The organism is Azohydromonas lata (assembly GCF_034427735.1).
In the GTDB taxonomy this organism is placed as follows: Bacteria; Pseudomonadota; Gammaproteobacteria; order Burkholderiales; family Burkholderiaceae_C; genus Azohydromonas; species Azohydromonas lata.
On record NZ_JAXOJX010000018.1, the window covers coordinates 1 to 57,315 of the forward strand.

The following is a 57,315-nucleotide window of genomic DNA, read 5'->3' on the forward strand; positions in this document are numbered from 1 at the left end:
GCGCCGCTGTGGGCCGCGTGCACCGCCGCGCTGTGGGTGGCTTGGGCCGTGCGGCCCGTGTGGTTCGTGGGCCCCGCGCTGCCGCGCCGCGGCTCCTTGCGCAACTTCGTGCTGCTCACGGCGCTGTGCCTGCTGATGTTGGGCGCCATGGCCTGGCTGCCGGGGCCGCGCGGCCTGCTTTGGGCGGTGCTGGGCCTGGTGGCGCTGGCCGTGGCGGCGGCGCTGGCGCCGCTGGGGGCCGCGGCGCTGCTGTCCCTGCTGCTGCCGGGCTGCGTGGCGCTGGCGCATTGGCAGCAGGGGGCGGGCGGGGTGGGCGACGCCTTCACGTCGCTTGGGCTGCTGTTGCTGCCTTGCGTGGTGCTGGCGGGGTGGGCCACGCGGCGGCAAGCCCGCTGGCGCAGCCGGGCCCTGGCCTGGCTGGAGCGCGAGGAGGCGCTGCAGCAGCTGGCCGCGCAGCGCGACCGGGCCGTGCGCGCCGACGGCGACAAGACCCGCTTCCTGGCCAATGCCAGCCACGACCTGCGCCAGCCCGTGCACGCGCTGGGCCTGTTCGCCGCCACGCTGGAGCAGCGCCTGGGCGGCAGCGACCACGAGCCCTACGTGCGCAACCTGCTGCGCGCCGTGGACGGGCTGGACCGCGCCTTCAACGTGCTGCTGGACGTCTCGCGGCTGGACGCCGGCACCGTGCAGCCCAAGGCGCAGCCCGTGGCGCTGCGCGACGTGTTCCAGCGCCTGTACGTGCAGTTCAGCGGGCGCGCCGAGCTGGCGGGCCTGAACCTGCGCTTCGCGCCGGGGGGCAAGTGGGTGAGCAGCGACCCGCAACTGCTGGAGCGGCTGCTGGCCAACCTCGTGCAGAACGCGCTCAAGTACACCGAGCGCGGCGGCGTGGTGGTGGTGGCGCGCAGCGCCGGGCAGCACGTCCACGTGGAGGTGTGGGACACCGGCATGGGCATGGCCGCGGCCGAGCTGCCGCGGGTGTTCGACGAGTTCTACCAAGTGGGCCACGGCGGCGCGCGCACGCGCTCGCGCGGGCTGGGCATGGGGCTGTCCATCGTCAAGCGGCTGGCGCAGCTGCTGGGCCACGGGCTGACCGTGGCGTCGCTGCCGGGGCGCGGCACGGTGTTTCGCCTGAGCGTGCCGCGGACCGAGCCTTGCCCGGCGGCCGAGGTGCCGGCGCCGCCGCTGGTGGCACGCGTGCCGGCCGCGCGCATGGTGATGGTCATCGAGGACGAGGAGGCCATACGCGAAGCCCTGGGCGGGCTGCTGCGCGAATGGGGGCACGAGGCCGTGGTCGCCGCCTCGGCGCAGGAGGCCGCGCAGGCGCAGCGCGCCCTGGCGCGGGCGCCGGACCTCATCGTCTCCGATCTGCACTTGGGCGAGGGCCCGGACGGCATCGCCGCCATCGCCGCCGTGCGCCGGCACTGGGGCCTGGAGGTGCCGGCCGTGCTGGTCACGGGCGACACCACCCCGCCGGAGCTGCGCCGCGTCTCGGAAAGCGGGCTGGAAGTGATGGTCAAGCCGGTGGCCGCGGGCCGGCTGCGCAACCTGCTGCAGCGGCTTGCGGGCTGAGCCGCTCGGCGGGCCGGCCGCGCCCCGGCCCCAGGCGGCTGCGGCCGTACCGGGCGGCCCGGGTGCGGTAAGCGTCACTAATTCTCGGACTTCCGCCTGGGCAGCGCTTAAAACGGCCTGCGCGCGAGCCGAATACGTGATGTCTTTACTTTGATCAAGGACGGCGCGCGGGCCCTTCAGCAGCGCGGCGTTCGCCGCCCCGCCGTTGTCCTCCCCGCCGGAAAAGATCCTCATCGTTGATGACGACCCCGTGATGCTGCGCGCGCTGGGCCGCATCCTGGCCGACCATGCGGGCCGCTGCTTCGCCACGTCCGGCGCGGACGCGCTGCAGCGCGCGCTGGCCGAGCCGCCGGACCTGCTGCTGCTGGACGCGGAGCTGCCCGGCCTCAGCGGCTTCGAGGTGTGCCGCACGCTCAAGCGGGATGCGCGCTTTGCGCAGGTGCCCGTCATCTTCATCACCAGCCACGGCGACGAGCGCACCGAGGCCCGGGTGTTCGAGCTGGGCGCGGCCGATTTCATCGCCAAGCCCGTGAGCCCGCTGGTGCTGCGCGCGCGCGTGGCCACGCAGCTGCGGCTGCGCCGCATGACGCTGGAGCTGGAGCGGCTGGCGCGCACGGACGCGCTCACGGGCCTGGCCAACCGCCGCGTGTTCGACGAGCGGCTGTCCGCCGAATGCCAGCGCGCGCTGCGCGGCGGCCGGCCGCTGGCGCTGCTGCTGCTCGATGTGGACCACTTCAAGGCCTACAACGACTGCCACGGCCACCCCGCGGGCGACGCCTGCCTGCGCGAGGTGGCGTCCGCGCTGCGCTTGGGCGGGTTGCGCCCGGACGACGTGGTGGCCCGCTACGGCGGCGAGGAGTTCGCGCTGCTGCTGCCCGAGACCGACGCGGCCGGGGCGGCCGCCGTGGCGGCGCGGGTGATGCAGGTGCTGCGCCATCGCGCGCTGCCGCATGCGGGCTCGGCCGTGGCGCCGCACGTGACGGCCAGCGTGGGCGTGGCCGTCGTTCCGGCCCGCGCGGCCGGGCTGGTGTTGCCGCAGGTCGACCAGGCGCTGCTGTCCCAGGCCGACCAGGCGCTGTACGCCGCCAAGGCCGCCGGGCGCGACCAGGCCTGGTGCTTCGACGCCGCGCTGGGCCTGGCGCAGCCGCTGTTGCCGCCGGCGCCGCCGGGGGCCGCGACAGCGGCAGCGGCTGCGGCCGCGCTGTTCTGACCCTTCTTCTCATGCAAGCCCTTACTCCCGGGCCGCGCGGCGGCTCCCAGGCCCGTCCGCTGTCGCATTGGGCCGCCGGCATGCTGGTGGGCACGGTGCTGGTGACGGCGCTGGTGCTGGGCCTGGTGATGGAGCGCTTCGTGCGCCACCACGAGGTGAAGCAGTCGCGCCAGGCGCTGGCGCAGGTGGCCTGGCAGTTGCGCGACGAGCTGGAGCGCGGCATGGCCGAGCGCTACGACGAGGTCCGCTCCATGGCCGCGTCGCGCCAGCTCCATGCGCTGGACCACCCCGAGCAGCTTCGCGAGGCGCTGCAGGCGGTCAAGGACAAGTCGCCGCTGAGCACCTGGGTGGGCGTGGCCGATGCCCAAGGGCAGGTGCTGGCCGCCGCGGACGGGCTGCTCGAAGGCCGCAGCGCCGCCCAGCGTCCCTGGTTCAAGCGCGCGGTGCAGGGCGTGCCCTACGTGGGCGACGTGCACCCGGCCGCGCTGCTGGCCGGGGTGCTGCCCGCCAGCGCCGAGCCCTGGCGCTTCGTGGACATGTCCGCGCCCATCGTGGAGGGCGGGCGGGTGCAGGGCGTGCTGGCGGTGCATCTGAGCTGGGAGTGGGCGCGCGCGCTCAGCCGCGGGCTGCTGTCGCCGGAGCTGGCCGCGCGCGGCGTGGAGGTGCGCATCGCCCGCGCCGACGGCGAAGTGCTGGTCGGCCCGCCGGGCGACGCCGACGCGAGGCTGGACCTGCCCGCGCTGCAGCGCGCCGCGGTGGCCGACCCCGGCTGGTTCGCCGCCGGCAGCGGCGGCCTGGTCGCGGTGGAGCCCACCCGGGCGCGCGACCGCTATCCCGGCCTGGGCTGGGTGGTGGTGGTGCGCCAGCCCATGGACGCGGCGCTGGCCGCCTACGGCACGTTGCGGCTGCAACTGGTGCTGGCCACGCTGGCCATCGCGCTGGCGCTGGGCCTGCTCACGCCCGCGCTGGCCAGGCGGCTGGCCGGGCCGCTGCGCCAGATCACGGGCGCGCTGGCACAGGCCGCGCCCGGCGCGCTGCGCCTGCGCGGTGCGGCCTACCGCGAAGCGCACGAGCTGGCCGACACGCTGCAGGCCCTGCGCGGGCGCGACGCGCAGCAGGCCGCCGAGCTGCGCGGGCTCAACGCCTCGCTGGAGGAGCGCGTGGCCGAGCGCACGGCCGAGCTGGAGCGCGCGCGGCGCGACCTGCGCAACATCATCAACGCGCTGCCTTCGGCCATCTGCCATTGGGACGCCGGGCTGCTGAACCGCTTCGCCAACGAGGCCTACCGCGACTGGTTCGGCGTGGACCCGCTGACGGTGACGGGCTGGCATTTCAGCGCTGTGTTCGGCAAGGAGGCTTTCGAGCGCAACCGCTTGCACCTGGAGGCGGCCCTGCGCGGCGAGCGCGGGACGGTGGAGCGCACATTCCTGCGGCCGAACGGCCGCGGCGAGCGCCATGCGCTCATGCACTTCATTCCTGACCAGTCCGGCGGCGGCCCGGCGTCCGGCCTCTACATCGTGCTGCACGACGTGACGGAGATCGTCCAGAGCCGCCGCGCGCTGGACGCGGAGCGACAGCGGCTGCAGGACATCCTGCGCGACACCAACGTGGGCACCTGGGAGTGGCACGTGCCCACGGGCGAGCTGCGCATCGACGAGCGCTGGGCCTCGCTGCTGGGCCACACCGCCGCCGAGCTGCGCCCCGCCACCGTGCAGACCTGGGAGGCGCTCACGCATCCGCAGGACGTGGCCGAGGCCTACCGGCTGCTGCAGGCGCATTTCGCCGGCGAGACCGAGGTCTACGATGTCGAGCTGCGCATGCGCCACCGCGAGGGCCACTGGGTGTGGCTGCATTCCACCGCCCGCGTGGCCAGCCGCGGCGCGGACGGTGCGCCGCAGTGGGTGCACGGCATCCACCAGGACGTCACGCGCGCCAAGGCCACCCAGCAGCAGCTCGCCGCCAACCAGGCGTTCCTGGAGCGCATCGGCCGGGTATCGGGCGTGGGCGGCTGGCAACTGGACCTGCGCAGCGGCGCCGTGGAGTGGAGCGCGCAACTGTGCCGCGTCGTGGGTGCGGGCCCGGAGTCCATGGCCACGCTGGAGCAGGTGCTGGACTTCTACCCCGGGCCGGGGCGCGAGCAGCTGCGCGAGGCCGTGCGTGCGGCCGCCGAGGAGGGTCGGGGCTACGACCTGGAGCTGCCTTTCCGCACGGCCGACGGGCGCGACGTCTGGGTGCGCACGGTGGGCGAGCCCGACCGCGACCCGTCGGACCCGGACGGCCCCCCGGTGCGGGTGACGGGCACCTTCCAGGACGTCAGCGAACGCCACGCCGTCGCCTCGGCGCTGCGCGAGGCCAAGCGCGCGGCCGAGTCCGCCAACGCGGCCAAGAGCGAGTTCCTGGCCAACATGAGCCACGAGATCCGCACGCCGCTCAATGCCGTGATCGGCCTGTCCTACCTGCTGGAGCAGTCGCGCCTGGACGGCGAGCAGCGCGACGCCGTCGCCAAGATCCAGGTGGCCAGCCGCACGCTGCTGGGCGTGGTCAACGACGTGCTGGACCTGGCCAAGATCGAGGCGCGGCAGATGGAGCTGGAGCTGCGCAGCTTCGACCTGCGCGCGCTGCTGCAGGACCTGCGCGACCTGTTCTCGCCGCAGGCGCACGCCAAGGGCCTGCGCTTGGCGGTGGACGACCCCGCCGACGCACCGGACCTGCTGGTGGGCGACGACACGCGGCTGCGCCAGGTGCTGGTCAACCTGCTGTCCAACGCCCTGAAATTCACCGAGAGCGGCGAAGTGGCGCTGCAGGTGCGCGCCGAGCCGCTGGACGATGCCCGCGTGCGGCTGCACCTGGCCGTGCAGGACAGCGGTGCCGGCATGGCGCCGGCGCTGCTGCAGCGCCTGTTCACGCCCTTCACGCAGGCCGACGCCGGCACCACGCGGCGCTTCGGCGGCACGGGGCTGGGCTTGTCCATCGTCCGCCGGCTGGTGAACCTGATGGGGGGCGACGTGTCGGTGCGCAGCGAGGTGGGCCGCGGCAGCCGCTTCGACGTCACCCTGGAGCTGGGCCTGTCCCGCCGCCCGGGTGAGGCCGGCAGCGCGCTGCAAGTGCTGGTGGCCGGCGGCGACGCCGCGCGCCGCACGGCGCTGGGCGATCTGTGCCGCCGCCTGGGCTGGCGGGCGCAGGCGTCCGCGCTGAAGGAGGCGTCGGCCCAGCTCCAGCCCACAGGCGCGCAGGCCGGCACGGCGGGCGAGGCCCAAGCCGCGGCCCCGGACGTGCTGCTGCTGGACGCCACGGCCGGCGAGGCCGGCGGGCTGCTGGCACAGGCGCTGGCCGCGCACCGCGTCACGGGCCGGCCGGTGGTGCTGCTCACCGCGGCCGCGGGCGCCGATGAAGCGCCGGACGGCGGCGACGTTGCGCTGCTGCCGCATGGCCGGCTGGCCTGGCCAGCGAGCACGTCCAGCCTGTTCAGTGCCGTGGCGCAGGCCCTGGCCCGGCACGGCGCGGCCCCGGACCACGCCGTGCCGGGCCAGCAGCCGCTGCCCGTGGGCTGCCGCGCGCTGCCCGGCGTGCGCGTGCTGGTGGTGGACGACAGCGGCATCAACCGCGAGGTGGCGCAGCGCATCCTGGCGCTGCAGGGCGCGCTGGTGAGCACCTGCAACGACGGCGCGCAGGCGCTGGAGCGGCTGCGCCGGGACGCGGCGGTGTACGACCTGGTGCTGATGGACGTGCAGATGCCAGTGATGGACGGGCTGGAGGCCACGCGCCGCATCCGCGGCGAGCTGGGCCTGACGCGGCTGCCCGTGCTGGCGCTGAGCGCCGGTGCCCTGGTGAGCGAGCGCGCCAACGCCCGCGCCGCGGGCATGGACGACTTCCTGAGCAAGCCGCTGGACCCGCGCACGCTGGTGAGCAGCATCCGCTGGCACGTGGAAAAGGCGCAGGGGCAGCCGCTGCCCTACGAGTCCAGCGTGACGGCGGCGGTGGCCGCCGCGCCGGCCGAGCCGCCGGCGCCGGACTGGCCCGTGGTGGCCGGCGTGGACACGGCCGCCGTGTCGCGTCGCCTGGGCGGCGATTTCAAGCTGTTCAAGGAGCTGCTGGCGCGGCTGCTGCAGACGCTGGCGGAGCTGGAGGACGAAGCTGCCGCGCTGCGGCTGCTGGCCGAGGACGCGCCAGGGCTGGCCGCCCGCATGCACCGCCTGCGCGGCAGCGCGTCCATGCTGGGCCTGACCCGGCTGCAGGAAACGGCGCACGCGCTGGAGCTTGGGCTCAAGGGGGGCGGTTTATCGGCGGCTGACGCCCAGAATCTCTGCGTTTGCCTGTCTCGCCAGATTGTTGAATATCGCGTGGCCGCGCGGGCGGTATTGGAGCCGCCCGTGGTGGAACTGCCCATGGCGGTTGACGCGCCGCTGGACGGGGCTGCGATCGATGAATTCGTGAGCTTGCTGGAGAGCCAGAGTTTTGAGGCGGAGGAGATGTTCGGGAAAATGGCTTCTCAATTGAGAGCGATTTTGGATGAAGAAGAATTTAAAATATTGAGTGAGGCTGTGGAAGGCTTGGATTTTGCCAAGGCTGGGAAAATACTGACAACGTCGATTCGATTTAAAAAGTAATTGATAATTATCTGAGCATGCGGACGGATGGACGGCGTTGTTGTAAGAACTTGATTTGAATGAAAAGCAGGCTGGGTCGTTGTGTTGGTTCTTGGTGTGCCGCAGAAAAAGTCATCATTTTGTTTTGTGGGTTATGTCTGGGATAATTCATTGCGGTGAGGTGTTTTTCATTTTTTGTCTCCCCCTGAATACTCCCGCCCGCGCCAGCACCATCGTCGTCACCGGCGCCGTGATTGCCAGCACCACGATGATCAGCCACACGTGCAAATCCAGCCCTTCCTTGCGCGCTGAAAAGAAAATGATGGACGCCAGCGTCACTGTCCAGGCGCCCAGGGTGGAGGCCAGGGCTGGCGCGTGCATGCGAAGGAAAAAGTCCGGCAGCCGCCACAAGCCCAGTGCCGCCGCCAGCACCACCACGCCGCTGAGTACCAGCAGCACGGCGACGACGATTTCACTCCAGGGCGCACCGCTCATTCGATCACCTCGCCGCGCAGCAGGAATTTCGCCAAGGCCACCGAGCTGACGAAGCCGAACAGCACCATCAAAAAGGCTGCCTCGAAATACATGCTGCTGTCGTAACGTATGGCCAGCACCAGCATGGTCAGCATGCCCACCACGTACATGAAATCCAGGGCCAAAACCCGGTCCTGCGCGGCCGGGCCGCGGGCCAGGCGCATCAGGGCGATGCCCATGGACGCCGCGTACAAAATCAGGGTCAGGCCTATCGCCAGGGACAACATGTCGCTCACTCGAATATCTCCTTGAGCGGCCTTTCGTAGCGCCGCTTGAAATGGGCGATGAAATCGGCCTCGTCGCCTTCCAGGTCGAACACGTGCAGCAGTAGCGTGCTGCGGTCCGGCGCCAGCTCGGACCAGATGGTCCCCGGGATCACCGCCGTGATCACCGCCAGCGCCGCCAGCGCGTGCGCGCTGCGCAGCTCCAGCGGCACGCGCACGAAGGTGCCGCGCGGCGGGCGGCGGTGGGCGCGCAGCACGCCCGCGCCCACCTGCAGCGCGGAGGCAATGACTTCCGCGCCCACCACCAGCACCAGCCGCGCCAGCCGCAGCGGGTGCCGCACCGGGCCCGTGGGCGGGCGCAGCGGGCCGATCAGCTTGGGGATGAGCACCGCCAGCAGCGCGCCCAGAAGCACTTGTCCCGGGGACAGCGCCTGCTGCAGCAGCAGCCACAGCGCCAGCAGCGCGGCCGACAGCAGCGGGGCGGGCAGCCAGCGCTTCATGGCGCGGTCTCCCCGGCCGCGGCGGGCGAGGGCGGCGGCACGGGCTGCGCGCGCAGCACGGCGTCCATGTAGGGGCCGGGACGGTGCAGCGCCTCGGCCGTGGCGCGGGTGTAGCGCAGCGCGTCCTCGCCGCGCACCACCAGCAGCGCGCAGGCCGCCAGCAGCAGGCCCACGGGCAGCGTCTCCACCACGCGCAGCCGCGCGGGCTCGCCTTGCAGCGTCCAGAAGCAGCGCATGCCCACGCGCAGCAGCGCCGTCGCCGCCGCCAGGCCGGAAAGGATCAGGAGCGCGAACAGCGTCCAGGCGGCCCAACCCTGCACGTAGAGCAGGGTGCTGAGCATCGCCACCTTGCCCACGAAGCCGGAGAGCGGCGGCAGGCCGGCGATGACCAGGGCGCACAGCGTGAAGCCGACACCCAGGAAGGCCAGGGCCGCGGGGATGGCGCGGCCGATGAGCACCTGCTCCTCGTCGTCCAGGTTCACGCCCACGGGCGGCCGCTGCTCGGCATCGGTGAAGGTGGGCAGCACGCGGCGCGGGTCGTCCAGGCGCGGCGTGTCCACCTCCATCCGGCGGGCGCGCTCCAGCAGCTCCACAAGCAGGAAGAGGGCGCAGCCCGCCAGCGTGGAGCTGGCCATGTAGTAGAGGGCGCCGCCGCTCAGGGCCGGCTCGTTGAAGCCCAGTGCGGCGATGAGCGTGCCGGAGGAGGTGATGACGCTGTAGCCCGCCAGCCGCGCCAAGTGCTGCGAGGCCAGCATGGCCACCGAGCCGAAGGCCAGCGTCACCAGCCCGCCCCACACCAGCGCCGCGCTGCCGAAGAGGGCCGACTCGCCCGCGCCCGGGGCGAAGCACAGCGTCCACAGCCGCAGCAGCGCGTACACGCCCACCTTGGTCAGGATCACGAACAGCCCCGCCACCGGCGTGCTCGCCGCCGCGTAGGCCGGCGGCAGCCAGAAGTTCAGCGGCCACAGCGCCGCCTTGGCGAGAAAAGCCACCGCCAGGATGGCTGCGCCCGCGTGCAGCAGCCCCCGGTCGCCCGCGGGCACCTCGCGCAGCTTGAGCGCGAGGTCGGCCATGTTCAGCGTGCCGGCCACGCCGTAGAGCACGGCCACGCCGATGAGGAACAGCAGCGAGGCCAGCAGGTTCACCGCCACGTAGTGCAGCCCCGCGCGCACCCGTTGCCGCCCGCCGCCGTGCAGCAGCAGCCCGTAGCTGGCGGCCAGCAGCACCTCGAAGAACACGAAGAGGTTGAACAGGTCGCCGGTGAGGAAGGCGCCGTTCAGCCCCATGAGCTGCAGTTGGAACAGCACGTGGAAATACACGCCCGCCAGGTGCCAGCGCGCAATGGCGAACAGCAGCGAGGCCAGCGCCACGCCGCCGGCCAGCACCAGCATCAGCGCCGAGAGCCGGTCGGCCACCAGCGCGATGCCCAGCGGCACTTGCCAGTTGCCCGGCAGGTACACGGCCAGGGCGCCCGCGGCGCCGGCCTGCGCAGGGTCGGCCGCGCCCGCTGCCGTGCCGGCTTGCGCAACGGCCGCCACCTGCGCCAGCAGCAGCAGCGCCACCACCAGGTTCACCGAGGTGGAGGCCAGGTTGAGCAGCGCCTGCGCGCCGCGGCGCCGCGTGCCGGCCAGCAGCATCACGGCGGCCGTGGCCAGCGGCAGCAGCACGGGCAGCACCACCAGGTGCTGCGGGGCGAGCGCGAAGCCCAGGGCGTCCGGGGTCATGGCGCGCCTCCGGGAGGCGTGCGGCCGGGCGGGGCGGCGCGCTCGTCCGGCTCCTCGCCGTCCACGTGGTCGTTGCCGGACAAGCCGCGCAGCGCCAGCAGCACCACCAGGAACAGCGCCGTGGTGGCGAAGCCGATGACGATGGCCGTGAGCACCAGCGACTGCGGCAGCGGGTCGCTGTAGTGCTCCAGGTCGGCCGGCAGCCCCGGCTTGACGATGGGCTCCTTGTCCACCGCCAGGCTGCCCACGCTGAAGATGAAGAAGTTCACCGCGTAGGACAGCAGCGACAGGCCCATGAGCACCTGAAAGGTCCGGGGCCGCAGGATCAGCCACACCCCCGCGCCGCTGAGCACGCCGATGGCGATGGAGACGATGGCTTCCATCAGCGCATCTCCTGCATGTCCGGGGCGGCCGCGCCCGGCGCGCCGTCCGCCTCCTCTGGCCGCCGCCGCGCGCGCAGCGACTGGTGCGCGATGGCCGTGAGCAGCAGCAGCGTGGAGCCCACCACCACGGCGAACACGCCCAGGTCGAAGAAGGTGGCGCTGGGCAGGTGCACTTCGCCCAGCAGCAGCAAGTTGAAATGGGCGGTGTGCGTGGTCAGGAAGGGGTAGCCCACGGCCAGCGCCCCGAGCCCGGTGAGCAGCGCCAGCAGCAGCCCGGTGGCGATCCAGCGCGGCGGGCGCAGCCGCAGCCGGTCTTCCACCCAGCGCGTGCCGCCCACCATGTACTGGGCGATCACGGCGATGGCCACCACCAGCCCCGCCACGAAGCCGCCGCCGGGCTCGTTGTGTCCGCGCAGGAAGAGGTGGGCCGCGAACATCAGCGCCACCGGCAGCAGCAGCCGCACCAGCACGGCGGGCACCTCCAGGTAGTGCTGCGCCGCCTCGCCGGGGGTGGCGCGGTGGGCCAGGTCGCTGTGCGCGCGGCGGGTGGCGGCCTGCTGCTGCGGCGGGCGGTGCTGCACCTCGCCCGGCGGGCGAAAGCGCCGCAGCAGCGCGAACACGGTCAGGCCGACCACGGCCAGCACGGTGATCTCGCCCAGGGTGTCGAAGGCGCGGAAGTCCACCAGCATGACGTTGACGACGTTGGTGCCGCCGCCTTCTGGCAGCGCACGCACCAGGAAGCCCGGCGCGATGCTCAACGGCGCCGTGCGCGTGAGCAGCGCGTAGGACAGCGTGGCCAGCCCCGCGCCCACCAGCAGCGACAGCGCCAGGTCGCGCCGGCGCCGCCGCCGCGCGCTGCGCAGCAGGTGGCGTGATTCCTCCTCGCGCGCCACGCGCCGCGGCAGCCAGCGCAGGCCGAGCAGGAAGAGCACCAGCGTCACCACCTCCACGGCGAGCTGCGTGAGCGCCAGGTCCGGCGCCGAGAACCACGCGAAGCTGATGCACAGCGCCAGGCCGACCACGCCCAACAGCGTCAGCGCCGCCAGCCGGTGCAGCCGCGCCAGCACGGCCGCGCCCACGGCGGCGCTGCCGCCCAGCACCCACAGCAGCGCGAATTCCGGCGTGGCCGGCACGCGCGGGCGGTGTCCCCACTCCAGCGGGACGATCAGGGCCGAGCCCAGCCCCGCCGCCGCGGCGATGGCCACCATGCACATGAGCTGCGGCTGCAGCCGCCGTGTGCCCGCCAGGCGCCGCGCGCGCCAGGCCGTGGCCGTCACGCCGGCCAGCAGCCGCTCGAAGAGGCGCTTGCCGTCGGCCGGCAGCAGCGGCACGTGCAGGGCCAGGCGGCGCTTGAAGGCGCCGGCCCAGCGCCCGTACACGGCCACGCCCACCGCCAGCGCCACCAGGCTCATGAGCAGCGGCGCGTTGACGCCGTGCCACAGCGACAGGCTGTAGTCCGGCAGCGTGCCGCCCACCACCGGGCGCGCGGCGGTGGCCAGCATGGGGCCGATGGAGAGGGCCGGCAGCGTGCCCACCACCACGCAGGCCAGCACCAGCAGCTCCACGGGCACGCGCATCCAGCGCGCGGGCTCGTGCGGCTCGCGCGGCAGGTGGCGCGGCGGCGGGCCGAAGAACACGTCGTGCCCAAAGCGCAGCGAATACACCACGGCGAAGACGCCGGCCAGCGTGGCGGCGGCCGGCAGCAGCACTTCCATCACCGGGTGCGCCGAGACGAACACCGTCTCGGCGAAGAACATCTCCTTGGACAGGAAGCCGTTGAGCAGCGGCACGCCGGCCATGGCGGCGCAGGCGACGATGGCCAGCGTCCCCGTGTAGGGCATGTGGCGGAAGAGGCCGTCGAGCCGGCGCATGTCGCGCGTGCCGGTCTCGTGGTCGATGATGCCCACCGACATGAACAGCGACGCCTTGAAAGTGGCGTGGTTCATCATGTGGAACACCGCCGCCACGGCCGCCACCGGGCTGTTCAAGCCCAGCAGCAGCGTGATCAGGCCCAGGTGGCTGAGGGTCGAGTAGGCCAGCAGCCCTTTGAGGTCGTTCTGGAACATCGCGGCCCAAGCGCCCAGCAGCAGCGTGGCCAGGCCCGCGCCGCCCACGGCCCAGAACCAGGCGTCCGTGCCGGCCAGCGCCGGCCACAGCCGCGCCAGCAGGAAGACGCCCGCCTTCACCATGGTGGCCGAGTGCAGGTAGGCCGACACCGGCGTGGGCGCCGCCATGGCGTGCGGCAGCCAGAAGTGGAAGGGGAACTGCGCGCTCTTGGTCAGCGCCCCCAGCAGCACCAGCGCCAGCGTCAGCGGGTACAGCGGGTGGGCGCGTATGCGCTCGCCCTCGGCCAGCACCGTCTGCAGCTCCAGGCTGCCGGCGATGTGGCCCAGCAGCAGCACGCCGGCCAGCAGCGCCAGGCCGCCGGTGGCCGTGACGGTGAAGGCCATGCGCGCGCCGCGCCGCGCGTCCTTGCGGTGGTACCAGTAGCCGATGAGCAGGAAGGAAAAGACGCTGGTCAGCTCCCAGAACACCACGAGCTGCACCAGGTTCCCCGACACCACCACGCCCAGCATCGCGCCCATGAAGCCCAGCAGCAGCGAATAGAAGCGCGCGGCCGGGTCCTCGGGGGAGAGGTAGTAGCGGGCGTAGACGATGACCAGCAGCCCCATGCCGCTGACCAGCATGGCGAACATCCAGGCAAAGCCGTCCAGCCGGACGATCAGGTCCACGCCCAGGCCCGGCAGCCAGGCCAGGCGTTCGATGAGCACGCCGCCGTCGTTCACCTGCGGGTACAGCAGCGCCAGCGGCACCGCCACGGCCAGCGCCACGGCCGCCGCCCACAGGGATTCGAGATTGCGCGCGCTGGTGGGCAGCAGCGCGGCGACCGCGCTGCCCAGGAAGGGGAGCCACAGGAGCAGGAACAGCGACATCGGCACGGGCCGCCGCGGCGGCCGGACGGATTGCGGGTGCCGCTTGGGATCAAACGGGATGCCCGGGGCGGCACCGGGCTGCCCCGGAAAACGTCACAGCCCGCCGCGCAGGGAGACTGCGGGGCGGGCTGTGCCTGATCACTGTCCCACCGGGACCGGCCGGGGGCGCCGGCCCTGCCTGGTACCGGACAAATTTACCGATGGGGCTGCAGCGGCAGACAGCGCCGCGGCCCGGGCGCTGTTCCCGGGGCCGTCAGCTCAGAAGCTGGTCCATTCCTCGCTGTCGGCCTGGGCGACAGCCCGCCCGCGGGATGCCGGCACGACCTCGCTGGCGGCGTTGCGAGCCGGGCTGCTGTGGCGCTGGGACGAGGCCTTGGCGCGTTGCACCGCCTGCATCGCGATCGGCCTGGCCTCGGCCATGGTGGACGGCCTGCCCAGCGCGGCGCCGCCGGACAGCTTGAAGAAGGACACGGCCTGCACCAGTTGCTGGGCCTGGTGCTTCAGGCTCTCGGCCGCGGCGGCGCTTTGCTCCACCAGGGCGGCGTTCTGCTGCGTGACCTGGTCCATCTGGCTCACCGTCTCGCCGACCTGCTGGATACCGTTGCTTTGCTCGGTGGTGGCGGAGCTGATCTCGCCGACGATGTCGCTCACGCGCTTGATGGAGCTCACGATCTCGTCCATGGTCTTGCCGGCCTGGTCCACTTGGGACGTGCCCTGCTCGACCTGCTCGACGTTGCGCATGATGAGCGCCTTGATTTCCTTGGCCGCCTCGGCGCTGCGTTGCGCCAGGGTGCGCACCTCGCCAGCCACGACCGCGAAGCCCCGGCCCTGCTCGCCGGCGCGGGCCGCTTCCACGGCGGCGTTGAGCGCCAGGATGTTGGTCTGGAAGGCGATGCCGTCGATCACGCCGATGATGTCGCCGATCTTGCGGCTGGACTCGCTGATGCCCTGCATGGTGCTGACGACCTCGTTCACCACGTTGCCGCCCTGCAGGGCCACGCCCGCGGCGGCCTGGGCCAGCTGGTTGGCCTGCGCGGCGCTGTCGGCGTTGTGGCGCACCGTGCTGCCCAACTGCTCCATCGTGGCGGCGGTCTCTTCCAGCGCGCTGGCCTGCTCCTCGGTGCGGCCGGACAAGTCCTGGTTGCCTTGGGCGATCTCGGCGCTGGCCGTGGCGACGCTGTCGCTGCCGTTGCGCACGGTGCCCACGACCTGCGAGAGCTTCTCGGCCATGTCCTTGAGCGCGGCCAGCAACTGGCCTGTCTCGTCCTTGGCGGTGGTGTCGATGCGGACGTTCAGGTCGCCGGCGGCCACCGCCTGCGCCACCTGCACGGCCTCGCCTACCGGGCGGGTGATGGACTTCGTGATGACGACCGCCGCCCCTATGCCCAGCGCCGCGGCCAGCGCGCCCAGCGCAAAAAGCATCGCCTTGGCGGAGGTATAGGTGTTGTCCGCAACCTTGGCCTGGTCGCTGGAGAGCTTGACGTTGTAGTCAAACCAGGTCCGCACGGCAGTGAACGCCTCTTCGTAGGCCTTGGCCGAAGCGCCAATGGCAATCGCCGTGGCCTGCGCCCTTTGGGCGGGGTCGTTGACCGTTTGGCGCGACGTCGCCTTGAGCTTGGTGTCCCAAACGGCGATGTAGGCGTCAATGGCCGTCTTGGCCTGCAGCAGCAGCCGCTTGTCCTCGTCGTCCGCGACCAGGTTCTTGGCGTACAGGTCCAGGGAGTCGTTGATCCTCTTGCGGACACCATCGATCCTGGTCTCCAGCTCGTCCATCTGGGACGTGGTGTTGGACAGGATGTGGCGGTACTCGAAGCGGCGGAAGTTGCCCAGCTCCATGACGACCTTGTCCTGCTCCTGGTACGACGGCACCAGGTTCACCGCGTAGAAGGTGCTGTTGTCGGCCAGCTTGGACATCTGCCAGGCCGACGTGCCGACGATCACCGCCAGCAGCGCAAGCACCAGCCCAAAGCCCAGGAACAGGCGCGTACTGAGTTTGAAGTTCGACATGGGCCGAGATCCATTCTTGAGATTGAGGGCGTGAATCGAAAGCGCATCCTTTGCGCTACGTCAGACCCGACCCCGGAATGATCTGCTTGTCCCGGTCAAGCATCGTTACCTGATCGTTACGAAACAAAAGTGCTTGGAAAGGTGTATCCGGCGTCGTCAGCACCCGTAAGCCATGCGATGAATGCATGAAATAGCTGCAGACAATGCATTGGATTTATCTTTGGGCTCTCTCTACGCTCTCGCCCGTCAGCTCACCACAAGGGCGAAGCAAGGAGACATGCGATGGAGCGATTCAAGGCCGGCAGGCGTTCTTTCCTCGTGATGGCGGGGGCAGCCGCCCTGGGCGCCACACCTGCGTGGGCCGATGAAAAGCCCGCCACGCTGCTGGTGCCCTATCCGGCCGGTGGCCCGTCGGACGCGATCGCGCGCATCGTCAACACGCCGCTGTCCAAGGCGCTGGGCCAGCAGGTGCTGGTGGACAACCTGGGCGGCGTCAGCGGCGCGCTGGCGGCGCAGAAGGTGCTGGCCGCGCCCGCGGACGGCCGCATGCTGTTCCAGGGCTCGCCCAACGAGGTGATCCTCTCGCCGCTGGCCAACGCCGCGGTCAAGCTCAGGGCCGAGGACTTCACGCTGGTCCACCCCATAGGCAACGCTGTGCTGGTGCTGGTCACGCGCAAGGACCTGCCGGTGAGCTCTGCCGACGAACTGCTGGACCTCGCGCGCAAGTCCAAGGACAGGCCGTTGACCTACGGCAGCGTGGGCATAGGCTCGCTCTACCACTTCATCGTCGAGGACGTCGCCAAGCAGACCGGCGTGGCGCTGCAGCACGTGCCCTACAAGGGCAACGCCCCGGTGCTGCAGGACTTGGGCGGCGGCATGGTGGACTTCGCCGTGCTGGTGTATTCGGCCGGCATGGGCGCGCTGGCCGAGCAGGGCAAGCTCAAGGTCATCGGCCAGCTCGGCGCGAAGCGCTCGGAGCTGCTGCCCAACGTGCCCGCCGTGGCCGAGGGCCGCCAGTTGAAGAACCTGAACTACACCATCTGGTCCGGCCTCATGGTGCGAAAGGACACGCCCGCGCCCGCGCTGGAAAGGCTGCACAAGGCCATGGCCGCCGTGCTGCAGGACGCCGAGGTGCGCAAGCAGCTCGCCGCGCAAAGCCAGACCGCGGCGCCGGCCATGACGCTGGCCGAGTCGGCGAAGTTCTTCGCGGACGAGGCCGCGCGCTACCGCCGCATCGCGCGCGACATCAACCTGCAGGCGCAGTGAGAAGGGGAACGGACGTGGATTTGCTGTCGCTGAGCACGGAGCAGTCGCCGGAGTTCGTGGCCCTGCGCCGCGACATCCACCGCCACCCCGAGCTGGGGTTCGAGGAGCACCGCACCAGCGCGCTGGTGGCGGGCAAGCTGCGCGACTGGGGTTACGAGGTCGAGCAGGGGCTGGGCGGCACCGGCGTGGTGGGCCGGCTGCGCCGCGGCAGCGGCAAGCGCCGCCTGGGGCTGCGCGCGGACATGGACGCGCTGCCCATACAGGAAGCCAACGGCTTGCCCCATGCCAGTTGCCGCGCCGGCCTCATGCACGGTTGCGGCCACGACGGGCACACCGCCATGCTGCTGGCCGCGGCGCGGCTGCTGGCGGCGGCCGATTTCGACGGCACGCTCAACCTCATCTTCCAGCCCGCCGAGGAAAGCCTGGGCGGCGCGCTGCGCATGCTGGAAGACGGCCTGTTCGACAAGTACCCCTGCGACGCCATCTTCGCCATGCACAACATGCCCGGCGTTGCGCAGGGCCGGCTGGTGCTGCGCGAGGGGCCGATGATGGCCTCCTCCGACTACGTGAGCATCACGCTGCACGGCCGCGGCGGCCATGGCGCCATGCCGCAGCACGCGGCCGACCCGGTGGTGGCGGCCGCCTCCATCGTGATGGCGCTGCAGAGCATCGTCGCGCGCAACGTCGATCCGCTGCAGGCCGCCGTGGTCACCGTGGGCGCGCTGCAGGCCGGGCAGGCCAACAACGTGATTCCGCAACAGGCGCACATGCAGCTTTCGGTGCGCGCGCTGGACCGCGGCGTGCGCGCGCTGCTGCGCGAACGCATCCACGCGCTCGTGACGGCGCAGGCCGAGAGCTTGGGCGTGCGTGCCGACATCGACTACCGCAGCGGCTACACCGTGCTGGTCAACGACGCCGCGCAGACCGCGCTGGCGCGCGAGGTGGCGCTGGAGCTCGTGGGCGCCGACCAAGTGACGCTGCAGGGCCCGCAGCTCACGGGCAGCGAGGACTTCGCCTTCATGCTGGAGCGCGTGCCGGGCAGCTATCTGCTCATCGGCAACGGGCAGGGCGATGGGGACGGCGACGCCGCGCACGCCTGCATGGTCCACAACCCCGGCTACGACTTCAACGACGCCAACATCCCCATAGGCGCCGCCTACTGGGTGAAGCTGGCGCAGCGCTTCCTGGCCTAGCGCGCGGCAGCGGCGCTTTTCCCCTGCCGCGGCGTGCAGCCGCGGCCCCCTGAGCGACGACACCACGGCCCGCGGCCCAAGCGCCGCGTTGGGCGCAGCTTGGCCGTGCGCGCCGTCGCGCCCTCAACCCAGCAGCAACCCAGCAGCACACGCGGCATCCCAGCCGCACAAAAGCAAAAACGACAAGGAGACGACCCATGCACAAGAAAAGCCATCTCATCGCCGCCGCCGTCCTGGCCGGCTGCGCCACTTCCGCGCTGGCGCAATCCAGCGTCGCCGTGTTCGGCATCATGGACCTCTATGCCGAGTCGGCCCGCCTCAGCGGCGCGCCCTCGGTGTCCAAGGTCTCCAACGGCGGGCTGTCGCCCTCGCGCTGGGGACTGCGCGGCAGCGAGGCGCTGGGCGGCGGGCTCAAGGCGGCCTTCATCCTGGAAAGCGGCTTCGCCCCCGACACAGGCCTGTCGCTTCAGGGCGGCCGGCTCTTTGGCCGCCAGGCCTGGGTGTCGCTGGCTTCCGCCACGGCGGGCGAGATCCGCCTGGGCCGCCAGTACGCGCCCATGCACTACGCCATGGCGGGCAGCGACGTCGAGGGATTCGCCAACTTCTCGCCCGTGCTGGCCATGTACCTCAGCGGCGACCAGGGCCGGCAGGACAACCAGGTGAGCTACTGGTCGCCCACCTTGGGCGGGCTGTCGGCCGCGGTGGCCGTGGCTTTCGGTGAGCGCGCAACGGTGGCGCCCGGCGCGTCGGCCGTGTGGGTGCCGGCCGCGGGCACGGCGCGCAACAGCGTGGGCGGCCTGCTGCGATACCAGTCCGGCGCGCTGGACGCCAGCCTGGCCGTCCACCAGGGCGGGCAGAGCCTGGGCAGCGGCACGGCCAAGCAGCAGGCCTTCAACCTCGGCGCGGCCTGGCAGTTCAGCAGCTTCCTGGCCAGCGGCAACTACTGGGAGCACTGCAACGACCTGCCCGGCACCGCCGCCACGCCCCGCACGCGCGGCGCTGCGCTGGGCGTGCGCGTGCCCGCGGGCGCCTGGAGCTTCGTGGCGCAGGCCGGCTGGGTGCAGGACAACGGCCGCGCCTGGGCCACGGGCGCGGACAAGGCCACGGGCAGGAACACCTTCCTCAACGTCGGTCTGAACCACGCGCTGTCCAAGCGCACCGACGTCTACGTGCGTTGGGTGCGCGTGACGGACGACAACGGCGGCTTCAACGGCCGCGCCACCGCGGCGCTCAACGGCCTGTTCGGCCCGGGCAACGCGTTGGCGGCCGACGGCCATGCCGGTACACTGGCCGCGGGCGTGCGCCACATGTTCTGAGCGCACACCCTGGCCTTCTTCGTGAAGGCCATGACCCGATCGGGAGAGCTCCCGGCCCGGCCTTCAAGGCCTGGCTGGGGCGCCGAAGGAGCAACCGCCCCGGAATCTCTCAGGCATCCAGGACCGGTCGGGTTCTCACACACACTCTGAAGAGCTGCCGGAGATCGTCGCCCGGCACACCGAAGGAGCAAGCGGCCCCAGGCGGGCCGTGAATCTCTCAGGTTCCGAACAGAGGGGGCGCGCGTGGCATGGATTGGGCCGCGCCGCGCGCCTTGGACCCTCTGACGTTTGCTGGAACCTGTTCCCATGAAGACGATTGCAGTCATTGGCGGCGGCATCACCGGTGTCACCACGGCTTACGCGCTTGCGCGCCGCGGCCTTGATGTCACGCTGTTCGAGCGCCACCGCTACGCCGGGATGGAAACCTCGTTTGCCAACGGCGGCCAGCTCTCGGCCTCCAACGCCGAGGTGTGGACGCACTGGTCCACCATCCTCAAGGGCCTGAAGTGGATGCTGCGCAGCGACGCGCCGCTGCTGGTCCATCCGAAGCCGAGCTGGCACAAGCTGTCGTGGTTCGCGCAGTTCATCGCCAACATCCCGCACTACGAGCGCAACACCGTGGCCACGGCCGAGCTGGCCATCCGCGCGCGCGAGCACCTCTTCGGCTGGGCCGACGCCGAGGGCATTGACTTCGACCTCAAGCGCCAGGGCATCCTGCACATCTACCGCGACCGCAAGGGGTTCGAGCATGCGGCAAGCGTGTCGGCGCTGCTGGCGCGCGGCGGGTTGCCGCGCCGCGCGGTGACGCCGCAGGAGATGCGCGCCATCGAGCCCACGCTGGCCGGCCAGTACTACGGCGGCTTCTACACGGAGAGCGACTCCACGGGCGACATCCACAAGTTCACGCATGGCCTGTCGCTGGCCTGCACGCGCCGCGGCGTGCGCACGCTCTACGGCCAGGACGTGCGCGCGCTGCGCAGCGACGGCCAGGTCGCCACGGTGGAAGCCGGCCAGGGCGCGCAGCGCGAAGTGCACCGCTTCGACGCCGTGGTGGTGTGCGCCGGCGTGGCCAGCCGGGAGCTGGCGGCGCAGTTGGGCGACCGGGTGAACATCTATCCCGTCAAGGGCTACTCCATCACCGTGAGCTTGCTGGACGAGGCCAGCCGCGCCGGCGCGCCCACCGTGAGCCTGCTGGACGACGAGACCAAGCTCGTGACCAGCCGCTTGGGCGACGACCGCTTCCGCGTGGCCGGCACGGCGGAATTCGATGGTTTCAACCGCAACATCCGCGCCGACCGCATCAAGCCGCTGGTGGACTGGGTGCAGCAGTGCTTCCCCGGCGTGAGCACGCGCCAGGTGGTGCCCTGGGCCGGCCTGCGGCCCATGATGCCGGACCTCATGCCCCGCGTGGGCCGCGGCCGCCGCGCCAACGTCTTCTACAACACCGGCCACGGCCACCTGGGCTGGACGCTCTCCGCGGCCACGGCCGACCTGCTGGGCTCGTCGGTGGAGCAGGCGTTGGGCGCGCGCCAGGCGCTGCCGGCAGGGGCGCTGGCGGCTTGAGCGGCGGCTGAGACGACACGGCCTCCTACAGGTGTGCGTTGCTGTTTTTTTGGAATGGCCGTTCAGCGGGGCTGGGCCGCCGCCTTTTGCAGGTGGTCGATCAGCGCCCGCGTCACATGGCTCAGCTCCCCCGGCTCCCGCAGCACGATGGCCATCTGCCGCGTGGCCCAGGCCTCCTTGAGCTCCACGCTGCGCAGCCGCCCGGCGGCCACGTGCGGCGCCAGCACGCCCTGCGGCAGCAGCGTGATGCCCAGCCGCGTTTCCACCAAGCGGCACATGGCGTCGAAGCTGCTGACCTGGATGCGCTGCAAGAGTGCCCGCCCGCAGGCCTGCGCGCCTTGCTGCATCAGCGCCGAGAGGGAGCTCTCGGCATGCGGGCCGACGAAGGGATAGGCCAGCGCCTCCTCGAAGCGCACCGCCTTGCGCCGCGCCAGCGCATGGCCGTTGGGCACGCCCAGCACCAGGCGGTCGGTGCGGTAGGGCAGGGCGCTGAGGCCAGGCGCCGCCGTTGGGCCGGCAACGATGCCCAGGTCCGCGCTGCCGTCGGCCACGGCACGCGCAATGGCCTTGCCCGTGCGCTCCTCCAGCGAGATGTGCACGCCGGGGTGGCGGGAGAGAAAGCTTTCAAGCTCTTCCGGCAGGAACTGCGTCAGCGCCGAGGCCACGGCATGCAGCCGGATGTGGCCCTTCATGCCGCCGGCGTACTCGCCCAGCTCCTCGTCCATGCGCTGGACGAGCTGCAGCATCTGCCGCGCGTGGTGCAGCAGCGACTGCCCCGCGGGCGTGAGCGCCACGCCACGCGCCTGGCGTATGAGCAAGGGCGTGCGCGCCAGCTCCTCCAGCTCCGCGATGCGCTTGCTCACCGCCGACACGGCCAGGTGCTGCCGCTGCGCGGCGTGGGTGAGGTTGCCGCACTCGGCGACGGCGACGAAGAGCTCCAGGCTGGTGAGGTCGTGACGCATGGGCGCGAATCTGCCAGAACGCAGCCATGAAACGCTTTGGCCATGCTCGGCCGGCACGCGGCGGCACCATGGCGGGCATGAGCAAGAAGTCAGAAACGTCAAGGACTGACAGCGACATCGAGCAACTGCGCACCCAGATCGATGAGCTTCGTCTCGAAGTCGAAAAACACCGGCAAGCCGCCGCAGCACCCGGCCGCGGCCGTTCCAGGCGGGACAGGACCGCGCACGCCCTGTCCGCCCGCGAAGGGCTGTGGTACTTGGGCCGCTTCATGCTGGCCGGCACGGGCGTCGCCACCGCCCTGGTCCTGGCGCTGGGCCTCGTCGAGAAGATCTGACCCGGTTACAAACAAAAAAATCGGGCTCTGGGAGCCCGATTTTTGGGTTGAAGGGGTGAATTACAGGCGCGCCGTGCAGGCCGCGTAGGTGGACGGGCAGGTGGTGGTCAACCCGCCGGCGGCGTCCTTGGGGAAGGCCGAGGACTTGAAGAACTCCAGCACGCGCGGGTAGTCGTTGCCGAAGCGCGGGCGCGTCCAGAACATGTAGTTGGCCGCAAGCCGCGTGCGGCCGAAGGCGTAGAGCTCGCTGATCTTGGGCGGATTGGGCGCGCCGTGCTGCACGGTGGTGGCGTAGTTCTCGGGCTGCACCGACGGGCCTATGGCCACCTTGCCCTTGGCCAGGTCGTACAGCGGATAGATGTGGGTGTTGAGGTCGCGGTCTTCCAGGAAGATGTCCGGCCCGCCCAGTGCCACGCCGCTGCCGGCCATGCTCGTGACCAGCCCCGGCATGTAGGTCTTGGGGAAGTTGATGAACTGCATGACCACGGTGTTGGGGAAGGCCCGCTGCGTGGCCGCATCCACCTGCGCCAGGTTGTTGAAGTAGGCGCGCTTTTGTTCCGTGGTCAACGGCACCAGCGTCTGGCCCATGGCCGTTTCGTTGAAGGTGACGCCTTCGAGCGCGTTGTGGCGGTTCAGCCGCGCGCCCATGGCATTGCCCAGCGCGACGAGGCGGTCGCGCACCTTGGTGTTGTGCAGCGCCGCGTTCTGGCCGTAGCGCTCGGTGCTGCCAATGGCGTCGCGCGCGCCGATCACGATCTTGTAGGCGCCGCCCTCGTACTCCGGCGTCATCAGGTAGTCCGGCACGGCGCGGCCGCCGGGGCGGAACACCTTGGTGGCCACCATCACCCACAGCCGCTTGCCCGCGCCCTGCGCCAAGCTCAGGTCGCGCTCGATGCGGCTGAAGTCGTAGACGCCCTTGGCCGTCTCCAGTTGCGCCCACTCGTAGCGCAGGATCAGCCCCTTCACCTGCGGCAGCGCGCGTATCTCGGCCAGCGCCTTGAGGATGGTGCTTTCGTCGCGCAGCGGCAGCGAGACGTAGTGGCCGGGGTTCCACTTCACTCGCAGGTCGGCCGTGGCCGCGGCAGCGGCCGCAGCCAGGGCGTGCTCGGTGGGCTCGGCCAACTGCATTTGGCTGGTGAGGAAGGCGGCGGATTCCACGGCGTCGTCCTGCAGCTCCCAGGGGGCCACGCGCGGGGCCACATCGGCCATGGCGTCCGGCGCCGTGGGGGTGTTGTGGGCCTGCGCCACCGGCACGGCCTGCACGGCTTCCAGCGTGGCGGACGCCGCGGCGTCATGGCCGGCATCGCCGCCGCCGCCGCAGGCGGCCAACAGGGCGGACACGGCCAGCGAGACGGCAAGGGCCAGCCGCGTGGCAGAGAAATTGTGGGTGTTGTTCATGACCGGCAAACCATCGGCGGGGCGTCGCCGCAACGGCCTCCGGCACGCGCGCTTGTTCAGCGCTGGGCGTGCCCGGCGGCGGGATCAAGGAAAAGACGTTGCCGTTGTTGCGCGTGCTGCGCGGCTGCTGTTGTGAGCTTGTTTTTTGACGGCGTGCCCAGGACATCGGCGCGGAGCCGGGACGGTTGAATCACGGAAAACGTCAAAAAATGTGTACAAAGTAACCGGGCTGGCAACAGTTCGCGCGGGAGCGCCGCCTGCCGCCGGGCCGCAGGGGCCGTGCCGGACGGCCTAAGCTGCTCGCTCATGAATGTCCGCCTACACCGAATTCACCGATTTCCCCTGGCCCTGGCCACCGCGTCGGCGCTGCTGGCCGGCGGCGGCAGCGCCCAAGCCGCCGACGAGGAGGCGTCCGCCGCCCAAAGCCTGGCCCCCTGCGTGGACGCGCTGCGCAAGCGGCTGCCGGAGGCGCCGGATGTTTCGCCGCGCAGCTTCGAGCAGTACACGCGCACGGCGCAGGACTTGCGCCCGGTGATCGAGGCCGCCACCGCCTCGCAGCCGGAGTTCCAGATTCCCATCTGGGACTACCTCGCGCGCCGCGTGGACGCCGAGCGCATCGCCGACGGCCGCGCGCTGCTGGCGTCCCAGGCTGCGGCGCTGGCGGCCATCGCCCAGCGCCACGGCGTGGACGCCGCCACCAACGTGGCCGTGTTCGGCATAGAGACCGACTACGGCCGCGTGCAGGGCCGCTACCCGGTGGTGGACGCCACGCTCAGCCGCGCCTGCCTGAACCTGGACAGCGCCGAGCGGCGCCGCAATTTCTTCGCCGCGCTGTGGTTGCTGCAGGAGGGGCACGTGGTGCCCGAGACTTTCCTGGGCTCGTGGGCGGGCGCCTTCGGCCAGACGCAGTTCATGCCCGCCACCTTCAAGGCCTACATGGACAGCGCCACCGAGGGCGCGCGCCGCGTGGACATCGTGGGCAGCACGCCGGACGCGCTGGCCACCACGGCGCGCTTCCTGGCCGCGCTGGGCTGGCGCAGCGGCCTGCCCTGGGGCGTGGAGGTGAAGCTGCCCAACGCGGCGCTGGAGCGCTTCAACGCCCTGGAGAGCGGCCATCGCTGCCTGGAGCGCGGCCAGCCGCAGGGCCAGTGCCGCACGCTGGCGCAATGGGCGGCCGACGGTGTGCGGCGCGTCGACGGTGGCCCGCTGCTGGGCGAGGGCGGCGCGCCGGGTTGGGAGGCCGAGCTGCGCACCGCGCTGCTCATGCCCGCGGGCGCCGAGGGGCCGGCTTGGCTGGTGACGCCCAACTACCAGGCCATCTGGCGCTACAACCGCGCCGACTCCTACGGGCTGGCCATCGGCCTGCTGTCCGACGCGCTGCGCGGCGCGCCGCCGCCCCGCCGACCCTGGCCCACGGACGATCCGCTGCTCTCGCGCCGCGACCTGAAGGAGCTTCAGGCGCTGCTGCGTGCGCGCGGCCACTGCGAGGTGCAGCCGGACGGCCGCGACGGCCCGCGCACGACGGCCGCCATCCGCGCGGAAGAGATGCGGCTGGAGCTGCCGGACACGGGGCGGTCGGGCGGGCGCATCCTGGCGCGGCTGCGCGCTGAAGCGCCGGCGGCCAAGGAAGGCGCGTCGTCCTGCGCGGGCGGCGAGGCGGCTGCCTTACCCGCCGCGGCCGTGCCCGCCGCCGTGCAGGCGTCGGGGGCGGAGGTGCGCCGCTGACGGGGGCGCCGGCCGTCGGCCCGCGAGGGCCAGGGGCTTCAGCCGGCACCGTGGCGGCGCCGGCTGGAAGGCCAGGCCAGCCGCCTCAGGCTGCCGCCGGGCGCGAGCGCGGCGTCTTGCCCTGGGCCAGATCGGTGACGCTGCGCACGGCCTCGGTGGCCATGGCGGGCGCCTGTTTCAGCATGGTCTTCGAGGTCTGGTCCATGAAGCTCATGCTGGTCTGGCTCAGCTCGCTCCAGAACTCCAGCCAGTTCTTGAACAGGCCCATGACGAAGTCGCTGAAGGCGTTGGACATGAACAGGTTGCTGGCCGTGGCCGCCCCCTGGTCGGCCATCTTCTGGGCGGTGCCCAGCGTCTGCGACATGACCTCGGGCGAGGTCGAGAACTGCGCCCACAAATCCATGTTGGCGCGCGCCAGCTTGGTGTAGGGGCTCAGCAGGTTTTCAAAGGCTTCGGTGGGCATGGTGGGCTCCTGTGTCGAACGGATTCCGGATCAGGCTCGCCGATGGGGCCCCGGCTCTGGCTTGGCGAGCATGTGTTCGGCCACCTCAGCAGGCCCGGCGCATGGCGCCTGACCCGCGTGGTGGCCCCTTCGTCTCCTGTGCTGCCGGGGCAATCGTTTTTTGGATTTTGCTGCATTGCAGCAATTCGCGCGCCCTGGCGGACGCGGGCTTTCAGAACGAAACAACTTGCCCGTTGCCTGCGGCAGGGCCATCGTGCAAGCCGCTCACGGCCCAAGGCCGCTTGCCACGCCGCATGGCCAGCGAGAGGGCAAACATGCGGACATCGATGGCAAACTGGGCAGAATTCGAAGGACCTTCAGGTTTTCATATTCCGCAATCCATGCGGTGAAATCGCACGACGCCGGCCAAAAAGTTGTTGACGATATTGCAGCGCCTGTTGCAGACTGAAGGCATGCATCTCTTCGCCACCCTCGTCCTAAAGTCGGGTCTAGCACCCGGCCGGGGTTGGCGCGTGCCTGAGCGGTATTGAACTGCCGCTGTTCCAGGCGAACAGAATTTCCCCCAATCCCGGCCGCGTAACAGTCTCTTGAGATTTTAAGAGGACTGCAGGGAAATGCCGTCATTTTTTCCCGTACCGCCATCGGCGGTGTTCCAAATACGCGACTGCCCATGCTCTCCAACCCCGCTTCCCGTTACCGCCGTCCGCCTGCCGTTGATTTGCCGCAGCGCCAATGGCCGAACCGCCAAATTGAAAATGCGCCCGTCTGGCTTTCCACCGACCTGCGCGACGGCAACCAGGCCTTGTTCGAACCCATGAGCCGCGAGCGCAAGCTGGAGTTTTTCCATCACCTCGTGCGCACCGGCTTCAAGGAAATCGAGATCGGTTTTCCCGCGGCCTCTCAAATCGATTTTGATGTGGTCAGGCAGCTCGTGGAAAACGGCGAGATTCCCTCGGACGTCTGGCCCATGGCCATGACGCAGGCGCGGGAGGATTTGATTCAAAGAACCATCGCTTCCCTGGCCGGTGCCCGGCGGGCTATCGTCCACCTCTACAACGCCACGTCGCCGGTGTGGCGGCGCATCGTGTTCAACATGAGCGTGGCCGAGGTCATGCAATTCATTGAGCACCATGTGAGCCTGGTGAAGAAACTCACGGACCAGCACCCGGAAACGGAATGGGTATTGCAGTACAGCCCCGAGACTTTCTGCATGACGGAGCTGGAGGTTTCCCTGCAGGCGTGCAATACGGCCATTCGCGCCTGGGACGCGGGGCCGGGACGGAAAATCATCATCAATTTGCCCACCACCGTGGAAGTGAGCACGCCCAACGTGTTCGCCGACCAGATCGAGTGGATGCACCAGCGCCTGGAGCGCCGCGAGCACGTCGTCCTGTCCGTGCACCCGCACAACGACCGCGGCACGGGCGTGGCCTGCGCGGAGCAGGCGCTGCTGGCCGGCGCGCAGCGCGTGGAAGGCTGCCTTTTCGGCAACGGCGAGCGCAGCGGCAACGTGGATCTGGTGACGCTGGCCTTGAACCTCTATACCCACGGCATTCACCCGGGGCTGGATTTTTCGGACATTTCCGGCCTGGCCCGTGTCGTGGAAACCGCCACCGGTCTGCCCATCCACCCGCGGCACCCCTATGCCGGCGACCTGGTATTCACGGCCTTTTCCGGCTCGCACCAGGATGCCATCAAGAAGGGTTTGGCCGTGCAGCGCCGGGATGATGTCTGGGAGGTGCCTTACCTGCCGCTGGACCCCGCGGATATTGGGCGCAGCTATGACGGCATCATTCGCGTCAACGCCCAATCCGGCAAGGGCGGCATCGCCTATTTGCTGGAAAGAGAGCATGGCGTGGTATTGCCGCGGCGCATGCTGGTGGAATTCAGCGCTGTGGTGCAAAAGGCCGCCGATGCCAGCGAGGCGGAGTTGTCCGGCGCTGATTTGTGGAAGCTGTTCGAATCCTCCTACCTGAATGCGCACGCGCAGGCTGAAAAGGGCATTCAATACCTGGACCACACCTTGCGGCAGGACGGCGACGGCGTGCAGGTGGACATCGAACTGGGCCCACCCGCAAGCCGCCGCGTGATTCGCGGCATGGGCACGGGGCCTATTGATGCCACGGTCCATGCGTTGGGCCTGCCCGTTTCCGTCCACGCTTACGAGGAGAAAAGCCTGAAGCAAGGTGCCGATGCCCAGGCCCTGGCCATTGTGGAAATTGCCTTGGAGGGTTTGCCGGGCACCTGCTTCGGTGCAGCCATTTCGGAAAACCTGGCCACGGCCTCCATTTTGGCCGTTCTGTCCGCGGTATCGCGCGCCGTTCAGGCCCTGCCGCGGCCGATAGGGGAAATGGCCGCCGCCTGAGAGGTGCTTCCATGGCCTGCCGCGCTGGAATTTCAGAAGGCGCGGTGGCGTGGAAGCACCTTATTCAATAGGAAAAAATAGGCAAGAAAACGGACATTCACGATCGGCACGCCGGAGGTGAATGTCCGCATTTGGCGCGGCAGCCCGCGCCGTTTCAACTCCGCCGCCGCTTCGCGGCCACGCCCAGCACGCCCAGGCCGGCGAGCATCAGCGCGTAGGTGGAGGGTTCGGGGATGGAGGGCAGCGTGCCGCCGGCCACCGCGCCCCACTTGCCCCAGATAGTGGCCATGTGGTCCTTGTCGTTGCGCAGCAGCACGGAAATCTGGCCGGTTTCGTGCTGGTAATTCGGAGGCGAGATCCAGTCGGAAAAGGCGGTGATTTCATGCCTGATCGGATCGCCCTCCATGAATTTGGAATCGAAAAAGAATCCGGCCTTGGAATCTTCTTGCCGGCGGAATTCCCGCGGCGGGTTTCGCCAGGGGTCCACCCAGGCGTCCAGCGTGTATTGGGCGGTGATGCGCACGCCGGTATGGGCCGTGAGCTGGAACAGCGGCATGCCTGGGCGTCCCTGGAAGCGGGCATAGGCGCGGTATTCGTCGCTGTTGGTGCGTGCGCCGCCGCTGTCCGTGCTGCCGAAGGTGCCACCGGCGAACAGGCCCGCCTGCGAGGCCATGGCAAATGCCGTCTTGGGTATGCCATTGGGGTCGTCGTTTTGCATCGCGACGCTGGAGAGCCCGTTGAAGTCCGCGTAGTCGTTTTCGCAGTTCGGGCTCGTGCTGGTGCAGTAGTGGCGGGTGAGGAGCGCCTGCACGTGCGACACGCCGGTGAAGCTGATGCCCGGGGCCACGCTGTCACCTGTGTCCAGGTCCACCAGATCGAAGCGCAGGCCCGTGAGGCTGGCGCTGGAGCCCACGCCGGCCATGGCGGGCGCGGCCAGCGCGGCGGCCGCGGCAATTACAAGGAATTTCATCAGCGAATCTCCGTTGAAAATTAAGAAATCAACGTGTCTCCCTGGAAAAATTAATCCTGCTGAATTCGGTAAACGGTATTGCTCATCAATATCCGGTGCCGAAATCGGCACGAATACTAAGCCTGCTCAATATCAATTGAATGACCTTGCTGGCCGCTTTACTTGGGTAAAGGGGTGTTGCCTGGTTTTGTCACGAATTGGGGGAATTTGTTGTGGACGTGGAAAGGAGTTTCGACGCGATACCCGCACGAGGTAAACGCCTGCCATGGCCGCGGCCACGGCGCCTTGACGTGGCGCAGCCTGGTTGCGCGGGCTCTCGCGCTTGCTGCGGATAGGTCCTATGTTCATCCGCAATGCGTCGTTCGCGGCCGGGTTCTCGCTCGGGAAGATGCCGTTCGTCACGCAACGAACGCGGCCCCGGGGAGGGCCCACCAAGGACCATGAGCTTCTACCAAGACTTCGCCGACAAGACCGCCATCGAGGCCTGGCATGCCCGCGAGCGCCAGCCCTACCGCCACTTCGAGCTCAAGCCGCTGGCGCCGACGCTGGGCGCCGAGATTCGAGGGCTGGACTTGTCGCGGCCGCTGGGCGCGCAGCAGACGGACGAGCTGCGCCGCGCCATGGGCGAGTACCTCGTGCTGGCCTTCCGCGGCCAGCAGCTCGACGGCGAGCAGCACAAGGCCTTCGCGCGGCAATTCGGCCGGCTGCACCGCCATGTGCTGGCCAAGGACCGTGTGGTGGCCGGGGGCACGGACGACCCGGAAATCCTGGCCTGGCAGACGGGGCCGCAGTCGCGCTTCACCGCGGGCGACGCCTGGCACCACGACGTGTCGTGCGATGCGGCGCCCATCTGGGGCTCCTTCCTGCGCGTGACCCGGCTGCCGCCGGGCGGCGGCGGGGACACGGCCTTCGCCAACATGGAGCTGGCCTACGAGTCGCTGTCCGAGCCCTACAAGCGCTTCCTGCAGGGCCTGACCGCCCTGCACGACGGCGCGCAGGCCTGGACGGCCGGCTACGGCGCCAGGCCCGCGCCGGGCAAGGCCTTCCCGGCCAGCGAGCACCCGGTGGTGGCCACGCATCCCCACACGGGACGCAAATTCCTGTTCGTCAACGAGGCGTTCACCAGCCACATCGTGCAGCTCGGCCGCGACGAGAGCAGCGCCGTGCTGCAGCAGCTCTACGCCCACGTGCGCAGGCACCTCGCCTTCCAGGTGCGCGTGCACTGGGAGCCCGGCACGCTGCTGTTCTGGGACAACTGGGCCACGCAGCACCATGCGGTGTGGGACTACTTCCCGCAGGAGCGCTGGGGCGAGCGCGTCTCGGTGTGCCTGGAGGAGGGCCCCAGGGCCTGAGCGCGCGGCGGGCGCCTCCGGCGCCGCCGCTTGCCGCGGGCCTGCCGGCCGAACGATGGCGCTGCCTGCGGCGTTGCGCGGCGCAAACACCCCGCGGCGGCCGCCGGCGAGAATGGGGCACACCCACAAAGGCCCCGCGCATGTCCTCGCCCAAGACCCTCGTCCTCTACCACGGCAAATGCGCCGACGGCTTCGGTGCCGCCCTCTCCGCCTGGCTGGCGCTGGGCGACTCGGCCGAATACCGGCCCTGCGTCTACGGCGAGCCCACGCCGGAGGTGGCCGGCCGCGACGTCTTCATCCTGGACTACTCCTTCGAGCCGGACGTGATGCGCGCCCTGGGCACGCAGGCGCGCAGCATCACGCTGCTGGACCACCACGTCTCCGCGCAGAAGCGGCTGCACTGCATCCAGCTCGATTGCGAGCACCGCCTGCACTTCGACCTTGGGCGCTCCGGCGCCGTCATCGCCTGGGAGTTCTTCCATCCCGGCAAGCCGGTGCCCTACCTGCTGCAGGCCGTGCAGGCGCGCGACCTGTGGACCTGGGACGTGCCGGACGCGCGCCCCTTCCTCGCCGCGCTGGACCTGCTGCCCACCGAGTTCCCGGCCTGGAAGGCCGTGCTGGAGCAAAGCGAGCCGGAGCGGCAGCGCATGGTGGAGCGCGGCGTGGCGATGGAAGCCAAGTTCGACGCGCTGTGCACCGCCATCGCCGAGCAGCCTGCGGCCATACGCATAGACGGCGAGGCGGGGCTGATGGTCAACGCCCCCTCGGACTTCGCCAGCGCCGTGGGCAGCCTGCTGGCGCAAAAGAGCGGCACGTTCAGCCTGATCTGGCGTGTGGACCAGCAGGGCCGCCTCAAGTGCAGCTTGCGCTCGGTGAAGAGCTTCGACGTCGAGCGGCTGGCCGCGCGCTTTGGCGGCGGCGGCCACGCGCAGGCGGCGGCTTTCATCTTGCCCGGCGAGCGGGTGATGGACGTGGTGCGGGGCGAGCTCACGTCCGGCGCTGCCGTGGCGTGAACCGGGCGCGCGGCGCCGCGGCGCACGCCCCGCGGTGCATGCGCCTCACGGCAGCCTGAAGAACGCCACCTCCTCGTTCAGCCGCCGCGCGTTGGTGCTCAGCGTCGAAGCGGCGGCCGCCGTCTGCTCCACCAGCGTGGCGTTTTGCTGCGTCATGGCGTCGAGCTGCTCCACGGCGTGGCCCACCTCCTGCAGGCCCTGCGTCTGCTCGGCCGTGCCGTGGTTGATGGCCTGGATCAGGTCCTTGATGCGCTCGGCGTGGCCCACGATGTCCGTCATGGTCGCGCCGGCCTGCGTGACGACCTCCGAGCCCTCCTGCACGCGCGCCACGCTGCCCTCGATGAGTTGCTTGATCTCGCGCGCGGCCGCGCCGCTGCGCTGCGCCAGGGCGCGCACCTCGGCGGCCACCACCGCGAAGCCGCGGCCGGCCTCGCCCGCGCGCGCCGCTTCCACGGCGGCGTTCAGGGCCAGGATGTTGGTCTGGAAGGCGATGCCGTCTATGGTCCCGACGATTTCCGCGATGCGCTGCGAGGAGTCGCGTATGCCGCCCATAGTGCGCACCGCCTCGGCCACCACCTCGCTGCCCTGTTGGGCCACCTGCGCGTTGTGCGCCACCATGCCGGCCGCGCTGGCGGCACTGCCGGCGGACTGGTTGAGCGTCTGGCCGATCTGGGACATGGCCGCGGCCGTGCGCTGCAACTGCGCCGCGCCCTGCTCGGTGCGCTTGGACAGGTCCATGGAGGCCATGGCCACCTCGCGACTGGCGGTGTCGATTTCGCTGGCGCCTGTGCGCACCTGCGCCACCGTGCCGCGCAGCGCGTCCAGCGTGGCGGCCAGCGTGCTCATGAGCTGCGCCACCTCGTCGCGGCCCCAGGGCTGGGGGTGCAGCGTCAGGTTGCCGTGCGAGAGCTCGCGCAACTGGCGCGCGATCTCGTCGAGCCCGCCCAAGGTCACGCGGTAGAAGGCCAGCAGCAGGTAGAGGGCGATGGCGATGCCCGCCGCCGACACGCCCAGCTTCACCCACATGGCCTGCTGCAGCCTGTCCACGCGCAGCGCCAGCCGCTTGTCCAGCGAGGCCAGCACGCGCTCGATGCCGGCGTAGTGGTCGGCAACGGCGCGGTTGCCCAGCGCCACGAAGGCCTCGGCGTCGCCCTGCGGCGTCTGGGCCAGCACCTGCTCGCGCACGCGCTGCATGAAGCCGGTGCTTTCCTTCAAGGCCTCGTCCAGCCGCACCTCGGCGGCGATGCCCTCGTCGGCGCGCAGCGCGCGCTTGACCGAGCTGCCGAGCTCCAGCTCCCACATGGTGGCGAAGGCCAGCGCGCTGGCGATCTGGTCGCGCTGCTCGCTGCCGAGCTGCCCGCTGCGCAGCGCCGCGTTGCCCGCGCCGCGCATGCGGCCCAGCACCTCCGCCAGGCGCGGCTGCAGGTCCACGCCGGCGCGCATGAGGTAGTAGGTGTCGATGTCGGGGTCCAGCGTGAGGTTGGAGGCGTCGGCCATGTCGCTGAGCAGGTCCAGCGCCTCGGCGATGAATTGCGAATGCACGGCGAAGGTGGCCGCGGGCTGGTCCCGCTGCGGCTGCGAGGCCAGTTGCTGCGCCTGGGCCTGCAGCGTCTGCCAGCGCTCCTGCAGCTTGAATTCCGTGCCCAGGCGCTCGTGCGTGGCGAGCAGCTGGTCCCAGGCCGCCTGCACGGCCTGCTGGGCCTTGGGCAGGTCGGGGGCGCCGGCGGTGGCGGCGCGGCGGCGGTTTTGCGCGGCGTCCAGCAGCGACATGAGCGCGCGCGCGTACTCCACGCCGCGGCGCTCCGCGGCCGAGAAGGCGATGTTGTCCGTGCTCACCGACCAGAACGAGAAAGCCAGCAGCAGCAGCGGCACCAGGAAGGCCAGCGACACCGCCGTCGCCTTGGCCGGAAAGCCCACGCTGCGAAACAGCCGCATGCCCGGCGCCATGAGGCCGTGGTGCAGGAAGAAGGCGGGAACGGTGGAGGGATGCGTGGACCGCGTGCTGGTGCCGGACGCGGTGGCGGGGGGCATGGCCGTGTTCTGGTTCATTGGGCTCGCACTGAAATTTCCTGACCCGAAAGACAAAAGGCGTCCCTCAGCCGCGGCGCATCGCGCGCTGCGGGCTGTGGGACGCCTTTGTCCTGTTCTTATCGGTCCGCCGTTGGACCAATTGGCAGACGGGCCGTCACCGGCCCCTCATGTAACTACTTGTATGCAAAGCCTGTGCCAAGGCCGGCTCCCCGATGGGAAGCGGCTTCGGCCGGGCGGGCGGCCCAACGGCCCCGTCAATGCACCAGCGTGACCAGCCGCCTGTGCCGGATTGGTGCGTGCGCCACCATCGGCCGCAGCTCAGCGCTGCACGCCCCAGCGGCGCACGGTGATGCGCTCCAGCGTGGCGAAGACGAGGTTTTCGATGGCCAGGCCGATGACGATGACGCAGGCCAGCCCGGCGAAGACGCGGTCGGTGTAGAGCTCGTTGCGGTTCTGGAAGATGTACCAGCCCAGGCCGCCCTGGCCGGAGGTGGCGCCAAAGACCAGCTCCGCCGCGATCAGCGTGCGCCACGCGAAGGCCCAGGCGATGCGCAGCCCCGACAGGATGGCCGGCAGCGCCGACGGGATGAGGATGTGCACCACCAGCCGCAGCCCCGTGAGCCCGTAGTTGCGTCCGGCCATGCGCAGCACCTCCGGCACGTTCTGGAAACCTGCGTGCGTGGCCAGCGCCAGCGGCCACAGCACGGCGTGCACCAGGACGAAGAGCAGGCTTTGCGCCCCCAGGCCGAACCACAGCAGCGCCAGCGGCAGCAGCGCGATGGCCGGCAACGGATTGAACATGGCCGTGAGGGTGGAGAGCAGATCGCGCCCAAGCCGCGTGCTGGCCGCCAGCGCGGTGAGCGCGAAAGCCGCGGCGATGCCCAGCACGTAGCCCTGCAGCAGCAGCGACAGCGAGATGGCCGCCTTCTCCAGCAGCTCGCCACTGAGGAAGCCCGCCGCGAAGGCGCGCGCCGTGGCGGCGAAGGTGGGCAACAAGAGGTCGTTGTCCGTCCAGCGCGCCAGCAGCTCCCAAACGAGCGCCAGTGCCGCCAGGATGGCCGCGCGGCGCAGCGGCGCGTTGTCCAGCAGCCGCCGCGTCCAGGGCAGTGCGCGTTCCACGGGCGTGGCGGTGCAGGGCGCCAGCTCGAATTCCACCTCGGCCTTCACGGGCGGCTCGCCCGCGGCGGGGTGCAAGGCCTCGCTGCCGGAGGTGCGCGCATCGGCACGCAGCGCCGTGCCGGGCAGGGACGTGAAGACTGCGCTCATGCTGTTGCCGCCTCGGGTTGTGCCGTCTCTTCGAACAGCAGGTGGTGGATGCGCTGCGCCTGCGCCTGGAAGGCGGGGCTGCCCACGCTCTCCAGGTCGAACGCGTGGGCGTTCAGCTCGGCGCGAACGCGCCCCGGGTGGGGCGAGAGCAGGACGATGCGGTGGCCCACCACCAGCGCCTCCTCGATGGAGTGCGTGACGAAGACCAGAGAGCAGCGCACCTGCGCCCACAGCGCCAGCAGCTCCTGTTGCATGCGCCGGCGCGTGAGCGCATCCAGCGCGGCGAAGGGCTCGTCCATGAGCAGGATGCGCGGCTGCATGGCCAGCGCGCGGGCGATGGCCACGCGCTGCTTCATGCCGCCGGAGAGCATGTGCGGATGCGCGTGCGCGAAGGATGCGAGCCCAACCTGCTCCAGCACGCGCAGCGCGCGGCGCTCGGCCTCGGCGCGTGGGGCCTGGCCGGAGGCCAGCAGCGGGAACATCACGTTGTGCAGCACCGTCTTCCACGGCGGGAGCTGGTCGAACTCCTGGAACACCATCACGCGCTGCGGCCCGGGGCCGGTGATGCGCCGGCCGTCCAGGGTGATGCGGCCTTCCACCGGCGCGATGAAGCCGCCCAACGCCTTCAACAGCGAGGACTTGCCGCAGCCCGACGGGCCGAGCAGGACGAGGCGCTCCGCCGGGTGGAGGTCGAAAGAGACGCGGTGCGTGGCGCGCACCACGCGCTCGCCCGCCGTGTACTCCAGGCTCACGCCCTCGGCGCGCAGCAGCGGCGCGGGCGTCGCGGCGGTCGGCTCATGTGATTGCATGCGCAACTCCTTGTGCGGTGGTTCGAGCGGCGCGGCTCAGTTGGCGCCCGCGTTGTGCGGGTCGTCGAAGAAGTAGTCGCGCGCCGAGGCGGGCTTGTTCTTGATGGCGCCCACGCGGTGCATGAAGTCCGCCAGCGCGAACGTGTTTTGCGGCGTGAGCTTGAACTGGACCTCGGGGCTCTTGACGATGTCGAGGACGAGCTTGCGCTCCACCTTGCTCTTGTTGACGCGGATGAACAGCTCCGCGGCCGCCTCGGGGTTGGCGGCTATCCACTGCGCGGCCTCGGCCAGCGCGGCGGTGAAGGCGCGGTAGGTCTTGGGGTTGTCGCTGCGGAACTTCTCGGTCGTGTAGAGCACGGTGGCGGAGGCCGGGCCGCCGAGCACGTCGTAGCTCTTGAGTACCACGTGCGCGGCCGGGTTGGCGGCCAGCTCCTGCTCCTGGAAGGGCGGGTTGGCGAAGTGGGCCGTGATCTCGGTGCCGCCCTTGCTGATGGCGGCGGCCGCCTCGGGGTGGGGCAGCGTGACGCTGATCTTGTCCAGCTTCGCGTGCTGCGCGTCGCCCCAGGTCTTGGCCGCGGCCATCTGCAGGATGCGCGACTGCACCGACACGCCCACGGCAGGCAGCGCGATGCGGTCCTTCTCGCTGAAGTCGGCAATGGTCTTGACTGCCGGGTTGGTGCTGACCAGGTAGTACGGGAAATTGCCCAGCGAGGCCACGCCGCGCACGTTCTGGCGGCCGCGGGTGCGGTCCCACAGCGTGAGCATGGGGCCCACGCCCGCGGCGGCGATGTCCAGCGAGCCGGAGAGCAGCGCGTCGTTCATGGCGCTGCCGCCGGAAAGGGTCACCTGCGTCACGGCGATGTCCAGGCCCTGAACCTTGCCGTGTTTTTCCATGAGCTTCTGGTCCTTGGCGACGTCCAGCAGCAAGTAGACGATGCCGAACTGGTCGGCGATGCGGATCTGGCCTTCGGCGCGCGCGGCGCCGGTGCCGGCGGCAAGCAGGCCGGCCAGGGCCAGGGCGGCCAGGCGCTTGGCGGTGGTGTTCATGGGCGTGGCGGGCGCCTGCAGCGGGGCGCCGGGTAATGGGTGTGGGGTCGGGGGTGTCGGGGCGCTGTGACGCCGCGCGGGCGGCGGCATCGGGGGCGCAAGCGGCGGGCGCGGCTTCAGGCCGGCACGTCGCCTTCGATCGTGGTGCGGTTCAGGCGCCGGCGCTGGTGGGCCGGGCACCCGGTGGCCAGGTGCTGCACCGAGCGGTTGTCCCAGAACACCAGGTCGCCGGCGCGCCAGCGGTGGCGGTAGACGAATTCCGGCTGGGTCGAGTGCAGGAACAGCGCTTCGAGGAGCTCATCGCTGTCCTCTGGCGGCAGCTCCAGCACGCGGGTCGTGAAGTGCTCGCTGACGAAAAGCGCCGGGCGGCCGTTTTCCGGGTGCGTGCGCACGACCGGGTGCACGGCCGGCGGCACCTCGGCGATCTGCTGCGGCGTGAGGTCCGGCCGCCAGGGGCTGCGCTGTTGCAGCTCGGCGTAGCGCTTCAGGTACCAGTGCTCGGCGCGGCGCCCGGCCACGGCCTGCTTCAGTTTCGCGGGCAGCGTGTCGTAGGCCAGGTGCTGGTTGGCGAAGAGGGTGTCGCCGCCCTCGGCGGGCAGTTCCTGCGCGTGCAGGAAGGAGCCCAGGCTGGGCCGCGGCTTGTAGGACAGGTCGGAATGCCAGAAGTGCCCCGCGTCGCCCAGGCCGACGGGCTTGCCGTCCTCCACGATGTTGGACACCACGAGCACCTCCGGGTGCTCCGGCAGCGCGAACTGCTTGAGCACGTGGCGCTGCAGCGGGCCGAAGCGTGCGCTCAACGCCACCTGCTGCTGCGGCGTGAGCGCGTGCTGGTCGCGAAACACCAGCACGTGATGGTCCAGGTGGGCGCGGTGCAGGCGGATGAATCCCGCTTCGGACAGCGGCTGCGAGAGGTCCGGCCCGATCACCTCGGCGCCCAGCGGGCCGGGGAGGGGGCGGATGTCGAATTCGGCTTGGGGAGACTGCTGGGACATGACACGCATCAAGACGGCTGAAAGTCGGCCCAGTCTAGGAAGCGCCTTGCGTGTACGGAACGAAGCAAGCCGAATGAGCTTCGTTGCTCAGCGAGTGAGCTGCAACAACATACACGTGACACCCTGACGGCTATTGGGAATGTGGACTCCGTGGCGATGGGTTCGTGCCGTGGAAGGTGGGAGAAGGGTCGAACAGGAGGAGAGTGAGGGTTGGCGTGCCCAGAGCAGGTACGGCGAGGTCGTCAGGTGATTGTTTGGTGGATCAAGCTGTATCGCGTATGTTGCACATGGGTCTGTGACAGCCCTGCTCTTTTCCGCGGCGGCGTATTCGGTCAGGCCTGCGCTGGGGTCGGCAGCGGCCGCGAAAACACCGCCGCGGCCACCTGTGCCGGCGCCGTCACGGGCCCCATGTGGCCCAGGCCGTCGAGCTGGCACAGGCCAGCGTTGGGCAGCGCTGCGGCAAGGAGGTGCGCGACGCGCAGCACGGGCGCCGGCGAGGCGCTGCCCGCCAGCAGCCGCACCGGCATGCGCAGCCGGCACAAGGCGGACAGCGGCCGGGCGTCCGCGAACAGCGCGGCGAACTCCGCGTCCACCTTGGGCATGCAGGCCGCGATGGCCTCGCGGCGGCGCGGCGTGCAGTGCTCCCAGGCGCGGGCGCCGCTCCAGTAGTCGACAAACAGGGCCCCGGCCTCGTGCAGGCGCCGCGCGCGCACGTGCTCGCGCACGGCTTGGCCCAGTGCCAGCACGGCCTGCCAAGCGGTCCGCGTGTCGTGCATGCGCAGCACGCCGAAGCGCACCGGCTCGTACAGCGTGAGGCTGAGCACCCGCTGCGGGCAGCGCAGCGCCAGCTCCAGCGCCACCGCGCCGCCGTAGGAATGGCCCAGCAGGTGCACGCCGCCGTGCGCCAGCAGCGGCTCCAGGCGGCAGGCCTCCTCGGCCAGGCTCACCGGCGTGTCCTCGTGCCAGGGGTTGTCGCCGGCGTAGCCCATGAGGGACGGCGTGGTGAATTCCAGCGCGGCGGGCAGGTGCTCGCGCCAGGCGTCCCACTGCCGCGCACCACTGGCGCTGCTGTGCAGCGCGATGACGCGGGCATGGGTGCCGGGCGGGGTCGGCTCGGGGGAAGGCGGCATGGCGGGCTCCGTCGGGTGCCGGCCACGGGAAAAGCGCCGGCAGCGGTTGATACGGCTGGGTTGCGCGCGGGCGGCCAGAGGTTCAAGCCGGAGATCAGGCCGGGCATGAGGCCGGGGTGGGCACGGTGTGGTGCAGTCGCGTTGCGAGCCGTGACACCCTTTCGCGCAGCGCGCGCCCACCATCACGCCATGGGTCGGTTGCCGCTGCTGTGTGTTTTCGCCCTGGGCCCGGCGCTGGCCCTGCCTGCCCTGGCGGCCGGGAGCCTGTCGCTCACGCCACTCGGCGCCGACGGCGCGCCCGCCGTCACCGTGGTGGACGGCAACCCCTTGCGCCTGCGCGCCGCGCTGGATCAGCCCGCGCCGCGCACCTTGTCCATCACCTTCGGCCTGGACGACGGGCGCACCCTCGCCACCTGCACCGTGCCGCGCGCGGCGCGCGGCTGCACCACCGCACCCTTGAGCACGCTGGACTGGTTCTGGAGCGGCGCCGGTGACGCGCAACCGCAGCGCCGCCTGTGGGCCGAGGCGGGTGGCGAGCGCGCCGCAGCCTCGCTTGCCGTCACACCCCGCCCCGTGGTGCTGGTGCACGGCTTCATGTCCGACCACGGCACCTGGGCCGCCTACACCGCGGCCGACGGCTTCCTCTCCCGCGCCGGCCTGCACGGTTGGGCCGTGGGCGACGGCCAGGCCGAGGGCAGCCTGGACACCGGCGCGCTCTCGCGCCTGCGCAGCGCCACCAAGACCCTGCCGGAGAACGCCACCGCGCTGCAGCGCTACATCGCGGGCGTCAAGCGCCGCACCGGCGCGCAGCTCGTGGACGTGGTGGCACACAGCATGGGCGGGCTGGTGGCGCGCTACTACGTGGCCCGGCTCATGGGCGGGCGCGACGTGGCGCAGCTCGTCATGCTGGGCTCGCCGCATGGGGGCTCGGACTGCTCGGCCCTGGCGACCACCTTGGGCGTGCTGGGCCCCGCGGCGCTGGAGCTGCGCCCAAGCTACGTGCGCGACATCTTCAACCGCGGCATCACGCGCCGGCACGGCGTGCCCTTCCACCTGCTGGCCGGCGACGCCATCGCCGAAGGTTTCCGCGCCCCCTGCAGCGACGTGCCCAGCGACAGCGTGGTCAGCGTGGCCAGCGCCTCGGCCATCCCGGGCGACGTGATGCGGCTGCCCGTGCTGCACACCGACATGACGGCCTCCGCCGAGGTCTTCCATCGCCGGGTGCTGCCGCTGCTGCGGCGCGGCGCCACGCAAGCCGCGGACGACGCCGAGGCCTTCATGGGCGACGACGCGCCGGCCGCGCAGTTCGCGCAGGTGGCCAGCGGCCACGTGGAGGCGGGCAGCCGCGTGGAGGTCGAAGTGCAGCTCGACGACGTGGCGGTGGCCGCTTTCGCGCTGTTCGATCCCAGCCGCGAGCTGGAGATCACGGTGCGCGGCGCCAGCGGCCGCACCATCGCGCTCACGGCGCGCGAGCACGGGCTGGTCAAGGTGGACGATCCGGCCTCGCTGCTGACGCTGGGCTACGGCTTCGCCAACCCGCGCCCGGGCCCCTGGCGCGTGACGCTGTTCGCCCCGCGCCAGGCCACGGACTACGCCCTCTCCGCCCGCGTGGCCGGCGGCGCCGTGCTGCGCGCCGAGGCCAGCCCGGCGTCGGCCGCGCGCGGCCAGGCGGTGCAGCTCGGCGCCGAGCTGCGGCACCCGGCCCACACGCTGCAGGCCGTGGCCATGTACGCGCTGGTGCGCCAGCCCGACGGCAGCACGCTGACGCTGGAAATGCAGGGCGAGGGCGAGCGCCGCGGCGTGGCCTGGCGCGCCACCCAGCCGGGGCTGCATGGCGTGGACATCGTGGCGCGCGCCCGCGCGGGCGATCTGCCCCTGGAGCGCCACGCTTTCCTGGCCGTGGAAGTCCGCCCCTGAACGCGGCGCGAGCAGGCAAAAAAAAAGCGGGCCGCAAGGGCCCGCTGTCAAGACTGGAGGAGAACTCGATGAAGACTGCTGCGCTTCAGGTGCTCAGAGCTTGGGCACGCAGGCGGCGTAGGTGGAGGGGCAGGTGGCGTTCAGGCCGCCGCTGCTGTCCTTGGGGAAGGCGCTGGACTTGAAGAACTCCAGGACCTTGGGGTAGGGCGCCGGAGAGCCGGTGAAGGAGCGCGTCCAGAACATGTAGTTGGCGCCCAGCCGGTTGCGGCCGAAGGCATAGAGGTCGCTGATCTTGGGCGGGTTGAGCGGGCCGTTCTGCACGGTGGTCAGGTAGTTCTCGGGCTGCACCGAGGGGCCCACCGGCACCTTGCCCTTGGCCAGGTCGTACAGCGGATAGATGTTGTTGGTGAGGTCGGGGTCCTGCATCAGGATGTCCGGCCCGCCCAGCGCCACCTTGCTGTTCACCATGTTGGTGATCAGCCCGGCCATGTAGGGACGCGGGAAGTTGATGAACTGCATCGCCACCGTGTTGGGGAAAGCGCGCTGGGTGGCCGCGTCCACGGCCGCCAGGTTGGTGAAGTAGGCCGTACGCTGCGTGGTGGTCAGCGGCACCGCCATCTGGCCCATGGCCGTCTCGTTGAAGGTCATGCCTTCGAACGCGTTGTTGCGGTTGTATCGGTTGCCCAGGGCCGTGGCCAGGGCGATGAGGCGGTCGCGCACCTTCACGTTGTGCAGCGCGGCGTTCTCGCCGTAGCGCTCGTTGCTGCCCAGGGCGTCGCGGGCGCCGATCAGGATCTTGTACGCGCCGCCTTCGTACTCGGCGGTGTGCATGTAGTCGGGCACGGCACGGCCACCGGCGGTGAACACCTTGGTGCCGACCATGACCCACAGCCGCTTGCCGGCGGACTGCGCCAGGGCCAGGTCGCGGTCGATGCGGGTGAAGTCGTACACGCCCTTGGACGTCTCGATCTGCGGCCACTCGTAGCGCAGGATCAGGCCCTTGACCTGCGGCAGGTCCTTGATCTCGGTGAGTGCCTGCTGCAGGGTCGTCGCGTCGCGGCGGCCCAGCGCGATGTAGTGGCCCGGGTTCCACTTGACGCGGGCATCGGTCACCGCCGCGGACAGCAGCGGCGCCGACGCGGCCTTCTGCTGCATGGCGGCCAGGAAGCTCTGTTCCACCGTGGGGTCGTTGGCCAGTTCCCAGGCGTCCGGCGTGACTTCCGGCATGAAGCCGTCGGAGCTCGTCGTGGAAGTGACTTCCTTGGCCGACTCCAGGGCCACGGCCTGGGCCGATTCGGCTTGCGCCGCGGTTTCGTCTTCACCACCGCCACAGGCCGCCAGCATCACCGCCAGCGAGATCATGGAACCGGTCAGAGCCACACGGGATTGGAAAGAGTACTTCATGGTGTTCAGTGCCGCAAAATTCAAAAAACGCTTTTCAACGCCAAGACTGGTCCCGCCGCGCCTTTATGACGGTGCGGTCCAGGTATTTATGCGAGGTATTTATTTGGTCTCTTCCGCCAGTTAACCCGACTATTTGTTTGCGGATTTCAGTGGCGGCGTGCCTTATGTTTCGGCCGTGTACAGACGCAGATAAGGCAAGCGGCTGTTAGACAATGTTTCTGGAGTAACCGCATGCGAAACAAGGTCTCGAAGGACTGTTTCGCGATTGTGTCACTGGAGAAGTGGCGCACCTGACGTGGCTGCCTACCCGTCGGCCGGCACCGTTTATGGGCGGCAAACCAAAGAACTTGATTGAAAAGTGTAACTACTGCGCTGGATCAAATTCGGCAGTACCTGAAAATACTTGATAGCCGAATGCCGCGAATTATTTCACGGCGACGTGCCGCTTTTCGGTGCGGCGACATACTCCCAGCCCTCGTCCCGCAAAACCAAGGCCGCCCCGGTATGGCGCAGACAAGACATCTCCAAGCGGGCAGGCGTCACCGGCCCGCTGCTGTCGTCGGCGGTGGGGGCAGCTTCACGCCGAGCGCCTTCGCCGAACGGCTGACGGCGAACGGCTGAGCGTGAAAGTGCCGTGTTGACACGACACGGTCATGCAGCGGCGGTGCAATGGCCTGCCGTGCAACGACTGGCCGCCGGCCGCGCAGCGCGCCGCCCAAAGGAACCGCTTTGAATCCCGCCGCACTTGTCCACCTCCAGCCCGCGATGCTGGGCCAATACGCCCGGCAATCGCCCCCGCCGGGGCCCTGCGCGGCGCCGGACGAGCGCAAATGGGCCACGGTCGCCGGCATTGCGCTGCTGGCGGTAGCGCCCGTACTCATTGCGCTGGCGGCGTAGGCGGCCTGTTTCTCCCAGTGAAATTGACGCGCCCAAAAACAGGAAAGCCACACCGCAGTGTGGCTTTCCTCTTCTTCGCGCCCATTCAATTCGAGCCTCATCACTTGGGCATGATGTTTTTGCAGTCCGTCGGCGGATTGATGGCCAGGCAGGCGCCCAAGTCGCCAATCACGTCGTCCGATTGGGCATATATCTGGCCGCCTGAAGCGATGACGCCCAGGGCAAGCACCAGGATATAGGCGTTGGATTTGAGCATTTTCAGCATGGTGGACTACTCCTGAAATTTCCCGTTGATGGCCTTTGTCCCGCTTCCCGCCGCGTGGTGAAGCAAGAGGCTTATCGATCAACCTGGATTCAGTATCTCCAGGCAGCGCGGGCGCCACAAACCGATAAAGCGCAGTGTTCGGGACGGATCGAAAGCCGCCGTGCTGTAGGCGGGTTCTTACACGGGCGAACCCAGCGCATGGCGCACCTGCGCGCCCATTGGTGCGAGTCGCAAGCCGCTTCTCTTCATCCGTGAAATTTCACGCCACTATGGCGGCTCGCGGCGCACGGCTCGCTCGTCGTCCACCACTGAGGCATCGCAATGCAGGACAGGCCCTCGAACTTCACGGACCCGGCCACCGTCGCGTCCTACGCGAGCGACACCCCGCGCAAGGTGCCCGGCCTCGCCGATCTCCACCGGATGGCCGCGCTGCTGCTGGCCGAGCAAGCGCCGGCTGCGGCCCATGTGCTTGCCGTCGGCGCCGGCGGCGGGCTGGAGCTCCTGTCCCTGGCCACGGCACAGCCGGACTGGCGCTTCACCGGCGTGGACCCGTCACCCGCGATGCTGGCTCTTGCGCACCAGGCCGTTGCATCTTTCGCGGAAAGGGTTGAGCTTGTGACGGGGCTCGTCGATCAGGTCACCGCCGGGCCCTTCGATGGCGCCACCTGCCTTCTCACGCTGCATTTCCTGGACCGAGGCGAACGGTTGCGGACGCTGCGGGAGATCCATCGCCGCCTGAAGCCGGGCGCACGCTTGGTGGTGGCCCATCACGCGCCGCCCGGAGAAAACGCCGAGCGGTGGATGGCGCGATCGGTTGCTTTCGGGGCCGGAGCCCGTCCGGATCGGGCAAGCACCGCGGCCGCCGGCACGCTGATGACCCAGCGGCTGCCACTGCTCACGCCGCGCGAGGAGGAAGCCTTGCTGCGTGACGCTGGCTTCGTCGACGTGGAGCTGTTCTATGCAGCCTTCTCGTTCCGCGGCTGGGTGGGAAGCAGGGCCTGAGTCGCCAGGCCGCGGTCTTGCGCGCATTCCGCTTGCCGTCCCGGCCGAAAGTTACCGTTCAAGCGGCATGCGAGCTTGCGACTCGCGCCCTGTGCGCCTGTAGGCCCGTGCGCTGCCCGCCCTGCGTCTCACCGGAAATGGAACAACTCCTGGTGGAAATGCCGCCCCGGCAGGCCGTGCCTGCACAAATCCTTGCGCAGGGATTGGCCGAAGGCCGGCGGGCCGCAGAACCACACGCTGCCCGTGGCCCATTCCGGCACGGCCGCGCGCAGCCGCTCTCCCGTGAGGCGGTCGTCGCGCCCGTCCAGCAGCACGTGCAGCCGCACGCCGGCGGCGCGGGCATCGGCCTCCAGCTTGGCCAGGGCCGCGGGCTCCAGCACGGCGGTGGGGTGGAACAGGTCCACCTCCAGGCACTGCCCCTGCGCGGCGAGCTGCTTCATGCGCGCCACGAAGGGCGTGATGCCTATGCCCGCGCCTATCCACACCTGGCTCTTCAGGCCGTCGTCGAAATCGAAGCAGCCGTAGGGGCCTTCCACCGTCACCGGCATGCCGGGTTTCAGCCGCTCGGCCAGCCGCGCCGTGTGGTCGCCCAGGGCCTTGGTGATGAAGCTGATGGTGCCGGCCTGGGCGTCCCAGGCCGAGGCGATGGTGTAGGGATGCGGGCCCTCGCGCGGGTCGGACATGGCAAAGGCGAACTGCCCGGCCGCGTGCCCCGGCCAGCCCGGCTGCAGCGCGATGCGCGACTCCACCACGCGCAGCGCGGGGTGCGCTTCCACGGCCTCCACCACGCCGGCCACCTTGCGGCCGGCGCCTATGCGCCCGGCCAGCGACAGCAGCGCGGCGGCCACGCCGCCCGCGAGCAGCAGCGCCATCAACCAGCCCACGGGCTGGCGCCAGTACTCGAATTTCAAGAGCACGACGGCGTGCCAGGCGAACACCAGATAGGCCAGCGCCAGCCATTTGTGCGTCTTGCGAAACAGGTGATAGGGAAACCACTTCACCAGCGCCAGCACCAGCAGCACGGCCGCGGCATAGAAGGCCCATTCGCCCATGGTTTCGGCCAGGCCGCGCTGGCTGCGCAAAAAGCCTTCGACGGCGCCCAGCGTGGACGGGTCAGGCCGCGGGCCTCGCGGGGGCCGCACCAGCCAGCCCCAGCCGACCATCCATTTCGTGCCCTTGGCGACCCACCAGTGCGCCGTGGCGGCCACGAGGGCCGTGATGCCCAGCCACTTGTGCAGGCGGTAGAGCTTGTCCAGGCCGTCCAGGTGCGGCTCCAGCCAGCGCGGGCGCAGCGCCAGCAGCAGGGCCACGCTCATGGCGCCCACGGCCACCACGCCGCTGAGCTGGACGAACACCGTGCGGAAGGGGAAGTAGCCCAAAGGCGAGGGGAAAAGCGTGTCGGCCAGCAGCCAGGTGCCGGCCAGAAGGGCCAGCAGCGCCGTGAGGGCAATTTTTATGCGGTTCATGACAGGGCAGTTTCAAGGCACCTGCCAGGGCGGCGCAGCGGCCGCCACCCCGGCGGCTTGGCTGCATTGCAGCACCGGCACATGTCCCGGGTTGGGCTGGCGTGTGAAGGAATGTGGCTGGCGACGGCGGAGGGCGCGCCCTCAATCCAGCTTGACGTGGCCGGCCTTGACCACCTCGGCCCAGCGCGGGATCTCGCGGGCGATGAGGTCGCCGAAAGCCTTGGGGCTGTTGGGCGTGGGGATGGCTCCCTCGGCGGCAAGCTGCTCTACCACGGCGGGCGTCTGCAGCGCCTGGTTGATCTCGGCATTGAGCCGTGCCACCACCGCCGCAGGCGTGCCCGCGGGGGCGACGATGCCGTACCACTGGTCGGCGTCGAAGCCGGGCATGCCGCTTTCGGCCACGGTGGGCACGTTGGGCAGCACGGCCATGCGCTGCGGGCTGGAGACGGCCAGTGCGCGCAGCTTGCCGCTGCGCACGTGCGGCAGCACCCCGGGTGCGCCGGTGAAGGTGGCGTCCACCTGGCCGCCCAGCAGGTCCGTCACCGACGGCGCCGTGCCCTTGTAGGGGATGTGCAGCATGGGGAAGTTGGCCCTGAGCTTCAGGTACTCGAAGGCGATGTTGGCGGCGCTGCCGTTGCCGCCCGACGAATAGCTGAGCTGGCCGGGCCTGGCCCGGGCCTGGGCGATGAGGTCGGCCAGGCTCTTGCAGGGCGAGGCGGCGTTGACCACCAGCACGTTGGGCACGCGCGCCACCCAGGCCACGGGCACGAAGCTTTTCAAGGGGTCGTAGGCCAGCTTGGGGTAGAGCGCGGGGTTGACCGCCAGCGTGCCGATGTGGCCCATGAGCAGGGTGTTGCCGTCGGCCTCGGCGCGGGCCACCTCGGTGGCGCCCAAGGAGCCGCCGGCACCGGGCTTGTTGTCTATGACCACCGTCTGGCCCAGGGCCGGGCCCAGGCGGGCGCCGATGGCGCGGGCCAGGATGTCGGTGGAGCCGCCGGGCGGAAAGGGCACGACCAGGCGCAGCGGCCTGGCCGTTTGGGCCTGCGCGGCGCTTGCCCCGGCGAGGGCGCCCAGGGCCCCCAGCAGCAGGCCGCGTCGGCGGGAGGACGGGGTTTGCGTGCTCATTGCTGACTTCATGGGGCGAAGGATGACAGGAGCGCAGACCCTTGCCGGCGCCCGCCGGTTGCCGGGCGCGCGCCGCGGCGCTTCTCGGCGGCGATTTTGTCAGTCGCCGCTGCGGCGGCCCAGCAGCACCGCGGCGGCGGCCAGCGCCGCGGGGAGGGCCAGCAGCGACAGGATGGTCTCGAAACTCCAGCCCAGCCCCAGCAGCACGCCGCCTATGGCCGAGCCGAAGATGCTGCCGAAGCGGCCCATGCCCAGCATCCAGCTCACGCCGGTGGCACGGGCCACCGTCGGGTAGCAGGACGGCGCATAGGCGTTCAGCCCCGTCTGCGCGCCGCTCATGCAAAAGCCCACCAGCGCCACCAGCAGGCCCAGCGCCGCGGACATTGCGCCGTTGAAGGCCAGCAGCAGCACGGCCAAGGCGCCTGCGAAATAAGCCAGGCTGATGACGCGCGTGGGCGCACGCTTGTCCATGAGCCAGCCCACGAACACGCCGCCCGCGGTGCCGCCGATCTGGAACATGGCCGTCATGTTGGCCGCCTGCGAGACGGTCAGGCCCGCGTCCTTGAACAGCGTGGGCAACCAGCCGGTGAGCAGGTAAATGACCATGAGACCCATGAAGTACGTGACCCAAAGCGACACGGACATCAAGGTGAAACCCTTGGACAGCAGCAGCCGCACGGGGGTGCGGGCCGGCGCCGGGGGCTCCTGGGAGACGAACGTGGTGCCGGCGGGAAAGAGGGTGTTGCACACGCGGCCCAGCGTGGCGGCGATGCGCTGCGAGGGCGCGCCGCGCACGGCCAGGAAGCGCGAGGACTCCGGCAGCAGCCAGATCAGCAGCGGCACCAGCGCCAGCGGCACCAGGCCGCCGGCCACCAGCACGGCGCGCCAGCCGAACACGGGGATCAGCGACGCCGCCACGAAGCCCACCACCGCCGAGCCCAGGTTGAAGCCGGTGAACATGAGCGTGACCATGAGCGAGCGGCGCTGCTCAGGCACGTACTCCGACAGCAGCGTGCTCGTGTTGGGCATGGCCGCGCCCAGGCCGATGCCGGTGAGAAAGCGCAGCAGGGCGAGCTGCGTCACGTCCTGCGCGTAGGAAGCGGCCAGCGTGAGCAGCGCAAAGGCCAGCACCGAGCCGACCAGCACCTTCTTGCGGCCCACCTTGTCCGAAGCCGGACCGGCGAAGAGCGCGCCCACGACCAGGCCGAAGGGCGCGGCGCTCATGACGATGCCAAAGGCCGCGCGCGAGATGCCCCACTCCTGCAGGATGGTGGGCGCGACGAAGCCCATGATGGCCACGTCCATGCCGTCGGCCGCGACGATGAGGAAGCACAGCGCCAGCACCAGCCACTGGTAGCCTGACATGGCGCGGCCGTTGATGAACGTGCGCACGTCCACCGGGCTGCTTGCGGTTGAGGAATTCACTGTTGTCTCAGAAGGGGAAAACGGGATCGCGGTGGGGGTCGAGCTCACTGTCGTCTCCGTGTCGTTGGTGATCGGCGGCGGGCGCTGCAAGCGCCAAGCGCGCAGCGCTGCGCACACGCGCCCGGTTGGGCGCGCGGTTCAGGCGGGGGAAGGAAAGCGCGCGCAGGGCAAGGCGCCCGGCGGTGCCGGGCCGGGCCTCAGGCCTGGGCCTTCTCGGCCGGCTGGTCCCAGCTCAGGCTGGCGGCGTCCTTGCCGGCCACCGAGTACAGCGCGCCGGGCGCGTTGCGCGTGGCCTGGAACTGCTCCAGCGTCTGGCCGCGCATGGCGGCGTAGATGTGCAGGTTGGAGACGCCCACGACCGCGCCCAGCTTCTCCAGGACGAAGAAGCTCGCGCCGTACTGGATGAGGGCGCGCCAGTCCAGGCGGCGCACCATGTCGCGCTCCTGCTCGGTGAGCCCCGCGCCGGCCAACGCGGCCTCGGGCTCGGCCAGGAAACGCGCGCGCTGCGCGGGGATGATAAGGTCGTGCAGGAAGCGGTTGAGCCGGTAACCCTTGACGCTGCGTTCCACGGTGAACGGGTAGGTGCCCTGCAGCTTCTCCGCGCCCTGGAGCTGCTTGCCCATGGCCTCGCGGTGGCGCTCCAGCACGCTTTGCGGCAGCGGACCTGCGTCGCACTCGAAGATGGCGGTGGCGATGCCCGTCATGGAGGGCAGGTAGTAGCTGCGGTGTTTACAAGCCACCTTGGCGCCCAGCGCGCCGCGCATGGTCAGCCACATGATGACCTCGGCGCCTTCCATGCCGCCCAGCGCCGCGTACTCGGCGTGCGTCATGTCGGCGAGCTGCTCGGGATCCTTCTCGAACAGGTCCAGGAACTGGTGGTCCCACTCGACGTTGTTGAAGCCCGCGCGCTCGCCGTGCACCTGGTGCGACAGGCCGCCGGTGGCGACCACGGCCACGCGCAAGTCCTCGGGGTAGCTCTCGATCGCGCGGCGCAGCGCCTGGCCCAGCTTGTAGAAGCGGCGCGCCGTGGGAATGGGGAACTGCAGCACGCCCATTTGCAGCGGCACCAGCTTGGCGGGCCAGTCCGGCTGGTGCTCGCACAGCATGGACAGCGGCGAGAAGCAGCCGTGGTCCAGCGGCTTGCCCTGGAAGCACGACAGGTCGAACTCCTCGCCCACCAGCGACTGCGCGATGTGCGCGGCAAGCTGCGGGTGCCCGGCGATGGGGGGCAGGTCGCGGGCGCCGCCGCCCTCGTCGGCCACGTGCCACTCCTGCCCAATGCCCAGCGCGAAGGCCGAGTAGTGGTCGAAGAAGAAGGAGGTGATGTGGTCGTTGTAGGTCAGCAGCAGCACGTCGGGGCGCTGGTCCTTGATCCACTGGCGCACCGGGTCGAAGGCTTCGAACACCGGCTGCCAGGCCGGGTCGTGGCGCTTGTCGCGGTCGAAGGCGAAGCCGATGGTGGGCGTGTGGGACGCGGCGATGCCGCCAATGATGGTTGCCATGCGGGTGGTTCTCCCTGATTGGGCTTGCGCGGGCTGCAAACGAGGACGCGACTCTAGGGACGCGCCCCCGCCCGCATAAGATGACGCGGATCAAGACGCGATAACCGCTCGGAATCAGGGAAAACGCGCAGCCGCACAGACACATTCGGGCAATGCGGCGGGCTGCACGCGCAACGCTGGCCAAATCGGCTGTCTCTACAGGGGCCACAGGGGCGTGGCGCCGCGGGCCACGCGTCCAACGCACTCGCTAAGATGCCGCCCCTTTTCCCGGCTGCGATAACCGCCGGACAGGGTCCTTGATGAAATTGCAGTCCTTGCGCGCGCTGCTGGCCGCGGTGGAAACGGGCAGCCTGCGCAACGCGGCGCGCCGGCTGGGCGTGTCGCAGCCGGCCCTCACCAAGGCCATACGCGAGCTGGAGCTGGAGTTGGGCGCGCCGCTGCTGCTGCGCTCCAACACGGGCGTGGCCACCACACCGCAGGGCCGGGTGCTAGCCGACCGCGCGAAATCGGTGGAGCGCGAGCTGGCCGCCGCCGTGGACCAGATACGCCAGCTCGGCGGCGAGATGGTGGGCAGCCTGCATGTGGCGGCCGTGCCGCTGGCGCTGATGCTGCTGGTGCCCGAGGCGCTGCGCACGTTCAGCGCCAGCTATCCGGGCATCCGGCTGCGTATAGACGAGGAACTGTACATGGCGCAGCTCTCTAAGCTGCGCGCCGGGGAGGTGGAAGTGGCCGTCGGCCCCATGCCGCAAGGGCTGCCGGCGGGCGACATCGTGGTCGAGCCCCTCATGCCCATACAGATGGTCGTGGTGACGGGCAAATCGTCGCCGCTGGCGCGGGCGAAATCGCTGCAGGAGCTGTTCGATGCGCGCTGGGTGTTCACCGGCACCTCGGCCGACGGCGGCTACGCCAAGCACCTGTTTGCCGAGCACGGCCTGCCCGTGCCCAAGGCCAGCGCGGTGGTGAATTCCACGCTGGGCCTGGTGTCGCTGATCTGCGGCGGCGACTTCGTGGGCCTGATGCCGCGGCAGATCGCCGCGCACCCCATGGCCGCGGCCTACATGCGCACCGTGCCCATCAAGGAAGGCGCGCTGCAGGCCACCATGGCCGCGATGACGCGGCCGGAAAGCGCGCTGGTGCCGGCGGTGCGCCAGTTCATCGCGCACCTGAGCCGCGCGGCCCACCACTTCGGCCACCTGGAAGGGCCGGCCTGGTAGGGCGGCCGTCCTGTGTGCAGGCGGCATTGGCCGACGTTGCGGCAGCCCCGCGCGCTGGTCGCGCGCGCGACGAGTTCGCGTACTGCCGGAGCGACGGTCTTGTGCCCGTTGCGGACGGACGGTCTACTTTCGCTGACGTCCGCTCTGCGGTGAAAACAGGCGTAGAGACCTTTGAAAGTTGACGAATCGATCGCAAGGTATGAACTTTGCCGGATCACTGCATCCCTTCACTGGAGTGCAGCATGACTAGAGGTGACAAGTCGTCCTATTCGGACAAGCAAAAGCGTCAAGCCGAGCACATTGAGAGCGGCTATGAGCATCGCGGTGTTCCAAAGGAAGAAGCCGAACACCGCGCCTGGGCCACAGTCAACAAGGAAACCGGCGGGGGAAAGAAGTCGGGTTCCGGCCGTGGTCGTTCAGAGAACCATGAGCCATCCCGCAAGGGTGGGCGCCTAGGCGGAAGAGCTGCGGCGAGCCGGACGGCTGCCGAGCGCTCTGCGTCGGCCAAGAAGGGGGCTGAGACACGCAAACGCAACGCCGCAGCCCGTGCTGGTCACCATTGAGGGGGTGCTCCTCTCAACCGTGAGGCCTTGAGTTGTTGTCCGAATCCGGCGTGGCAAGGTAATGGTCAGGCAAGAGCTAGCTCAACTCACGTTTGGTCACCAGCCTGCAGGTGGCCGAAAACAGCCTTGAATGACCGGCCAACCTGTCGATGCGAGGGGCCGGTGTTGGCCGAGAGCTGCTACTCAAGCTGTATGCGGACTTGCGACTTGCGCCACTACCGCCACGCTCGGTGCTGTCGGCAGCTCCCCTTCAGCGAACTGGCTCGACCAGCTCTATTCACTCCCTGCTGCGGACGGCGCTCAACTCATGCGCCCATTGTCCAAGCGGCGGGGAGACCCATTCACACCTGCTGAGCGGTCAAGTCCAGCTCCCAGGTCTCTCCGATCAGGTCGTGTCCGAAGCCTTGAAACGGCTCACTTTCGATGAGCTTGTAGCCCGCCTTGCTGTAGATGTGCTTGGCCGCCGACAGTTGGCTGTTCGTCCACAACCGCACGCGCTGATAACCGGCCTCGCGTGCGAATCGGTGGCATTCGGCGACCAGCCGTTCGCCCAAGCCGAGGCCACGGGCAGAGGGCTCGACCAACAGCAGCCGCAACTGCGCGGTGCGGTCGAGGGGCTGCTTGGTTGCCTCGTCTCGCGCCTGAACAAGACACACGCAGCCGATGTTGACGCCATCGCGCTCGGCTATCCAGCAGGCTTCGCGGCTGGCATCAAAGCGGTCGATGAAGTCGGCGGCGATTCGCGCAACCAGTGCCTCGAAGCCCATGTCGAATTGGTATTCGCGCGCATAGAGCGCCCCATGCCGCGACACCAGCCAACCCATGTCGCCTGGACGGTGAGGCCGCAAGATGAAACTGTTCTTCGCCAACTTGCCGCCCGCCTCGTCCAGCAGGAGTTGCACACGCTGAAAGGCCTGCAGCAGCTCGGCCTGCTGTGTATCGCTGAGCCGGCTCAGCAGCGCCTCGACCTGCTGTTGCGAGCGGCGCTCCAGCGGCTCGAAGGCGAGGCGGCCGGCGGCGGTGAGTTGCAGCAGCGACTGGCGAGCGTCGTCCTTGCTGCGGGTGGCGTCCACAAGCTCGCGCTCCTTCAAGGCACGCAGCAAGCGGCTCAGATAGCCTGCATCCAGATCCAGCAGGCGTCCCAGGTCAGTGGCAGTGATGCCAGCGCCGTCGTCCAGATGCGCCAGCTCCCACAGGATGCGGCACTCGGTGAGCGTGAATTCCGAGTCCAGCAAGCCCTCGTTCAACACGCCGATTTGGCGGGTGTAGAAGCGGTTGAAGCGGCGGACGGCTTCGATGCGGTTGCTGGAGGTCATGGCCAGATCATCGGCCAATTGCTTGCTTTAGGCAAGTAATTGATTGCTTATAGACCGTCGCGACCACCACGCGGTTGTCGGCATCGATGGTCATGCCGTCCGGCCCGCTGGTGCCGAAGAAGGTGCGAAACGCACCGACCTTGGAAACGGACCCTTCAGGCAGCAGCGGCCCGCGCCAGACGGCATGGCCGCGCGTGACGGCCACCAACAGGAGATGGATGTCTCCTGCAATGGAACGGCCTGGGCCTTGGCCCGGCGTCCTTGGAATTGCCATGGGTGCGGGGCTTACTCGGGCTTCACGCCGGCCGAGCGGACGACGTCGCCCCAGCGGGCGTGCTCGGCCTTGAGGAACTGCGCGAGCTGAGCCAGCGTGCCCGTCATGGGGGAGCTGCCTTCTTCCACCAGCTTGGCGATGGTGGCGGGCTTGGCCAGGGCGGCCTCCACGGCGTCGTGCATGCGCTTGACGATGTCGGCCGGCATTCCGGCCGGCCCCACCAGCACCTTCCAATCCAGCGCCTCGAAACCCGGGTAGCCCGCCTCGCCCACGGTGGGCACGTCGCCCAGGATGGGCAGCCGCTTGGCCGAGGTCACGGCCAGCGCGCGCAGCTTGCCGCCCTTGATCAGCGGCAGCGCCGCCTGCGGCGTGGGCAGCATGAAATCGGTCTGCCCGCCCATGAGGTCCGAGAGTGCCGGCGCCGCGCCCTTGTACGGCACGTGCGTGGCCTGGTAGCCCGCGCGCTTGGCCAGCAGCTCGCCGGCCAGGTGGCCGACGGTGCCATTGGCCGCCGAGGCCATGGTCAGCGCACCGGGCTTGGCCTTGGCGGCCGCCACCAGGTCGGCCAGCGTCTTGTAGGGCGAGGCGGCATTGACCACCACCACGACCGGCTGCTGCGCCACGAAGGCGATGGGCGTGAAGGCCTTGAGCGCGTCATACGGCATCTTGGCGTAGAGGGTCGGGTTGATCGCCAGGTTGGAGGTCTGGCCCAGGCCCACGGTGTAGCCGTCGGCCTTGGCCTTGGCCACGGCGTCCATGCCGATGTTGCCGCCCGCGCCGGGCTTGTTGTCCACCACGAAGGTCCACTGGGTGTCGGCCGTGACGCGGTCGGCCACCAGACGGGCCACCACATCGGTGGCGCCGGCGGGCGTGTACGGCACCACCAGCCGGATGGGCTGCGCAGGCCAGGCTTGGGCCATCGCGCCGGTCGTGGCGGCCAGGCTGGCCAGCATGGCGAGCGTCTTCAGTGCGCCACGGCGGGAGTTCAATGTCTGCATGGGAATGTCCGTGTTCAATCGGGGTGCAAATGCACGGTTTCAGGCCTTGGCCGGCTCGGCGCTCGCCGGGGAGGCATCGGGCTGGGCGCAGATCACGCCGTCGGCACGCAGGGCCTGGATCTGGGTGTCGTCGCAGCCCAGCTCGCGCAGCAGCGCCTGCGTGTGCGCGCCCAGTGCCGGCGGCGGCGTGCGCAGCGGCAGGCGCTGGCCGCCCAGCGCCAGGGGCAGCAGCGGCGTGTGGGTGTCCACTGCCTGGCCGGCGCCGCTGGCGTCGGCCGGCACCGACACCGGCGCCAGGCCGCCGGTGCCCAGCAGGTGCGGGTCATTGAACAGGTCTTGCGGCCGCGTGATGGGCGCGTAGGGCAGGCCGATCTTTTCGAAGCGCGCGGCCAGCTCCGCCGCGCCGTACGCGGCGAACTGGTCGCGCAACGCCGGCAGCAGCCATTCGCGGGCACGCACGCGGTCGTTGTTGGTCTTCAGGCGCGGGTCGGCGGCCAGGCGCTCCATGCCGAACTCGCGGCACATCAGCGCCCACTGCGTGTCGCTCACCGCGGCCAGGAAGATCTGCTCGCCGTCCTTGACGGTGAAGACGTCGTACACCGCCCAGGCCGAGATGCGGCTGGGCATGGGCGCGGCGGGCTTGCCCGTGACGGCGAACTGCATCATGTGCTGCGCCACGAGGAACACGTTGTTCTCGAACAGCGAGCTCTGCACCTCCTGGCCGCGGCCGGTGCGCTCGCGCTGCTGCAGCGCCGCCATCGCGCCCAGCGCGCCGAACATGCCGCCCATGATGTCGTTGACGCTGGTGCCCGCGCGCAGCGGGCGGCCTTCCGGGCCCGTCATGTAGGCCAGCCCGCCCATCATCTGCACCACCTCATCCAGCGCAGTGCGGTGCTCGTAGGGACCGGGCAGGAAGCCCTTGTGCGCCACGTAGACCAGGCGCGGGTTGAGCCTGGAAAGCGCCTCGTAGCCCAGCCCAAGCCGGTCCATGGTGCCGGCCTTGAAGTTCTCGCTGAAGACGTCGGCGCCGGCCACCAGGCGCAGCACGATCTCCAGGCCGCGCGGGTCCTTCACGTCCACCGCCAGGCTCTTCTTGTTGCGGTTGAAGGTGGAGAAGAAGCCTGCGCCCGACCCCAGCAGGCGCCGCGTGCTGTCGCCCCCCAGCGGCTCGACCTTGATGACCTCGGCGCCGAGGTCGGCCAGGATCATGCCGCAGGTGGGGCCCATCACCATGTGTGTGAACTCAACGACGCGCACGCCTTCGAGCGGCAGCGCCTGGGTGTGCGGGGCGGCGGCGGGGGTGGCGGCGGAAGTGGTGGGCTCGCTCATGCGCAGTCCTTTTCAATGCGGTCCAGCAGACGTTCGCTTGCGGGGCAGCGGCCGTCGGCATACGTGAAGCCCTTGGTCAGGCCGGCTTCGGGGGTCATGCCGTAGAGCGGCTCGCCGGGCAGGCCGGCGGCCAGCGCGTCGCGCGCGGCCATCAGGCGCTCCAGGTCCACGCCCGTGTGCACGCCCATGGCCTCGAACATGAACACCAGGTCTTCGGTCACCACGTTGCCTGACGCGCCGGGCGCATAGGGGCAGCCGCCCAGGCCGCCTTGCGAGGCGTCGAAGGTGCGCACGCCCACATCAAACGCGGCCAGGCAGTTGGCCAGGCCCAGCCCGCGGGTGTTGTGCATGTGGGCCGCGCCGGTGCGCTCGCCTATGGCGGCGCGCACGCGGTTAAAGAGGCGCCGCACCTGCGCGGGATGGGCCATGCCGGTGGTGTCGGACAGGCCCACCTCGTCCACGCCCGCCTCGACGGCGCGCTCGGCCACCCACACCACCTCGTCTTCCGGCACGGCGCCCTGGAGGGTGCAGCCGAAGGCGGTGGACATGCCGACCTCGACCCGCGCGGCGGGGTAGCGCTCCCGGCGCAGCGCGGTGATGGCGCACAGATCCTGCAGCGCCTGCTCGCGCGTCTTGCGCACGTTGGCCAGCGAATGCGCCTCGCTGGCCGACAGCGGCATGGAGATCTTGTGCACGCCCGCGGCCAGCGCGGCCTCGGCGCCGCGCAGGTTGGGCACGAGCGCCATCACGGTCAGGCCGGGCTTGGCCAGCGCATGGCGCACCACGTCGGCCACGTCCGCCATCTGCGGCAGCAGCCTGGCCGGGACGAACGAGCCGACCTCGATCTCGCGCAGGCCGGCATCGAAGAGGCGGTCTATCCAGGCGCACTTGGCCGCCGTGGGCATGGTGCGCCCAACGCTTTGCAGGCCATCGCGCGGGCCCACTTCGCTGATCAGGACCGAGGGCAGGGACATGCTCGTCTCCAAAATTCTGTAGGTTAGAACGTTGTTCTGTTAGACGAATCTTAAGCCGGGACCCAGGGACCGTCAAATCCCGCTGGATGCGGCGGGATAAAGTCGCCAGCCCGGGCGGGACCGCCCGCTGAACGCAATCGAGAACGAAGAGATGCCCCGTAAAGCCGCTGTTGCTTCCGTGGCCGACCAGCACGCCGCCCCAGGCGGCGCTGCGGCGGTGGACCGTGCCCTGAGCCTGTTGTGCGCCTTTCGCAGCGGCGAAGACGCTTTGTCGCTGGCGGAGTTGTCCGAGCGCACCCAGCTCTACAAGAGCACCGCATTGCGGCTGCTGGCGTCGCTGGAGCACGCGCGGCTGCTGCAGCGCATGGCCGACGGCCGCTACGCGCTGGGACCGGAGGTGGCGCGGCTCAATGCCGTCTACGCCGCCTCCTTCTCGCTGGAGGCGCAGGTGATGCCGGCGATGCGCGAGCTCGTGGCCGCGACGCAGGAGAGCGCCGCTTTCCACGTCCGCCAGGGCGACCAGCGGCTGTGCCTGTACCGGGTGGATTCGCCGCACCTGCTGCGCGACCACATCCGCGCCGGCGACCTGCTGCCGCTGGACCGGGGCGCCGGTGGACGGGTGCTGATGGCGTTCGGGGGCGCCCAGGGGCGCATGTACGAGGAGATACGCCAGCGCGGCTTCGTGGTGCTGTCCAGCGACCGCGTGCCGGGGCTCACCGGCATCTCCGCGCCGGTGTGGAATGCCGCGGGCGAGCTGGCCGGCGCACTGACGCTGACG

General features: G+C 70.2%; 45 protein-coding genes and 2 riboswitches (1 of these 47 only partly in view). Of the genes, 16 read left to right on the top strand and 29 right to left on the bottom strand.

Annotation, left to right across the window (positions count from 1 at the left end; translation table 11 throughout):
• The 3 genes from SM757_RS12455 to SM757_RS12465 all read left to right on the top strand — a co-directional run.
• Positions 1-1,569, top strand: a 1,569-nt coding sequence (locus SM757_RS12455) for an ATP-binding response regulator (protein WP_322465704.1), incomplete at its 5' end; no start/stop codon positions are given.
• A gap of 205 nt (positions 1,570-1,774) precedes the next feature.
• Entirely contained in the window at positions 1,775-2,779 is a 1,005-nt protein-coding gene (locus tag SM757_RS12460; protein ID WP_322465705.1) for a diguanylate cyclase, read from the top strand.
• 11 nt (positions 2,780-2,790) lie between these two features.
• On the top strand, positions 2,791-7,386 hold the full coding sequence (locus SM757_RS12465) for an ATP-binding protein (protein ID WP_322465706.1): 4,596 nt from the start codon (positions 2,791-2,793) through the stop codon (positions 7,384-7,386).
• Between the two features lie 147 nt (positions 7,387-7,533).
• On the opposite strand, the gene mnhG is transcribed toward SM757_RS12465, so the two are convergent.
• The 7 genes from mnhG to SM757_RS12500 form a co-directional block, all read right to left on the bottom strand.
• Positions 7,534-7,860 carry a monovalent cation/H(+) antiporter subunit G gene (gene mnhG, locus SM757_RS12470; protein WP_322465707.1) on the bottom strand — a complete coding sequence of 109 codons (327 nt, stop codon included), beginning with the start codon at positions 7,858-7,860 and terminating at the stop codon, positions 7,534-7,536.
• Positions 7,857-8,126, bottom strand: coding sequence for a K+/H+ antiporter subunit F (locus tag SM757_RS12475; RefSeq protein WP_373863010.1), 270 nt, complete (start codon positions 8,124-8,126; stop codon positions 7,857-7,859). Before SM757_RS12475 ends, mnhG begins: the two co-directional genes overlap by 4 nt.
• Positions 8,127-8,131: 5 nt before the next feature.
• Complete coding sequence (locus SM757_RS12480; RefSeq protein WP_066341844.1) at positions 8,132-8,623, bottom strand: Na+/H+ antiporter subunit E; 492 nt, start codon at positions 8,621-8,623, stop codon at positions 8,132-8,134.
• A complete protein-coding gene (locus SM757_RS12485) occupies positions 8,620-10,347 on the bottom strand; it encodes a monovalent cation/H+ antiporter subunit D (protein ID WP_322465708.1) in 1,728 nt (575 codons plus the stop codon). The genes SM757_RS12480 and SM757_RS12485 overlap by 4 nt, the downstream gene beginning before the upstream one ends.
• A complete protein-coding gene (locus SM757_RS12490) occupies positions 10,344-10,730 on the bottom strand; it encodes a Na+/H+ antiporter subunit C (protein WP_322465709.1) in 387 nt (128 codons plus the stop codon). Before SM757_RS12490 ends, SM757_RS12485 begins: the two co-directional genes overlap by 4 nt.
• Positions 10,730-13,663 (bottom strand): monovalent cation/H+ antiporter subunit A, encoded by a 2,934-nt coding sequence (locus SM757_RS12495; RefSeq protein ID WP_322465710.1) that lies wholly within the window; start codon positions 13,661-13,663, stop codon positions 10,730-10,732. Before SM757_RS12495 ends, SM757_RS12490 begins: the two co-directional genes overlap by 1 nt.
• A gap of 258 nt (positions 13,664-13,921) precedes the next feature.
• Positions 13,922-15,670, bottom strand: a complete 1,749-nt coding sequence (locus SM757_RS12500) for a methyl-accepting chemotaxis protein (RefSeq protein ID WP_322465711.1) — start codon at positions 15,668-15,670, stop codon at positions 13,922-13,924.
• 321 nt (positions 15,671-15,991) lie between these two features.
• Here SM757_RS12500 and SM757_RS12505 point away from each other — a divergent pair, with 321 nt between their 5' ends.
• The 4 genes from SM757_RS12505 (at position 15,992) to SM757_RS12520 (ending at position 21,008) form a co-directional block, all read left to right on the top strand.
• Positions 15,992-16,936: a tripartite tricarboxylate transporter substrate binding protein gene (locus SM757_RS12505; RefSeq protein WP_322465774.1), complete on the top strand. Its 945-nt coding sequence runs from the start codon at positions 15,992-15,994 to the stop codon at positions 16,934-16,936.
• A gap of 14 nt (positions 16,937-16,950) precedes the next feature.
• On the top strand, positions 16,951-18,129 hold the full coding sequence (locus SM757_RS12510) for a M20 aminoacylase family protein (RefSeq protein ID WP_322465712.1): 1,179 nt from the start codon (positions 16,951-16,953) through the stop codon (positions 18,127-18,129).
• 197 nt (positions 18,130-18,326) lie between these two features.
• Complete coding sequence (locus SM757_RS12515) at positions 18,327-19,445, top strand: porin (RefSeq protein WP_322465713.1); 1,119 nt, start codon at positions 18,327-18,329, stop codon at positions 19,443-19,445.
• 30 nt (positions 19,446-19,475) lie between these two features.
• Positions 19,476-19,581, top strand: a riboswitch (glycine riboswitch).
• Positions 19,582-19,687, top strand: a riboswitch (glycine riboswitch).
• A gap of 64 nt (positions 19,688-19,751) precedes the next feature.
• A complete protein-coding gene (locus SM757_RS12520; RefSeq protein WP_322465714.1) occupies positions 19,752-21,008 on the top strand; it encodes a D-amino acid dehydrogenase in 1,257 nt (418 codons plus the stop codon).
• Between the two features lie 62 nt (positions 21,009-21,070).
• Here the strand turns inward: SM757_RS12520 and SM757_RS12525 are convergent, their stop codons facing one another.
• Positions 21,071-21,970 (bottom strand): LysR substrate-binding domain-containing protein, encoded by a 900-nt coding sequence (locus SM757_RS12525; protein ID WP_322465715.1) that lies wholly within the window; start codon positions 21,968-21,970, stop codon positions 21,071-21,073.
• 77 nt (positions 21,971-22,047) lie between these two features.
• Here SM757_RS12525 and SM757_RS12530 point away from each other — a divergent pair, with 77 nt between their 5' ends.
• Positions 22,048-22,305 (top strand): hypothetical protein, encoded by a 258-nt coding sequence (locus SM757_RS12530; RefSeq protein WP_322465716.1) that lies wholly within the window; start codon positions 22,048-22,050, stop codon positions 22,303-22,305.
• Between the two features lie 60 nt (positions 22,306-22,365).
• Here the strand turns inward: SM757_RS12530 and SM757_RS12535 are convergent, their stop codons facing one another.
• Positions 22,366-23,703 (bottom strand): hypothetical protein, encoded by a 1,338-nt coding sequence (locus SM757_RS12535; RefSeq protein WP_322465717.1) that lies wholly within the window; start codon positions 23,701-23,703, stop codon positions 22,366-22,368.
• Between the two features lie 56 nt (positions 23,704-23,759).
• Positions 23,760-24,011, bottom strand: a complete 252-nt coding sequence (locus tag SM757_RS12540) for a hypothetical protein (protein ID WP_322465718.1) — start codon at positions 24,009-24,011, stop codon at positions 23,760-23,762.
• On the opposite strand from SM757_RS12540, the gene SM757_RS12545 reads away from it, so the two are divergent.
• Positions 24,010-25,428: a lytic murein transglycosylase gene (locus SM757_RS12545; RefSeq protein WP_322465719.1), complete on the top strand. Its 1,419-nt coding sequence runs from the start codon at positions 24,010-24,012 to the stop codon at positions 25,426-25,428. The genes SM757_RS12540 and SM757_RS12545 overlap by 2 nt on opposite strands.
• Before the next feature lie 85 nt (positions 25,429-25,513).
• Here SM757_RS12545 and SM757_RS12550 read toward each other — a convergent pair whose 3' ends face one another.
• A complete protein-coding gene (locus SM757_RS12550) occupies positions 25,514-25,891 on the bottom strand; it encodes a hypothetical protein (protein WP_066342331.1) in 378 nt (125 codons plus the stop codon).
• A 670-nt stretch (positions 25,892-26,561) separates the two neighbouring features.
• On the opposite strand from SM757_RS12550, the gene SM757_RS12555 reads away from it, so the two are divergent.
• Positions 26,562-28,256, top strand: a complete 1,695-nt coding sequence (locus tag SM757_RS12555; protein ID WP_322465720.1) for a 2-isopropylmalate synthase — start codon at positions 26,562-26,564, stop codon at positions 28,254-28,256.
• Positions 28,257-28,410: 154 nt separating this feature from the next.
• Here the strand turns inward: SM757_RS12555 and SM757_RS12560 are convergent, their stop codons facing one another.
• Positions 28,411-29,226: a PEP-CTERM sorting domain-containing protein gene (locus tag SM757_RS12560; protein ID WP_322465721.1), complete on the bottom strand. Its 816-nt coding sequence runs from the start codon at positions 29,224-29,226 to the stop codon at positions 28,411-28,413.
• 440 nt (positions 29,227-29,666) lie between these two features.
• Between SM757_RS12560 and SM757_RS12565 the strand changes: the two genes are divergently transcribed.
• Both SM757_RS12565 and SM757_RS12570 read left to right on the top strand, forming a co-directional pair.
• Entirely contained in the window at positions 29,667-30,578 is a 912-nt protein-coding gene (locus tag SM757_RS12565; protein WP_322465722.1) for a TauD/TfdA dioxygenase family protein, read from the top strand.
• 140 nt (positions 30,579-30,718) lie between these two features.
• On the top strand, positions 30,719-31,591 hold the full coding sequence (locus tag SM757_RS12570; RefSeq protein WP_066342327.1) for a DHHA1 domain-containing protein: 873 nt from the start codon (positions 30,719-30,721) through the stop codon (positions 31,589-31,591).
• Positions 31,592-31,636: 45 nt separating this feature from the next.
• On the opposite strand, the gene SM757_RS12575 is transcribed toward SM757_RS12570, so the two are convergent.
• The 6 genes from SM757_RS12575 to SM757_RS12600 all read right to left on the bottom strand — a co-directional run bounded on the left by SM757_RS12575 (position 31,637) and on the right by SM757_RS12600 (position 38,866).
• Positions 31,637-33,622: a methyl-accepting chemotaxis protein gene (locus tag SM757_RS12575; protein ID WP_322465723.1), complete on the bottom strand. Its 1,986-nt coding sequence runs from the start codon at positions 33,620-33,622 to the stop codon at positions 31,637-31,639.
• 318 nt (positions 33,623-33,940) lie between these two features.
• Complete coding sequence (locus tag SM757_RS12580) at positions 33,941-34,888, bottom strand: ABC transporter permease (protein WP_322465724.1); 948 nt, start codon at positions 34,886-34,888, stop codon at positions 33,941-33,943.
• Positions 34,885-35,697: an ABC transporter ATP-binding protein gene (locus tag SM757_RS12585; RefSeq protein WP_322465725.1), complete on the bottom strand. Its 813-nt coding sequence runs from the start codon at positions 35,695-35,697 to the stop codon at positions 34,885-34,887. The genes SM757_RS12580 and SM757_RS12585 overlap by 4 nt, the downstream gene beginning before the upstream one ends.
• A 36-nt stretch (positions 35,698-35,733) precedes the next feature.
• Entirely contained in the window at positions 35,734-36,744 is a 1,011-nt protein-coding gene (locus SM757_RS12590) for an ABC transporter substrate-binding protein (RefSeq protein WP_322465726.1), read from the bottom strand.
• Between the two features lie 116 nt (positions 36,745-36,860).
• A complete protein-coding gene (locus SM757_RS12595) occupies positions 36,861-37,745 on the bottom strand; it encodes a TauD/TfdA dioxygenase family protein (RefSeq protein WP_407655753.1) in 885 nt (294 codons plus the stop codon).
• A 323-nt stretch (positions 37,746-38,068) separates the two neighbouring features.
• The gene (locus tag SM757_RS12600; RefSeq protein ID WP_322465728.1) at positions 38,069-38,866 is read right to left on the bottom strand and encodes an alpha/beta fold hydrolase; all 798 of its coding nucleotides are present in this window, start codon (positions 38,864-38,866) and stop codon (positions 38,069-38,071) included.
• 150 nt (positions 38,867-39,016) lie between these two features.
• Between SM757_RS12600 and SM757_RS12605 the strand changes: the two genes are divergently transcribed.
• Complete coding sequence (locus tag SM757_RS12605; protein ID WP_322465729.1) at positions 39,017-40,783, top strand: esterase/lipase family protein; 1,767 nt, start codon at positions 39,017-39,019, stop codon at positions 40,781-40,783.
• A gap of 93 nt (positions 40,784-40,876) precedes the next feature.
• Here SM757_RS12605 and SM757_RS12610 read toward each other — a convergent pair whose 3' ends face one another.
• Both SM757_RS12610 and SM757_RS12615 read right to left on the bottom strand, forming a co-directional pair.
• A complete protein-coding gene (locus SM757_RS12610; protein WP_322465730.1) occupies positions 40,877-42,187 on the bottom strand; it encodes a hypothetical protein in 1,311 nt (436 codons plus the stop codon).
• A 997-nt stretch (positions 42,188-43,184) separates the two neighbouring features.
• Positions 43,185-43,349, bottom strand: a complete 165-nt coding sequence (locus SM757_RS12615; protein WP_322465731.1) for a hypothetical protein — start codon at positions 43,347-43,349, stop codon at positions 43,185-43,187.
• Between the two features lie 321 nt (positions 43,350-43,670).
• Here SM757_RS12615 and SM757_RS12620 point away from each other — a divergent pair, with 321 nt between their 5' ends.
• A complete protein-coding gene (locus SM757_RS12620) occupies positions 43,671-44,351 on the top strand; it encodes a class I SAM-dependent methyltransferase (protein WP_322465732.1) in 681 nt (226 codons plus the stop codon).
• A 128-nt stretch (positions 44,352-44,479) separates the two neighbouring features.
• On the opposite strand, the gene SM757_RS12625 is transcribed toward SM757_RS12620, so the two are convergent.
• From SM757_RS12625 to SM757_RS12640, 4 genes are all read right to left on the bottom strand, one after another.
• Positions 44,480-45,817, bottom strand: a complete 1,338-nt coding sequence (locus tag SM757_RS12625) for a ferredoxin reductase family protein (protein WP_322465733.1) — start codon at positions 45,815-45,817, stop codon at positions 44,480-44,482.
• 141 nt (positions 45,818-45,958) lie between these two features.
• Positions 45,959-46,942 carry a Bug family tripartite tricarboxylate transporter substrate binding protein gene (locus SM757_RS12630; RefSeq protein ID WP_238455934.1) on the bottom strand — a complete coding sequence of 328 codons (984 nt, stop codon included), beginning with the start codon at positions 46,940-46,942 and terminating at the stop codon, positions 45,959-45,961.
• 99 nt (positions 46,943-47,041) lie between these two features.
• Positions 47,042-48,307, bottom strand: a complete 1,266-nt coding sequence (locus SM757_RS12635) for an MFS transporter (RefSeq protein WP_066341969.1) — start codon at positions 48,305-48,307, stop codon at positions 47,042-47,044.
• Positions 48,308-48,564: 257 nt separating this feature from the next.
• Complete coding sequence (locus tag SM757_RS12640; RefSeq protein ID WP_322465734.1) at positions 48,565-49,869, bottom strand: gallate dioxygenase; 1,305 nt, start codon at positions 49,867-49,869, stop codon at positions 48,565-48,567.
• A gap of 299 nt (positions 49,870-50,168) precedes the next feature.
• On the opposite strand from SM757_RS12640, the gene SM757_RS12645 reads away from it, so the two are divergent.
• Entirely contained in the window at positions 50,169-51,083 is a 915-nt protein-coding gene (locus SM757_RS12645) for a LysR family transcriptional regulator (RefSeq protein WP_322465735.1), read from the top strand.
• A 904-nt stretch (positions 51,084-51,987) separates the two neighbouring features.
• On the opposite strand, the gene SM757_RS12650 is transcribed toward SM757_RS12645, so the two are convergent.
• The 5 genes from SM757_RS12650 to SM757_RS12670 form a co-directional block, all read right to left on the bottom strand.
• On the bottom strand, positions 51,988-52,962 hold the full coding sequence (locus tag SM757_RS12650; protein ID WP_322465736.1) for a bifunctional helix-turn-helix transcriptional regulator/GNAT family N-acetyltransferase: 975 nt from the start codon (positions 52,960-52,962) through the stop codon (positions 51,988-51,990).
• A gap of 7 nt (positions 52,963-52,969) precedes the next feature.
• Positions 52,970-53,170 (bottom strand): SMP-30/gluconolactonase/LRE family protein, encoded by a 201-nt coding sequence (locus tag SM757_RS12655; RefSeq protein ID WP_322465737.1) that lies wholly within the window; start codon positions 53,168-53,170, stop codon positions 52,970-52,972.
• A 77-nt stretch (positions 53,171-53,247) separates the two neighbouring features.
• Positions 53,248-54,234, bottom strand: coding sequence for a Bug family tripartite tricarboxylate transporter substrate binding protein (locus tag SM757_RS12660; RefSeq protein WP_322465738.1), 987 nt, complete (start codon positions 54,232-54,234; stop codon positions 53,248-53,250).
• 39 nt (positions 54,235-54,273) lie between these two features.
• On the bottom strand, positions 54,274-55,563 hold the full coding sequence (locus SM757_RS12665; RefSeq protein WP_322465739.1) for a CaiB/BaiF CoA transferase family protein: 1,290 nt from the start codon (positions 55,561-55,563) through the stop codon (positions 54,274-54,276).
• Positions 55,560-56,537: a hydroxymethylglutaryl-CoA lyase gene (locus SM757_RS12670; RefSeq protein ID WP_322465740.1), complete on the bottom strand. Its 978-nt coding sequence runs from the start codon at positions 56,535-56,537 to the stop codon at positions 55,560-55,562. Before SM757_RS12670 ends, SM757_RS12665 begins: the two co-directional genes overlap by 4 nt.
• 151 nt (positions 56,538-56,688) lie before the next feature.
• Between SM757_RS12670 and SM757_RS12675 the strand changes: the two genes are divergently transcribed.
• On the top strand, positions 56,689-57,315 hold the 5' portion of the coding sequence (locus tag SM757_RS12675) for an IclR family transcriptional regulator (RefSeq protein ID WP_066341829.1). 96 nt of this gene lie beyond the right edge of the window; 627 of the gene's 723 nt are visible here — the first part of the coding sequence; it begins with the start codon at positions 56,689-56,691; its stop codon lies off the right edge, out of view.

Excerpts from the sequence above, each read along its gene's own strand:
- SM757_RS12465 (WP_322465706.1), top strand. The coding sequence starts at position 2,791 with ATGCAAGCCCTTACTCCCGGGCCGCGCGGCGGCTCCCAGGCCCGTCCG.
- mnhG (WP_322465707.1), bottom strand. The coding sequence starts at position 7,860 with ATGAGCGGTGCGCCCTGGAGTGAAATCGTCGTCGCCGTGCTGCTGGTA.
- SM757_RS12475 (WP_373863010.1), bottom strand. The coding sequence starts at position 8,126 with ATGTTGTCCCTGGCGATAGGCCTGACCCTGATTTTGTACGCGGCGTCC.
- SM757_RS12480 (WP_066341844.1), bottom strand. The coding sequence starts at position 8,623 with ATGAAGCGCTGGCTGCCCGCCCCGCTGCTGTCGGCCGCGCTGCTGGCG.
- SM757_RS12485 (WP_322465708.1), bottom strand. The coding sequence starts at position 10,347 with ATGACCCCGGACGCCCTGGGCTTCGCGCTCGCCCCGCAGCACCTGGTG.
- SM757_RS12490 (WP_322465709.1), bottom strand. The coding sequence starts at position 10,730 with ATGGAAGCCATCGTCTCCATCGCCATCGGCGTGCTCAGCGGCGCGGGG.
- SM757_RS12495 (WP_322465710.1), bottom strand. The coding sequence starts at position 13,663 with ATGTCGCTGTTCCTGCTCCTGTGGCTCCCCTTCCTGGGCAGCGCGGTC.
- SM757_RS12500 (WP_322465711.1), bottom strand. The coding sequence starts at position 15,670 with ATGTCGAACTTCAAACTCAGTACGCGCCTGTTCCTGGGCTTTGGGCTG.
- SM757_RS12505 (WP_322465774.1), top strand. The coding sequence starts at position 15,992 with ATGGCGGGGGCAGCCGCCCTGGGCGCCACACCTGCGTGGGCCGATGAA.
- SM757_RS12515 (WP_322465713.1), top strand. The coding sequence starts at position 18,327 with ATGCACAAGAAAAGCCATCTCATCGCCGCCGCCGTCCTGGCCGGCTGC.
- SM757_RS12520 (WP_322465714.1), top strand. The coding sequence starts at position 19,752 with ATGAAGACGATTGCAGTCATTGGCGGCGGCATCACCGGTGTCACCACG.
- SM757_RS12525 (WP_322465715.1), bottom strand. The coding sequence starts at position 21,970 with ATGCGTCACGACCTCACCAGCCTGGAGCTCTTCGTCGCCGTCGCCGAG.
- SM757_RS12530 (WP_322465716.1), top strand. The coding sequence starts at position 22,048 with ATGAGCAAGAAGTCAGAAACGTCAAGGACTGACAGCGACATCGAGCAA.
- SM757_RS12535 (WP_322465717.1), bottom strand. The coding sequence starts at position 23,703 with ATGAACAACACCCACAATTTCTCTGCCACGCGGCTGGCCCTTGCCGTC.
- SM757_RS12545 (WP_322465719.1), top strand. The coding sequence starts at position 24,010 with ATGAATGTCCGCCTACACCGAATTCACCGATTTCCCCTGGCCCTGGCC.
- SM757_RS12540 (WP_322465718.1), bottom strand. The coding sequence starts at position 24,011 with ATGAGCGAGCAGCTTAGGCCGTCCGGCACGGCCCCTGCGGCCCGGCGG.
- SM757_RS12550 (WP_066342331.1), bottom strand. The coding sequence starts at position 25,891 with ATGCCCACCGAAGCCTTTGAAAACCTGCTGAGCCCCTACACCAAGCTG.
- SM757_RS12555 (WP_322465720.1), top strand. The coding sequence starts at position 26,562 with ATGCTCTCCAACCCCGCTTCCCGTTACCGCCGTCCGCCTGCCGTTGAT.
- SM757_RS12560 (WP_322465721.1), bottom strand. The coding sequence starts at position 29,226 with ATGAAATTCCTTGTAATTGCCGCGGCCGCCGCGCTGGCCGCGCCCGCC.
- SM757_RS12565 (WP_322465722.1), top strand. The coding sequence starts at position 29,667 with ATGAGCTTCTACCAAGACTTCGCCGACAAGACCGCCATCGAGGCCTGG.
- SM757_RS12570 (WP_066342327.1), top strand. The coding sequence starts at position 30,719 with ATGTCCTCGCCCAAGACCCTCGTCCTCTACCACGGCAAATGCGCCGAC.
- SM757_RS12575 (WP_322465723.1), bottom strand. The coding sequence starts at position 33,622 with ATGCCCCCCGCCACCGCGTCCGGCACCAGCACGCGGTCCACGCATCCC.
- SM757_RS12580 (WP_322465724.1), bottom strand. The coding sequence starts at position 34,888 with ATGAGCGCAGTCTTCACGTCCCTGCCCGGCACGGCGCTGCGTGCCGAT.
- SM757_RS12585 (WP_322465725.1), bottom strand. The coding sequence starts at position 35,697 with ATGCAATCACATGAGCCGACCGCCGCGACGCCCGCGCCGCTGCTGCGC.
- SM757_RS12590 (WP_322465726.1), bottom strand. The coding sequence starts at position 36,744 with ATGAACACCACCGCCAAGCGCCTGGCCGCCCTGGCCCTGGCCGGCCTG.
- SM757_RS12595 (WP_407655753.1), bottom strand. The coding sequence starts at position 37,745 with ATGCGTGTCATGTCCCAGCAGTCTCCCCAAGCCGAATTCGACATCCGC.
- SM757_RS12600 (WP_322465728.1), bottom strand. The coding sequence starts at position 38,866 with ATGCCGCCTTCCCCCGAGCCGACCCCGCCCGGCACCCATGCCCGCGTC.
- SM757_RS12610 (WP_322465730.1), bottom strand. The coding sequence starts at position 42,187 with ATGAAGTACTCTTTCCAATCCCGTGTGGCTCTGACCGGTTCCATGATC.
- SM757_RS12615 (WP_322465731.1), bottom strand. The coding sequence starts at position 43,349 with ATGCTGAAAATGCTCAAATCCAACGCCTATATCCTGGTGCTTGCCCTG.
- SM757_RS12620 (WP_322465732.1), top strand. The coding sequence starts at position 43,671 with ATGCAGGACAGGCCCTCGAACTTCACGGACCCGGCCACCGTCGCGTCC.
- SM757_RS12625 (WP_322465733.1), bottom strand. The coding sequence starts at position 45,817 with ATGAACCGCATAAAAATTGCCCTCACGGCGCTGCTGGCCCTTCTGGCC.
- SM757_RS12630 (WP_238455934.1), bottom strand. The coding sequence starts at position 46,942 with ATGAGCACGCAAACCCCGTCCTCCCGCCGACGCGGCCTGCTGCTGGGG.
- SM757_RS12635 (WP_066341969.1), bottom strand. The coding sequence starts at position 48,307 with ATGTCAGGCTACCAGTGGCTGGTGCTGGCGCTGTGCTTCCTCATCGTC.
- SM757_RS12640 (WP_322465734.1), bottom strand. The coding sequence starts at position 49,869 with ATGGCAACCATCATTGGCGGCATCGCCGCGTCCCACACGCCCACCATC.
- SM757_RS12645 (WP_322465735.1), top strand. The coding sequence starts at position 50,169 with ATGAAATTGCAGTCCTTGCGCGCGCTGCTGGCCGCGGTGGAAACGGGC.
- SM757_RS12650 (WP_322465736.1), bottom strand. The coding sequence starts at position 52,962 with ATGACCTCCAGCAACCGCATCGAAGCCGTCCGCCGCTTCAACCGCTTC.
- SM757_RS12660 (WP_322465738.1), bottom strand. The coding sequence starts at position 54,234 with ATGCAGACATTGAACTCCCGCCGTGGCGCACTGAAGACGCTCGCCATG.
- SM757_RS12665 (WP_322465739.1), bottom strand. The coding sequence starts at position 55,563 with ATGAGCGAGCCCACCACTTCCGCCGCCACCCCCGCCGCCGCCCCGCAC.
- SM757_RS12670 (WP_322465740.1), bottom strand. The coding sequence starts at position 56,537 with ATGTCCCTGCCCTCGGTCCTGATCAGCGAAGTGGGCCCGCGCGATGGC.